47 protein-coding genes and 3 pseudogenes are annotated in these 57,671 nt (G+C 68.8%); 18 read left to right on the forward strand and 32 right to left on the reverse strand.

The features are described 5' to 3' along the window. Positions 1-715: 715 nt before the first annotated feature. Positions 716-1,276, reverse strand: coding sequence for an SMI1/KNR4 family protein (locus ACFV46_RS31055; protein ID WP_361929590.1), 561 nt, complete (start codon positions 1,274-1,276; stop codon positions 716-718). Between the two features lie 1,744 nt (positions 1,277-3,020). On the opposite strand from ACFV46_RS31055, the gene ACFV46_RS31060 reads away from it, so the two are divergent. Then, positions 3,021-3,644, forward strand: coding sequence for a DsbA family protein (locus ACFV46_RS31060; protein WP_385500675.1), 624 nt, complete (start codon positions 3,021-3,023; stop codon positions 3,642-3,644). 635 nt (positions 3,645-4,279) lie between these two features. On the opposite strand, the gene ACFV46_RS31065 is transcribed toward ACFV46_RS31060, so the two are convergent. Both ACFV46_RS31065 and ACFV46_RS31070 read right to left on the reverse strand, forming a co-directional pair. Continuing rightward, a complete protein-coding gene (locus tag ACFV46_RS31065) occupies positions 4,280-4,879 on the reverse strand; it encodes a DUF6058 family natural product biosynthesis protein (protein WP_385500676.1) in 600 nt (199 codons plus the stop codon). Between the two features lie 650 nt (positions 4,880-5,529). Next, the gene (locus ACFV46_RS31070; RefSeq protein ID WP_385500678.1) at positions 5,530-6,342 is read right to left on the reverse strand and encodes a helix-turn-helix domain-containing protein; all 813 of its coding nucleotides are present in this window, start codon (positions 6,340-6,342) and stop codon (positions 5,530-5,532) included. A 259-nt stretch (positions 6,343-6,601) separates the two neighbouring features. On the opposite strand from ACFV46_RS31070, the gene ACFV46_RS31075 reads away from it, so the two are divergent. Both ACFV46_RS31075 and ACFV46_RS31080 read left to right on the forward strand, forming a co-directional pair. Then, the gene (locus ACFV46_RS31075) at positions 6,602-7,576 is read left to right on the forward strand and encodes an alpha/beta hydrolase family protein (RefSeq protein WP_385500738.1); all 975 of its coding nucleotides are present in this window, start codon (positions 6,602-6,604) and stop codon (positions 7,574-7,576) included. 103 nt (positions 7,577-7,679) lie between these two features. Next, positions 7,680-8,201 carry a hypothetical protein gene (locus tag ACFV46_RS31080; protein ID WP_385500680.1) on the forward strand — a complete coding sequence of 174 codons (522 nt, stop codon included), beginning with the start codon at positions 7,680-7,682 and terminating at the stop codon, positions 8,199-8,201. 48 nt (positions 8,202-8,249) lie between these two features. Here the strand turns inward: ACFV46_RS31080 and ACFV46_RS31085 are convergent, their stop codons facing one another. The 4 genes from ACFV46_RS31085 to ACFV46_RS31100 all read right to left on the reverse strand — a co-directional run bounded on the left by ACFV46_RS31085 (position 8,250) and on the right by ACFV46_RS31100 (position 11,923). Continuing rightward, entirely contained in the window at positions 8,250-8,663 is a 414-nt protein-coding gene (locus ACFV46_RS31085) for a hypothetical protein (RefSeq protein ID WP_385500681.1), read from the reverse strand. Between the two features lie 75 nt (positions 8,664-8,738). Continuing rightward, positions 8,739-10,193 (reverse strand): dihydrolipoyl dehydrogenase family protein, encoded by a 1,455-nt coding sequence (locus tag ACFV46_RS31090; protein ID WP_385500682.1) that lies wholly within the window; start codon positions 10,191-10,193, stop codon positions 8,739-8,741. A gap of 228 nt (positions 10,194-10,421) precedes the next feature. Beyond that, positions 10,422-10,895: a VOC family protein gene (locus ACFV46_RS31095; RefSeq protein ID WP_361929609.1), complete on the reverse strand. Its 474-nt coding sequence runs from the start codon at positions 10,893-10,895 to the stop codon at positions 10,422-10,424. 122 nt (positions 10,896-11,017) lie between these two features. Beyond that, positions 11,018-11,923 carry an NmrA family NAD(P)-binding protein gene (locus ACFV46_RS31100; RefSeq protein WP_385500683.1) on the reverse strand — a complete coding sequence of 302 codons (906 nt, stop codon included), beginning with the start codon at positions 11,921-11,923 and terminating at the stop codon, positions 11,018-11,020. Positions 11,924-12,469: 546 nt separating this feature from the next. On the opposite strand from ACFV46_RS31100, the gene ACFV46_RS31105 reads away from it, so the two are divergent. Continuing rightward, complete coding sequence (locus tag ACFV46_RS31105) at positions 12,470-12,922, forward strand: MarR family winged helix-turn-helix transcriptional regulator (protein ID WP_361929615.1); 453 nt, start codon at positions 12,470-12,472, stop codon at positions 12,920-12,922. A 268-nt stretch (positions 12,923-13,190) separates the two neighbouring features. Here ACFV46_RS31105 and ACFV46_RS31110 read toward each other — a convergent pair whose 3' ends face one another. Both ACFV46_RS31110 and ACFV46_RS31115 read right to left on the reverse strand, forming a co-directional pair. Further along, positions 13,191-13,370 (reverse strand): hypothetical protein, encoded by a 180-nt coding sequence (locus ACFV46_RS31110; protein WP_385500685.1) that lies wholly within the window; start codon positions 13,368-13,370, stop codon positions 13,191-13,193. Positions 13,371-13,715: 345 nt separating this feature from the next. Next, positions 13,716-14,756, reverse strand: a complete 1,041-nt coding sequence (locus tag ACFV46_RS31115) for a hypothetical protein (RefSeq protein WP_385500687.1) — start codon at positions 14,754-14,756, stop codon at positions 13,716-13,718. A 170-nt stretch (positions 14,757-14,926) separates the two neighbouring features. On the opposite strand from ACFV46_RS31115, the gene ACFV46_RS31120 reads away from it, so the two are divergent. Further along, a complete protein-coding gene (locus tag ACFV46_RS31120; protein ID WP_385500688.1) occupies positions 14,927-15,709 on the forward strand; it encodes an SDR family oxidoreductase in 783 nt (260 codons plus the stop codon). 234 nt (positions 15,710-15,943) lie between these two features. On the opposite strand, the gene ACFV46_RS31125 is transcribed toward ACFV46_RS31120, so the two are convergent. The 3 genes from ACFV46_RS31125 to ACFV46_RS31135 are packed head-to-tail and all read right to left on the reverse strand — an operon-like array spanning position 15,944 to position 17,327. Next, positions 15,944-16,585 (reverse strand): hypothetical protein, encoded by a 642-nt coding sequence (locus ACFV46_RS31125; protein WP_385500690.1) that lies wholly within the window; start codon positions 16,583-16,585, stop codon positions 15,944-15,946. An 8-nt stretch (positions 16,586-16,593) separates the two neighbouring features. Continuing rightward, entirely contained in the window at positions 16,594-16,716 is a 123-nt protein-coding gene (locus tag ACFV46_RS31130; protein WP_385500692.1) for a hypothetical protein, read from the reverse strand. A gap of 26 nt (positions 16,717-16,742) precedes the next feature. Further along, a complete protein-coding gene (locus ACFV46_RS31135) occupies positions 16,743-17,327 on the reverse strand; it encodes a TetR/AcrR family transcriptional regulator (RefSeq protein ID WP_385500694.1) in 585 nt (194 codons plus the stop codon). Between the two features lie 260 nt (positions 17,328-17,587). Between ACFV46_RS31135 and ACFV46_RS31140 the strand changes: the two are divergent. After that, positions 17,588-17,680: pseudogene (locus tag ACFV46_RS31140) on the forward strand (IS5/IS1182 family transposase); the annotation flags it as partial. Between the two features lie 73 nt (positions 17,681-17,753). Here the strand turns inward: ACFV46_RS31140 and ACFV46_RS31145 are convergent. Further along, positions 17,754-18,110 (reverse strand): hypothetical protein, encoded by a 357-nt coding sequence (locus ACFV46_RS31145; protein WP_385500695.1) that lies wholly within the window; start codon positions 18,108-18,110, stop codon positions 17,754-17,756. A gap of 148 nt (positions 18,111-18,258) precedes the next feature. Here ACFV46_RS31145 and ACFV46_RS31150 point away from each other — a divergent pair, with 148 nt between their 5' ends. Continuing rightward, positions 18,259-18,579, forward strand: a complete 321-nt coding sequence (locus ACFV46_RS31150) for an ATP-binding protein (protein WP_385500739.1) — start codon at positions 18,259-18,261, stop codon at positions 18,577-18,579. 189 nt (positions 18,580-18,768) lie between these two features. Here the strand turns inward: ACFV46_RS31150 and ACFV46_RS31155 are convergent, their stop codons facing one another. From ACFV46_RS31155 to ACFV46_RS31165, 3 genes are all read right to left on the reverse strand, one after another. Next, a complete protein-coding gene (locus ACFV46_RS31155) occupies positions 18,769-19,689 on the reverse strand; it encodes an NAD-dependent epimerase/dehydratase family protein (RefSeq protein ID WP_385500696.1) in 921 nt (306 codons plus the stop codon). Then, entirely contained in the window at positions 19,641-20,174 is a 534-nt protein-coding gene (locus ACFV46_RS31160) for a hypothetical protein (protein WP_385500699.1), read from the reverse strand. The genes ACFV46_RS31155 and ACFV46_RS31160 overlap by 49 nt, the downstream gene beginning before the upstream one ends. A gap of 319 nt (positions 20,175-20,493) precedes the next feature. After that, positions 20,494-21,702, reverse strand: coding sequence for a saccharopine dehydrogenase family protein (locus ACFV46_RS31165; protein WP_385500700.1), 1,209 nt, complete (start codon positions 21,700-21,702; stop codon positions 20,494-20,496). Between the two features lie 70 nt (positions 21,703-21,772). On the opposite strand from ACFV46_RS31165, the gene ACFV46_RS31170 reads away from it, so the two are divergent. From ACFV46_RS31170 to ACFV46_RS31185, 4 genes are all read left to right on the forward strand, one after another. Continuing rightward, positions 21,773-22,348, forward strand: a complete 576-nt coding sequence (locus ACFV46_RS31170) for a TetR/AcrR family transcriptional regulator (RefSeq protein ID WP_361934638.1) — start codon at positions 21,773-21,775, stop codon at positions 22,346-22,348. Positions 22,349-22,455: 107 nt separating this feature from the next. After that, the gene (locus ACFV46_RS31175; protein ID WP_385500702.1) at positions 22,456-23,382 is read left to right on the forward strand and encodes an acetoacetate decarboxylase family protein; all 927 of its coding nucleotides are present in this window, start codon (positions 22,456-22,458) and stop codon (positions 23,380-23,382) included. 8 nt (positions 23,383-23,390) lie between these two features. After that, positions 23,391-24,977, forward strand: a complete 1,587-nt coding sequence (locus ACFV46_RS31180; RefSeq protein ID WP_385500704.1) for a succinic semialdehyde dehydrogenase — start codon at positions 23,391-23,393, stop codon at positions 24,975-24,977. 69 nt (positions 24,978-25,046) lie between these two features. After that, the gene (locus ACFV46_RS31185; protein WP_385500707.1) at positions 25,047-25,757 is read left to right on the forward strand and encodes a type 1 glutamine amidotransferase domain-containing protein; all 711 of its coding nucleotides are present in this window, start codon (positions 25,047-25,049) and stop codon (positions 25,755-25,757) included. Between the two features lie 288 nt (positions 25,758-26,045). On the opposite strand, the gene ACFV46_RS31190 is transcribed toward ACFV46_RS31185, so the two are convergent. The 4 genes from ACFV46_RS31190 to ACFV46_RS31205 form a co-directional block, all read right to left on the reverse strand. Further along, complete coding sequence (locus ACFV46_RS31190) at positions 26,046-28,124, reverse strand: hypothetical protein (RefSeq protein WP_385500708.1); 2,079 nt, start codon at positions 28,122-28,124, stop codon at positions 26,046-26,048. A gap of 663 nt (positions 28,125-28,787) precedes the next feature. Continuing rightward, positions 28,788-30,269 (reverse strand): SulP family inorganic anion transporter, encoded by a 1,482-nt coding sequence (locus tag ACFV46_RS31195; protein WP_385500709.1) that lies wholly within the window; start codon positions 30,267-30,269, stop codon positions 28,788-28,790. 5 nt (positions 30,270-30,274) lie between these two features. Continuing rightward, positions 30,275-30,853 carry a carbonic anhydrase gene (locus tag ACFV46_RS31200; RefSeq protein WP_361934621.1) on the reverse strand — a complete coding sequence of 193 codons (579 nt, stop codon included), beginning with the start codon at positions 30,851-30,853 and terminating at the stop codon, positions 30,275-30,277. Between the two features lie 1,287 nt (positions 30,854-32,140). Continuing rightward, positions 32,141-32,800 carry a TetR/AcrR family transcriptional regulator gene (locus ACFV46_RS31205; protein ID WP_385500711.1) on the reverse strand — a complete coding sequence of 220 codons (660 nt, stop codon included), beginning with the start codon at positions 32,798-32,800 and terminating at the stop codon, positions 32,141-32,143. 492 nt (positions 32,801-33,292) lie between these two features. Between ACFV46_RS31205 and ACFV46_RS31210 the strand changes: the two genes are divergently transcribed. After that, positions 33,293-35,182 (forward strand): RICIN domain-containing protein, encoded by a 1,890-nt coding sequence (locus tag ACFV46_RS31210; RefSeq protein ID WP_385500712.1) that lies wholly within the window; start codon positions 33,293-33,295, stop codon positions 35,180-35,182. A gap of 194 nt (positions 35,183-35,376) precedes the next feature. Here the strand turns inward: ACFV46_RS31210 and ACFV46_RS31215 are convergent, their stop codons facing one another. From ACFV46_RS31215 to ACFV46_RS31235, 5 genes are all read right to left on the reverse strand, one after another. Next, on the reverse strand, positions 35,377-37,638 hold the full coding sequence (locus ACFV46_RS31215; RefSeq protein WP_385500714.1) for a xanthine dehydrogenase family protein molybdopterin-binding subunit: 2,262 nt from the start codon (positions 37,636-37,638) through the stop codon (positions 35,377-35,379). Positions 37,639-37,648: 10 nt separating this feature from the next. Beyond that, entirely contained in the window at positions 37,649-38,794 is a 1,146-nt protein-coding gene (locus tag ACFV46_RS31220; RefSeq protein WP_385500717.1) for an XdhC family protein, read from the reverse strand. Between the two features lie 66 nt (positions 38,795-38,860). Further along, on the reverse strand, positions 38,861-39,838 hold the full coding sequence (locus tag ACFV46_RS31225; protein WP_385500718.1) for an FAD binding domain-containing protein: 978 nt from the start codon (positions 39,836-39,838) through the stop codon (positions 38,861-38,863). Beyond that, a complete protein-coding gene (locus tag ACFV46_RS31230) occupies positions 39,838-40,311 on the reverse strand; it encodes a (2Fe-2S)-binding protein (RefSeq protein WP_376728370.1) in 474 nt (157 codons plus the stop codon). Before ACFV46_RS31230 ends, ACFV46_RS31225 begins: the two co-directional genes overlap by 1 nt. A gap of 616 nt (positions 40,312-40,927) precedes the next feature. Next, on the reverse strand, positions 40,928-41,767 hold the full coding sequence (locus tag ACFV46_RS31235; RefSeq protein ID WP_361934605.1) for a helix-turn-helix transcriptional regulator: 840 nt from the start codon (positions 41,765-41,767) through the stop codon (positions 40,928-40,930). Positions 41,768-42,593: 826 nt separating this feature from the next. Here ACFV46_RS31235 and ACFV46_RS31240 point away from each other — a divergent pair. Together ACFV46_RS31240 and ACFV46_RS31245 are read left to right on the forward strand one after the other, a co-directional pair. Then, complete coding sequence (locus ACFV46_RS31240) at positions 42,594-43,517, forward strand: SDR family oxidoreductase (protein WP_385500720.1); 924 nt, start codon at positions 42,594-42,596, stop codon at positions 43,515-43,517. A gap of 132 nt (positions 43,518-43,649) precedes the next feature. Then, positions 43,650-43,859 carry a hypothetical protein gene (locus ACFV46_RS31245; RefSeq protein WP_385500722.1) on the forward strand — a complete coding sequence of 70 codons (210 nt, stop codon included), beginning with the start codon at positions 43,650-43,652 and terminating at the stop codon, positions 43,857-43,859. 249 nt (positions 43,860-44,108) lie between these two features. Here the strand turns inward: ACFV46_RS31245 and ACFV46_RS31250 are convergent. After that, positions 44,109-44,315 (reverse strand): annotated as a pseudogene (locus ACFV46_RS31250) (cytochrome ubiquinol oxidase subunit I); the annotation flags it as partial. A gap of 615 nt (positions 44,316-44,930) precedes the next feature. On the opposite strand from ACFV46_RS31250, the gene ACFV46_RS31255 reads away from it, so the two are divergent. After that, positions 44,931-45,563 carry a GNAT family N-acetyltransferase gene (locus tag ACFV46_RS31255; protein ID WP_385500723.1) on the forward strand — a complete coding sequence of 211 codons (633 nt, stop codon included), beginning with the start codon at positions 44,931-44,933 and terminating at the stop codon, positions 45,561-45,563. Positions 45,564-46,212: 649 nt separating this feature from the next. Here ACFV46_RS31255 and ACFV46_RS31260 read toward each other — a convergent pair. The 3 genes and pseudogenes from ACFV46_RS31260 to ACFV46_RS31270 form a co-directional block, all read right to left on the reverse strand. Continuing rightward, positions 46,213-49,323 (reverse strand): discoidin domain-containing protein, encoded by a 3,111-nt coding sequence (locus ACFV46_RS31260; protein WP_385500740.1) that lies wholly within the window; start codon positions 49,321-49,323, stop codon positions 46,213-46,215. Positions 49,324-49,699: 376 nt separating this feature from the next. Continuing rightward, positions 49,700-51,028, reverse strand: a complete 1,329-nt coding sequence (locus tag ACFV46_RS31265) for an amidohydrolase family protein (RefSeq protein WP_385500725.1) — start codon at positions 51,026-51,028, stop codon at positions 49,700-49,702. 367 nt (positions 51,029-51,395) lie between these two features. Then, positions 51,396-52,121, reverse strand: a pseudogene (locus ACFV46_RS31270) (HAD family hydrolase); the annotation flags it as partial. 366 nt (positions 52,122-52,487) lie between these two features. Here ACFV46_RS31270 and ACFV46_RS31275 point away from each other — a divergent pair. Next, positions 52,488-53,099 (forward strand): DUF6518 family protein, encoded by a 612-nt coding sequence (locus ACFV46_RS31275; protein WP_385500726.1) that lies wholly within the window; start codon positions 52,488-52,490, stop codon positions 53,097-53,099. Positions 53,100-53,474: 375 nt separating this feature from the next. On the opposite strand, the gene ACFV46_RS31280 is transcribed toward ACFV46_RS31275, so the two are convergent. Next, positions 53,475-54,008 (reverse strand): hypothetical protein, encoded by a 534-nt coding sequence (locus ACFV46_RS31280; protein ID WP_385500728.1) that lies wholly within the window; start codon positions 54,006-54,008, stop codon positions 53,475-53,477. A 94-nt stretch (positions 54,009-54,102) separates the two neighbouring features. On the opposite strand from ACFV46_RS31280, the gene ACFV46_RS31285 reads away from it, so the two are divergent. After that, positions 54,103-54,920, forward strand: a protein-coding gene (locus tag ACFV46_RS31285; RefSeq protein ID WP_385500729.1) for an IS5 family transposase whose coding sequence is annotated in 2 segments (ribosomal slippage) — positions 54,103-54,450 and positions 54,453-54,920 — 816 coding nt in all. Because the reading frame shifts where the segments join, the coding sequence is not laid out codon by codon here. A gap of 9 nt (positions 54,921-54,929) precedes the next feature. Here the strand turns inward: ACFV46_RS31285 and ACFV46_RS31290 are convergent. Both ACFV46_RS31290 and ACFV46_RS31295 read right to left on the reverse strand, forming a co-directional pair. Next, positions 54,930-55,823, reverse strand: a complete 894-nt coding sequence (locus ACFV46_RS31290) for an amidohydrolase family protein (RefSeq protein ID WP_385500730.1) — start codon at positions 55,821-55,823, stop codon at positions 54,930-54,932. An 86-nt stretch (positions 55,824-55,909) separates the two neighbouring features. Further along, the gene (locus ACFV46_RS31295) at positions 55,910-56,701 is read right to left on the reverse strand and encodes an SDR family NAD(P)-dependent oxidoreductase (RefSeq protein WP_385500731.1); all 792 of its coding nucleotides are present in this window, start codon (positions 56,699-56,701) and stop codon (positions 55,910-55,912) included. Between the two features lie 399 nt (positions 56,702-57,100). Between ACFV46_RS31295 and ACFV46_RS31300 the strand changes: the two genes are divergently transcribed. Further along, positions 57,101-57,460: a DUF488 domain-containing protein gene (locus ACFV46_RS31300; protein WP_385500732.1), complete on the forward strand. Its 360-nt coding sequence runs from the start codon at positions 57,101-57,103 to the stop codon at positions 57,458-57,460. The last annotated feature ends 211 nt before the right edge of the window (positions 57,461-57,671 follow it).

Consider the following 57,671-nt stretch of genomic DNA (forward strand, 5'->3'; position numbering starts at 1 on the left):
CAGCCGCTACGCGGCGGCCAACTCCCCTGCTCCGCAGTGGAGTTGATGACCCGTCACTCCGTTCCGGGTCCTGGAATTGCTCCGCAATTCCAGACAGAAATTCGCTCCGCGAATTCCTGAGAAGCGCAGCTACACGAGCGGGGTCGGCTCGGTTGGAAATATCCAATAGCGGTATTGGCACCTCTTGGGAGGGTAAAAATTATAAAGGTCAAACTTTCTCGAAAAAATGACTTCCCCTCAGTTGCGCCAGAAGGGACGTCAGAAGACCGACCACGTGCCCTAAGGGCGTTGGCCTTGAGGGCGCAGAAGCTGGCTGTCCGGCCGTACACCCTCAGCGCAGCACCTGACGAGCAATCAGGTGCAATTCGGTATGCGGCAGGAGTGGAACAGACCTTCCCGTCACGGGTTGGACACGTTGCTATTTGGAGTCCTTAAGGGTGCGTTCTCCGGGGGATGCGGAAAGTCCGAGGGTGCGGCGTGGAGTTTCAGATCTCTAATGGAATTGCCCGCCGAGTGCGCGGCGGTAGCGCCGCTCTATCCTTCATGCGTCACGACGGTCGAGGTGGCGGGCCAGGAGTTCGCCAGCTCTTCCGATTCCCGCGGTCAGCCACTACGCGGGGAGGGACATCATGCAGACCGCACACAAGACGTGGCAAGGCGCGCACTGCCGGCGCCCTCGAGGTTTCATGCTGCCGTGCACGAGTTCGTGAACAGGTTATGCAGCGTCATACCAAGGTTTGTTGTCGGCCCAGTGCCGGATCCATCCCGCGAAGCCGGGTTCTCCGGTGGTGTAACCGAACTGAGCCCCGAAGGGGACGGCACCGACGTCACTGATGAGCCAGATGTGCCCTCGATGGGGTCCGGTGACGATGAGGTGCCAGTTCATCGCACATCCGTCGGTGCCGAGCACGATGGAGCCCTGGCTGTAGACCTTTTCAAGGAGATCGTCGGTATCGTCGTTCGATGCCTCGTCCTCTTCCCACTTCCACGCCCGGGTCAGTGGAAACGGCTCCCGCAGGTCACGGTCCTGCTCGTCATCGCCCCAGTCGTCCGGAAGCTTCGCCACGGGCAGGAGCCCGTACGTCGGCGGCCCGGAGGACGAACCGTCCGCTATCTCAGCGATGAAGGTCCGATAGGGCTCGGGTAGCACGATTCCGTGTTCTGCCTCAAAGACACGGACCGCCTCCCATTCAAGAGCCGGCTCAGCTCCGTCATCGGCATCGAACGCCGCATGGAGCGCAGCCAACTCAACAGGGTCCGCATGATCAATGTTCATGGGGCATGAATACCATCCTGTACGGGCCTGTCGATCATCCTCAGGCTTCGTGATGTGTGTGCCTGCCCTCCTCCGCGGGACCTGTTCACAGGGATGCGGGTCTCACGGGGTCGGTCTTGTGATCCGATTGCCGCCGGGCACCGTTGGTCTCGGGTGTCACGCGCGCGCGGGGTGCGGTTGGTGGAGCGGGTGGCTGCTGCCTAGCAGTTGGGCTGTCTGGTACTGCGCCTGTTCGGCGGCTGCCAGGGCGTCTCCCCGCTCGCGCACCAGGTCCTCGTAGATGGGTGGGGGGTTTCCTTCGTTCGGGCTGCCTGTCATGGTGCTGGCCTTTCCATCTTGGGCACTGTCCGAAGTGGTCGTTTCGGCGCGGCGTTGGGCTTTGTGAGGCTCTGCAGAAGTGGCGCGTTCGCGTTGGATCAGGCTCGGTTTATTTTTGTGGCAATGCCGTCGTCGATCAGTAGACAAATGACGGCCGGAAGCCCCTAATTGGCACGTAGGCTCTCTGTGTCCATGGTGGAAATGTCTTGTGCCCATCCGGCCAGCCAGTCTGCCGTTCTGTGCACCGAATTCGACGAAGGGGTTCGCCTGGTTGGCGTCGAGCAGGTGGAGCACGGTCCGCAATCCCAGCAGGCCGGCCGTGATGTCGGCGATCGTGCAGATGGTGAGGGCCGTTCTGTGTGCGGCGTTCTGGTTGCGGACGGAATGGGTCGGGCGTCGCCGGATGGCCGTGGGTCTGGTATCCGGACGCCGGGTCGGTGTGGTTCATGGGGGGATCTGTTTTCCTCCCTCTACAGCGTCCGGTATTCGTCGTAGCGTTACAGTCTGCGGTTGGAACACCATAATGTCGGGGCCTATTCGGTCACGTACCGAAAAGAGCACACTGCGCCGTACATTCCGGGCAACGGGAATGTGATGTTTTGAGGTGGCCCGGCGGGCCTACCTCGACCTCCTTTTGGCGCCGATCAACAGGCGGGGCGCGGCCGTTCTGCTGCTGTTGTCCTATGTGTCCTGGCGAGAGGGGGCGGGGCCTGATGGAGGGCGTGGTCGCCGCCGCGGATGGGGCACCGAGTAGCGGGTGTCCGTGCGTCGTCCGAAGATGCGGGCGTGTGCGGTGGTCATGGGGCTGACCGCGTCACATCGATGGCTGCCGGTGTCGGCGGGCCGGACAGCGCTGGGTCCTGCCGGCGAGTCGTTCGGGCACACCCGAAGTGTTGCGCCAGTAGCCGTTCGAAGACTGAAAGGGATTCGCACAGGTGGTCTTTGAGGAGTCGTACTGGTTGACCTCGCCCGTCTGGGGTACTGCCCTGGTCAGCGAGGTCCTGGTGCGTTGGCCCGCGTACACGGTGTGCCGTGCTTCTTGCCGGTTCGCGTGATGCCGAGGAGCTCGGCCCGGTCGCGGGCCGATGGGCGATGGGGCATTCGCCCGCAGTTTGGTCCTGGGGCTTGTGGGAGTGAGCAGTGGCGGAAGGGTCGTGGTTGCTCGCCGAAGCTTTGGGTGCGGAGTTCTGCGGCGGTCGGTGATGGGGCTGCGGTGGCGGCCCGGATGATCGAAGCCGGCTCTGTCGATGGCTATTGCTGGTGCGTTCTTCCTGCTGATGATCTAGGGTCGCGCTGTTCTCTGGGGAGGGGAAGGTTCATGAGGCGTGGGGGCCGGTGGGCTGTGCTGTGCGCGGCTGCGGTGCTTGTTGTGTCGGGGTGCGGGCAGCGAGCGGCGGAGCACGAGCCTGATTTTGCGAGCGCCGCGATGCTGCCGGAGCGGCTCGGTGCGGATGGCACCACCATCGCTGTCGGTGATCCTGGCGCGCCGGTGAAGGTGCATCTGTATGAGGATCCTCGTTGTCCGTACTGCAAGGAGTTCGAGACGACGGGCGGTGGTCCGCGGCTTGGTGAGGCGTTGCTCGACCGGTCGGCCGTTGCCGAGTACACGCTCGCTTCCTTCCTGGATGACCGGCTCGGTGGCACCGGTTCTAAGAAGGCGGTCAACGCGCTGCGTGCCGCGCTGGAGGAAGGCAAGTTCGTGGAGTATCACGCGCTGCTCTATGCCAACCAGCCCGAGGAGAGTGTCGACGGTTACACCGACGCCTACCTGCTGGAACTTGCCGGTGATGTCGAGGGGTTGCGGAGTCCGAGGTTTGATGAGGCGGTCCGGTCCATGAAGTACCGCGCTTTCGTCGCCGCTTCCGAGGAGGCTTACGAGAGGGCCGGTGGGGTCAAGGAACCTGAAGGTCCCGGCACGCCCACCGCGGTGATCAATGGCAAGCGGATTCCGCTCGAGTATGGCGCCCTTCTCATGGAACGGGAGACCTTCGCCCGGCTTCTCCAGGAGATCCACGACAAGCCCGGAGAGTGGGACGCGACCACGCTTTGATCACCTCGCGCCATCGGGGACTGCTCGTGGCCGTCGGCGGCCTCACGCTCGCGCACTGTCGGTGCGGCAGTGAGCCTGAGGCAGTCGGTTGTCCAGCGGTCTGGGGGGAAGCCAGTAGGGTGCGCCGGGTGGTGAGTGAACCCGGCCGGGCCGATGCCCTCCGCCTCATCGTCACAGGGGGAGGGACCGGTGGCCGTGCTTACCCGGCGCTCGCTGCGATTCGTGTCCTGCGGGGTCGGCTGGCGGTCGGGGGCAGGCTTCTGGCAGGAGTTTCGCCGCCTGCCCGACCGGTGAGGCGAGGCCGACCGCGGCTTCGCGCCCACGGTGCGCACACCGGCCCTCCCCCCTCCCCCGGGCGAGAGCCCGGTACGAGCAGCCCGGCGGCCTCGGCGGCCTTCAGTAGCGCCGGTTCAGGCGGGCCGGGGGGCTTGTCGGGGCCGGTCCGCAGCCCGCGACCGGCTGTTGGCACGAGACCGGGCCCGCCTCAGCAGCGGTGGCGGGTTGTGAACGCTCCCTGCCTTGTGGCCCTCGTCCGCGTCGGGGCCCACTTCGACGGCCCACCTCGTGGAAGGTCGTGAAGTCCGCGCGGCAGGAATGGCCCGACCGATCTGCGGAACGCCACCCACGGCTTCGGGTCACGGGCGCGGGAAGCGGGCGCGCATGGCGTTGATGCAGGTGTCTCGGGAGGTGGGTCCGCCGAATCGAAGGCGGTCGTAGCCCGTGAATGCCGGCTCCAGGGTGTCGAGTTCGTCGACAAGAGCGTGCAGTCGCTCAGACCATTGCACTGAACCGGTATCCGGCTCGTTCACTGCGGCACCGATCGCGGTCGTCAGGTAGTCCTTACGCTGAATGGTGGTGGGGGTCACGGAGTGCAGGCACACGTACTGTCCGCTGAGATACGCATTCCACTCCGCCTTCCCTGTCATCGGGTCGGCCCAGTGAGCGGTGAACCATGCTTCGAGCAGGTCTACGCCGCCGGCCTCGTCGGCGAGAGTGAACAGGTCGGCCGGTACCATCTCAGCACCGTCGGAGCGCAGATATCCCGGAAGCGGCAGACGCTGCTCGAGCATCAGCCGGCGGACCGTATCGGCTTCGCGGCCATGGACTGCGCACAGTTCCTCCAGGGCAACGAACTGTGCGCTGACGTACGCGTCATCCGGGTCGGTCATCGGATGGCCGCCGTTGACCTCGCGGAACCGCTCTGCGAGTTGCTGCTTCAGGTCCGTCTCCGGCACAGGGGGCCTCCGGCGTCATCGGCGCGGGCGTTTCCCCCGCAGGGGTTCTGCACGCTACAAGCCGGACGGTTCGGCACCCACCGAACAATCGATGAAACTACGAAAGAATCAGGGCACCTCACCCCATCCTCCGCCCTCCGAACCACAATGCCTGGCAGTAGCTCGACGACGCCTGTGATGGGCTGGTTGTGCTGCCCGGTCACCGCGTGGGCCGCACACGCCTGTAGGGATGCGGTTCGCGTCTCCCCGACCGGCTGGGGCTGGCGTCGGGCCCCGGTGCCAGTTCCATGCCGCGGTCGGCGACGTTGACCTCGACGCATCAGCCGCGTTCGGCGACCGTCCTTGTACACGGGCGAAGCCCGAGTAACTCCCTTGCAGCAGGAGTTTTCCTACGGGTCGCTGAAAGAGATCGCAGGGGCTGGGGCTGCTGAAGGCGGCGACAGTGTTGTTTGCGACGATGCGCGTGTGAGCTACGGCCTTGTTGTCTGGGTCGGCCCCGCCGTGCCCTGTCCTGTCGACTCACCGCACAGCCTCAGAGCGGGATCATCGCATGGCCGTCGGTCCGCGCTCCAGGGGACGTGACCGGGCGCGCCAGTCGGCATCTTCCCACGGGGGATGGCAAGGTGACGGTGGGTCAGGACATCTCGGGCCTACCTCACGGTCCTGGCATAGCCACCCGCGCTCATACCGAGCTCCCGGCGGAAGTGCCGATTGAGCTGGCTCTGATCACAGTAGCCAAGCTCGGCGGCGGTCTCTGCCACGGATCGTCCTGCCGCCAGCAGGGACTTGGCGTGTGCCAAACGCAACAAGGTCCGGTAGCGGTGCGGCGGAACTCCGTAAGCCTCCCGGAAACCCCTGATCAAGTGGCGTTTGCTGCAACCGGCGACGGCCGCGAGGTCGTCGAGCTTGATGTTGGAGTCCAGTTGGTTGTGGAGCATCTCTCGTACTTGACGAAGCGCTCGAGGGCGAAGTGTCGGACTCGCTGTGCCGGGAGCGTCCGCGTGCCTGGCGAGCAGGACGTTCAGCAGGCGGATCAGTGAGGACTCGAGGTCCAACTCGTCCTCGCCGTCGGCCAGACCTCTGTGCAGCGCGGCGATGCCGTTGAAGAGGCCGCGGTCGGAGTAGGTCACCTGGTGGAAGCGCGGGCGGCCTGTGCCGAGCGGGATGAGTTCGGCGTCGATGAACATCAGTTGCACGAGGGCCTGGCCGTCAGCGGCGGCTTTGTCCTGAGCGAGGCAGCTCACGACCTCGTGGGGTTCGATCACCGTCACCGCGCCAGGAGCAGGGGGACTCTGGGTTCGCCCGAGGTACTGAAAGGGGGGTGCGGATCCGCCGTGCGTGATCTTGACGGTGTACCCGCTGTTCACGACGGTCGGGAAGTCACCGTCGGCAACGCGCACGACCAGGCTCTCGATTCCGAACGGTGCTCTTCTGCGATGCCCGTCGCTCGCGGACTCAGCCATGTCATTTTCGCCCTAGTTCGGCTTGTTCGATCGATCTTACAGTTCCCGGCAGGACGAGGGGCGTCCGTCGGGTCGGGAGGCACGACCGTCGAAGGTCGGGTAAGTCGTCCCCTGGCCGTCGGACTGTCCCCGTTCGTACCGATCCGGGTGCCGGGCGGCGGTCCCTGACCCATTTGGGCTCGTGGCCATGACCGCCGTTCCCCTGCCTGCCGCCCTTTGCGACGGGCGCTATGTCGACACCGATCTTGAAAGGGCTCCGATGAGCAAGCCGTACAGCGACGCCGCCAACATCCCGGTCAACGCGTCGCAACCTGTCCTCACCTACCACCCGGTCACCCTCGACGTCCCCGGCCGGCCCGTGCCGCTGGAGGTCAAGGTGTCGATTCCCGCGAGCGGCACCGATCTGCCGCTCATCCTCCTGTCCCATGGGCATGGGATGGCGAACTTCCTGTCCTCCTACAACGGTTACGGGCCGCTGGCGAACTTCTTCGCCGCCCATGGGTTCGCGGTCGTCCAGCCGACCCACCTGGACTCGACGGCCCTCGGTCTGCGCGACACCGGTCTGAGGGACGCGCCCTTGTTCTGGCGTGACCGCGCCACCGACATGCACACCATCCTCGACCGCCTCGACGCCATCGAGGCCGCCGTCCCCGGTCTTGCCGAGCGGCGGATCGACAGGGATCGTGTCGGTGCCGTAGGACACTCCCTGGGCGGCAACACCGTCTCTCTCCTCCTCGGGGCCCGGATGCTGGACCCGGGGGACGACCGGCCGAAGGACCTCTCCGACTCCCGTGTCAAGGCGGGGGTGCTCATCGGGGCTCCGGGCATCGGCAACGACGAGCACTTCGCCGAGTGGGCGAAGACGAACTACCCGGTGCTGTATTACACCGATTTCGAGCAGATGACAGGCGCCGGTCTGATCATCGTGGGCGATCAGGACCTCAACCCGCACTTCTCCAGTCGGCTCAGCTACCGTGCCGACGCCTACTCGGCCAGCCCTGGCGGCAACAAGACCATGGTGACCATGTACGGCGCCGGCCACATCTTCGGTGGCATATCCGGATACGACGCGGCGGAGACGGACGACGAGAATCCCGAGCGTGTGGCGACTCTGCGGGCTCTTGTGTGGGCGTACTTGCGCAGCCGGCTCTACTCGGCCGACCCGTCCTGGAAGAACGCGGTGAACGCCCTGGAGAACGGTGAGGACCCGATGGCCATGGTCGAGACGAGGTAGTTCCGCGAGGTGGGCGGCGGCGCGGCGCGACGGCCGCCGTCCACGGCACTTCATCGCACCGAGACCTTCCGCCCCCAGCGCAGATCGCCCAGGAGCAACCGCCATGTGGACCACGTTCGCCGCGACCGTCGGTGGAAGCGCCGCCGGCCTCACCGGCCTCACCTTCATCGTCGTCGCGTTCCGCTTCGACGTCGTCGCCACCTCCCAGGAGTACCGCAACCGCGCCGCGCAGACCGTGTCCCTGTTCCTGACGACCACAGTGACCGCATCGCTGGTCACTCTGCCGCAGCCGACCTGGGCGCTCGGGGTCGAGCTGCTGGTCGCCGCAGCGGCGAGCGCAAGTCTGCTTGCGGTGCTCGACCACGCGGCCCGCCGTGGCACGTCCCGGCATGCGCGGTTCGTCCTCGTCGTCGCGCTCGTCGTGTTCGCGGCAGGTATCGCCGCCGCCGGAGTGTTCGCCGCCGTCGGCTCCACCTGGGGGTTGGGCTTCTACGCCGCGAGTTCGCTGCTCGGCCTCACGTGGGGCGTCTACGGGACGTGGGTCTTCCTCACCCAGGCGGGCACAGATCAGATCAACGCGGTAGCAGACGTGCATGACCAGCCCGGCACCGTGCCGGCCGCCTGACCGGCCTCACACAGTGAGGCGGTTCGGGCGTGCGTCCGGGATCGTTGCTCAGGACTCGTCGGTGAGGAAGTGCTCGGCGAGCGGGGTGCCTGCGAACTTCTTGTGCATCAGACGGGAGAAGAGCAGCAGTGCGTTGCACGGCCGGTGGAGGACCGCGAGGTCCTGGGCCTGTCCTGCGGTGTTGCGGGTGACTGTGACGACGACCTTCAGGGGTTCGCCTTGGATGGAGGACTCGTATATCTCCAGGAATCCGTTGTCGCCGAAGTCGCCGGCGTAGCTGAAGTCCTGGAACTCGTACAGGGTGCGTGCCGTGACCACGATGGCGCGCACCGCTTCGGGTCCTCGCGCCGTGCCGTTCATCGCCGCGCCTTCCAGGGTGACGTCATCGGCCAGGTTGTCCAGCCACCACGGGTAGTAGCTCAGTCCTTGGTGGTTTTCGCTGTCGCGTTCGGTGTCGGTCATGTGAGGTGCCTTTTCTCGCTGCTGCGACCGTGGGCCGGGTTCTGGATGGGAGGGGCTGGATGTGGCTGTCTGCGTTCAGCCGCGGTGGGTCTCGAGGAGTCGCAGCCACACTTCGCTGATCGTGGGGAAGGCCGGCACGGCATGCCACAGGCGTTCCAGCGGTACCTCGCTGACGATGGCGACGGTGGCGGAGTAGAGCAGTTCGCCGACTCCGGGGCCGACGAAAGTGGCACCGACCACCGTGCGTTGATCCGCGTCGATGAGTATGCGGGCTCTGCCTCGGTAGCCCTGGGCGTACTGGTGGGCTCCCGAGACGCGGGCCAGGTCGTAGTCGACCACGTCGACGCGCCGTCCGGACTGTTGGGTCTCGTGTGTGGTCAGGCCGACGGATGCGACCTCAGGGTCGACGAAGACGACCTGCGGGACGGCCGCGGCGTCGGCGGTGGCGGTGTGCGGACCCCACCTGTCGGTGTGGACTTGCCCGCCCTTCGCCCGCGCCACGATCGCGGCCCCGGCGATCCGAGCCTGGTACTTGCCCTGGTGTGTGAGGAGCGCGCGGCGGTTGACGTCTCCGACCGCGTAGAGCCAGCCGTCGGACACGGCCGTGACCTGGCAGGAGTCGTCGACGGTGAGCCAGTCGCCCGGCGTCAGGCCGACGCTGTGCAGTGCGACGTCGCTCGTGTTCGGGATGCGGCCGGTGGCGAAGAGGATCTCGTCGGCGACCAGGTCGCTGCCGTCGTCGAGGGTGATGGCCACCTCGCCGTCGTCCCCACCGTGGCGCTTGACCGCTGTGACGGTGACCCCCAGGCGCACGTCGGCGCCCGCCTCGCGCAGGCCCTCGGTGACGAGCTCGCCGGCGAAGGGCTCCATCCGGTGCAGCAGCCCGTCGCCGCGGACGAGCAGGGTCACTTGGGAGCCGAGTGCTTGCCAGGCCGTGGCCATCTCGGCCGCCACCACCCCGCCGCCCACCACCGCGAGCCGGCCGGGCACATGGTCCGCGCCGGTGGCCTCTCGGCTGGTCCAGTGCCTTGTGGTGTCCAGTCCTGGCAGGTCGGGCAGTGCCGTGGTGGTGCCCGTGCAGAGGGCGACGGCATGACGTGCGCTCAGCAGGACCGTATCTCCCTGCGGGGTCGTCACCGACACGCGCTTGGGGCCGTCGAGGCGCGCGTGGCCCCGCACGAGGTCGACGGAAACCGATTCGAGCCATTTGACCTGGTTCCCGTCGTCCCAGTGGAAGGTCATCTCGTCGCGGTGGGCGAGTACGGCGGCGACGTCCAGCGGCCCGGCCGCCGCCTTGGCGAGCCCCGGGACACGCCGGGCGTCGGCGCGCGCCAGGACCGGCCTGAGCAAGGCTTTGCTGGGCTCGCATGCCCAGTACGAGCATTCACCTCCGATGAGTTCGCTCTCCACGATGACGGTGCTGAGCCCGGCGGCGCGGGTCCGGTCGGCGACGTTCTCGCCGACCGGACCGGCACCGATGACGACCACGTCGTAGTCCCGGCTCGTTTCACTCGATGCGACTTGACTCATCATTGATCCTGTTCGTCTCGGGTGACGGCACGAGCCGTCGAGGCCTCGGCCGGTCGGATCGCGATGCCCCCGGACGCGTCGTGTGGCGCGTCTCGGGTGACGGCACGAGCCGTGGAGGCCTCGGCCGGTCGGATCGCGATGCCCCGGGGGCGCGTCGTGTGGCGCACCGCGGCTTTGCGGCCGGGAGGTGTGCCCGTCTCGTCGGGCTGCTCGTGCGGCGAGGCCGGGTCAGCGGCCGGGGGCTCGCTGCGTGATCTCCTGCAGCACCCAGCCGTTGCCGTCCGGGTCGCTGAAGGTGGCGTAGGAGCCGTAGCTGGCGCGCTCGGGGTGCGGGCCGGTGATCCGCTCCTGGCCCTGGCCGTCGTGGACGACATCGCCGGCGTCGTGCCCGTGGAAGAAGACGCCCTTGCCGTCGTGGAAGATGTCGCTCACCTCGATGCCGCGCCCGACGAGCTGCGCGCGGGCCTGTTCGATGTCCGGGACGACGAGGTACAGGCCCTGGACGGAGCCGGGCGGGGCCGTCGTCAGGCCCCTGCCGAAGATGATCGAGGCCTCGGACCCGGGCGGCGTGAGGTGCACGACCCGGTAGTCCTCGTTGATGTCCTTGGCGAGGTCGAGCCGGAAGCCCGCTTTCTCGTAGAAGGCCCTGGCGCGGTCGACGTCCGAGACAGGCAGGACGAGAAGTTCGAGTTTCATGTTCATTTCTGCGCTCACTTTCGTTGTCCGGGCCCCGCGCCTGTACGGGACTTCTTCGGCGCGGTCCCGTGGTGTGCAGGACGTGCGGAAGGGCGGAAAGCCCCCGTGAACGGCCGGCCGGGAAGGCGTCAGCCGAGGTAGAGGTCTTCGTGTGCCGTCACGAACTGCTCGATCGTCTGGGCCGGCTCCCCGGTGAGGTTCTCGACGTCCCTGGAGGCACGGTCGTAGCGGTTCTGCTGGTGGAGCCGGCACATGGTGACGATGTGCTGCTCGATGTGCGGTGGCAGGCCGATCTTGGAGAGCACCTGCGTGCGCCACTGTTCGAGCGGCACGTCGACGTAGGCCACCGGCCGGCCCAGTGCTTTGGAGAAGGCCTCGGCCATCTCCGTCATGTCGAGGGTGCGTGGCCCGGTCAGTTCGTAGACGTGCCCCACGTGGGGAAGCGGGTCGTGCAGCACGGCCGCGACCGACCGTGCGACGTCGTCCACGGCGATCGGCGACGTGCGTCCCGCTCCGAACGGCAGCGCGATCGTGCCGTTCTCGCGGATCGTCTGCGCGGGGAGCGTCGTGAACAGCGGGTTGTCCAGGAACGTCGTCGGCCGGATGTGCACAACCGGCAGTCCGGACCAGTTCAGGACCTGCTCCGCGAGCCAGTGCAGTCGCTGCTGGTGCGACTCGGCGGTGCTGGTGGCGGTCATCTGAGACACCGTCATCTGCGACATGTCGATCAGCGCGTCCAGCATGCCGTACTCCCGCGCGACGCTCGCCGCGACGGTCGCCGCGAGGAGGTGGTCGGGTGAGACGGGCATGGCGAAATACATGCTCTTGGCGCCTTCCAGTGCGGCCGCGACGGTTTCGGGTCGCGTGAGATCGCCGATGACGACCTCTGCGCCCAGGGCGCGCAGTTGCGCGGCACGGTCGTCGTCCCGGCGGACCATGACGCGCACGGGCACCTGCTGTGCGCGCAGCTTCTCCAGGACGGCGCGGCCCACGCCGCCGGCACCTGTGATCAGGACCAGGTCTGCGACAGCCATCAGGTGCTCACCTTCTACGGGATCGGACAAGATCGCGCCTTCGCATCCGGGGTGGAGCGCGCGGTGATCGACGGGCACATCCACAGGCACAGGCACTGCGGGAACGGCCGGTGAGCGGCATCGCAGGCCTGCTTCCACCTATACCATTAGGAGCATATGCTCCTAATGGTATAGGTGGAAGCAGGCCCCGGGCCAACGGATGCCACCACCGAGCGCCTTGCGCGGCACACACGCGCCGCCGGCGGAATAAGCGCCTCGCGAGAGCCGGTTCCCGCACCGCCCACTGCCGGACGACCGCTTCCGGCGACTTCGCCCCGCGTCAAGCCTACGTCCGGGCCGGTAGCGTCGCGACCGGCCGACGATCCCCCCCTCCCCCCCCCGCTCCCAGCGGACGGCCCCGCGCGGCACCCGTCGCGCCGCCCCGGCCGCCCCTTCGGGTCCAGGGGCGCGGCGCCTGCGTCCTCCCCCGGGCCAGGTGGGCACCGCCACCATTAGGAGCATATACTCGTACACGCTCGTCCACGGGATCGGTATCTGGAGAGGATCATGACGCGCACCGGAACAGACACCCTCGACGCCTGCAACAACCTGGCCCTGCGCAAGGCGGCCCGATACCTCGGCGCCACCTACGACAAGGCGCTCGCCCCGACGGGCCTGCGCGCGACGCAGTTCAGCATCCTGCAGAAGCTGAGCACCCAGGAGCAGACCACCATCACGAGCCTCGCCGACATGATCGCCATGGACCGCACCACCTTGGCCACCAACCTCAAGCCCCTCGCCCGGGAGGGACTGGTCACCGTCGAGCCCTCACCGACCGACCGCCGCGCCCGCATCGTCACCCTCACCCCGGACGGCCTCGCCCGGATGAAGGCCGCCCTCCCCTACTGGCGCACCGTGCAGTCCGAGTTCGAGGAGAGCTTCGGCCAGGACAAGGCAGCCCGACTGCGCGCCGCGCTCGAGGACGTCCTCGGCACCGGATTCCACCCCTGGGCGGAGTAGACGCCGGCCCTCCTGTCGGCGGGCCCCGCCTGGAACAGGTGGAGGAAGCACCCGATCCCGACTCCCGACCGCTCCGGCGGCGGCGATCGACGTCAACCGGACGCGAATCTTTCCGGTCCTTCACAAGGGTCCTCTCGGGATTCGTACGGCGCGTGAAGGGTGGCGCAGCACTGCGGAAGGATCGAGGACCCCGGCACCGGGGGCGACACCGGTCGCGCAGCGGCTGAGGCTCGCGGATCCCGCCCGTCCGGCCGGGCGGCGGCGCGGCTCACAGGCCGCCCATGCGTATGAGCCACCGGTCCGGGTCGTAGGCACCGCTTCGGGCGTCGTGCGCAACCGCCGGCCGCTCCTCCACCGTGTCCTCCAGCCGGACAGGCTCGGGCAGGCTGGAGAACCGCAGGCTGCGCTGCCTCTGCGCCGGGTCGGCGGTGGTGCGTCCGTGTTCCATCCCAGCCTCTCCTCCTCGCGGCGCTCCCGCCGCGCTCGCCGGCTCCGCCCTGCCCGGGGCAGGGTCGCAAGCGGCCTTCCTGATGGCCTCGTCCAGCCACCGGGAACCTCTGCGTGACGATCCCGACCAGTCGCGCCGTTCCCCGCAGTCCGCGGGAAGGGGCCGGTCGTCGGCCACCCCACGCAGTCCGCGCGAGGGGGGCCGGTCGTCGGCCACCCCACGCAGTCCGCGCGAGGGGGGCCGGTCGTCGGCCGCCGTTCTTGCCGGGAGTCCTGCCCGCCGGGAACGGCGGAGAGCCGCAACGGCACAACGGCAGGAACAGCAACCGGGCGCCTGTCGCCGCGCTCACGCGCCGGCTGCCCGGCGCCGCATCAGGCGGGGGCGCAGACTCAGCACGAACCCCGCGACGACGGCCCACAGGGCCAGGGTCAGGACGGGACCTGCGAGGTGCGCGCCGTCGTAGTAGCTGAGATCGGCGATGCCGCGGACAGCCGCTCCCGGCGGCAGCAGGGCGGAGACGGCCCGGGCCCAGGAGGGCAGAAGGTCGGCTCCGATGACCGCGCCGCTCGTGGCGTTGCCGACGGTCAGCAGCACCAGTGTGGTGACCGGCAGCCCGACGGGGCCCAGGAAGGCGCCCAGCAGCTTCGTCGTGAACGCCGTCGCGGCCGCGAGCAGGGCCAGGACGAAGACCAGCGGCACCAGCGGGGCCGGAGCGGCGCCCAGGACGGGCCCGACGACGATCGCCCCTACGGCGCCGATGGCGGCGGAGGCTCCGCCGAGCAGGAAGTACCGGTGCCGAAGACGCATGACACCGGCCAGCCCCAGGACGTTGGAACCCAGGACGAAACCGGCCAGGCTCACGCCGAAGGCCACGTAGAAGCCGGCCAGGCCGCGGGCGTCGTGCTCGGCCAGCGGGACCACGTCCGAGGTGGTCACGTGCGCGCCGGCGCCCTGGGCGTAGGCGTCGACGAGCCGGCTCACGGCCGATGTGGTGGACACGCCGGCGGCTCCGGCGATCTGCAGGTTCAGCCGGCCGGGGGCCGCGGTATCGAGCACCGCCACCACCTCGTGCCGCTCCAGCGCGTGACGTGCCGTCGCGGCGTCCGCAGCCGGGTGGACCTCGACGGCGTCACCCAGGGCGTGCTGTATCTCGCCCGGCAGGCTCGGCCCGGTGACGGCGACCGGCACCCGGTGGGGCTGCGGGTCACGCTGGAGACCGACGTAGCACGCGATGAAGGCGGCCACGACGATCAGCGAGATCAGCACCGGCTGCAGCCATGCCTTCACCGGCGGCCGGTCGGCCCGCCTGCTCGGCTCGGGTTTGCGCTCCGCTGTCGCGGGGCGCTGCCGCTCGCGCTCGGCAGCCGATGCAGTGGAGAGAGTCATGGCACAACCTTCTGGCGGGAAATCGCCGCAGAGACAAGGGACCCGGGAGAGCCCCCCTCGGCAATACGAGCATATGCTCCTATCTTGGAGGTGGCAAGACCGCCCCTCGCGCGAAGGCCGGCAGCAGGGGGACACTGACAGGCATCGCGCACACCAGAGGACCACTCACCATGCGCATCGCAGTCGCCGGAGCAACCGGCAACATCGGAGCCCGCACCGTCGCCGTTCTGGAGCAGGCCGCACACGACGTCGTACGGATCAGCCGCTCACACGGCATCGACCTGACCAGCGGGGACGGCCTCGACACCGCGCTGACCGGCGTCGACGCCGTCGTCGACGCCACCAGCCACGCGGCAGCCGACCGGGAGGAGGCAGTGGCCTCCTTCGGCGCCGCCACCTCCAACCTGCTCGCCGCCGAGGAGCGGGCCGGTGTCCGTCACCACGTCCTGCTCTCGATCGTCGGCATCGACCGGGTGGACGGCAACGCCCACTACGCCGGCAAACGCGAGCAGGAGCGCCTCGTGGCCGAGGGCCCGACACCGTGGACGATCGTCCCCTTCACACAGTTCCACGACTTCGCCGCAACGGTGACGAGCTGGACCGAACACGACGGCGTCGCCGCCGTCCCGCCGCTGCTCCTGCAGCCGATCGCGCCCGAGGACGTCGCCGCCGTCCTCGCCGAGACCGCCACGGGCGCACCGCAGGGGCGCCACCGCGACGTCGCCGGCCCGGAACCGCAGGACCTGGTCGACATGGCCCGGCGCACCAACGAAGCGCGCGGCCACCCGGTCAAGCTGGTGCCCACCTGGTCATCGCCGCTCGGCCCGGAGATGGCAGGCGACGCCCTCCTGCCCGGCAAGGACGCCCGCATCGCGCCGACCACCTTCGACGACTGGCTCGCCGATCCCCGAGAGCACCCGCCCTTCCTGCCGACAGCCCCCCGCCGGCCTTGAGCACTCCGCGCCGGCAGCGCTCACGAAGCCACGTGGTCGCCGGCGGTCAACCCACCAGCGACCGCTCCGGCCACGACGCTGACGAACGACCGGCGACATCGACCGCGCCGCACACGCTCTGCAGCACGCTGCGGGCGGCGGGCGTCGACCGCAGGTGCGCGGTCACGCGGTCACACATCGCAGGACACGATCCGCAGGCGAGGAGCGAGCCGCCCGAACAGGTCGGCGGTGAGGTCACCGCCAGGCAGGCGGGATGGCGCCGAGCTGCTCGAGGACGTCCCAGCCCGCCGGGCGGGCCGCGGGCTCGCTCCACGGGGCTGCGAGAGCGACCCAGTAGCCGCGGCGGGTACGGATGGCCCGCATCGTCTCCCCGTCTGCGGGGTGCCCCAGATCGTCGATGCCGGACTCGCTGCCGCAACACGGGCAGAGCATCCCGGTCGGCACGCCGTCACGCCAGAACGACGGCCCGGCCAGACCGCAGATCCGGCACACGGTCTCCATCCCCAGCGACCCGGACACGGCCCGCTCAAGGACGCGTCGTTCCCGGTCGGCCGCAGGCGGCGGCGGGGTGCGCCACGACGCGGGGATGTTCATCACCTGCTGGAGCACGTCCCAGTCCCGCGGCCTGCTGCGCGGACACCACCACCGGGCACCGTGCCCGATCCACCATCCCCGAAAATCGTGCAGACCCCGGACACCGCCCCACGAACCGGGCTCCGATCCCATGTCACCGATACCGGACTCACTGCCGCAGCACTCACAGACGGCCGAGGTCGGCCAGCCGTCCTCCCAGAAGATGTCACCGTCCCAGCCGCACATCCGGCAGAACCCCTCCGCGGGGACCCGCGCGCCCGGCATCGTCTGGCTGTCCGGCATCCTCAGCATCACTCCTCGGGAACGTTGTGCATCTGGCGCGGGAGAGCCCAGTGCCTTGCGGTGGCGGGTGCCGCCGCCGGGCGGGCGCGGCGGATCTGCTGCGCCGGCGCCTTGCCGGTCCGGCCGGGCACGGGTGCGAGCATGCCGTGCGGGGGCCTCACGCAGCGGTCGCGGTGTTGTGTGCGGTATGGGCGACGACGGCGGCCCGGGCGGACGACTTGACCGCGTCGACGACTGCACGGTCCTGCAGCAGCCGCCCGCAAACCAGAGCGCCGTCGATCAGCAACCCGAGGTGTGCGGCCAGCACGGCCGGCTCCGCCGCTCCCGCGGCACCGGCGAGGCCGGTCAGCCACTCCTGACGGCGCCGGATATGGGCGACGGTCGCCGCATGGGCCTTCCAGTCGAGCTCGGCCTCGACCGCCGCGCTGACGAAGGGACAGCCGAAGAAGCCATGACAGTCGAAGGAGGCCAACAGCGCATCGAACAGACCCACCACCTGCTCGGCCGGGCCGGGCCCGGCGGCCTCGGCAGCAGCCCGCAGCCGCCCCATCCACGACTCGTCCGTACGCCTCAGATAGGCCGCGATCAGACCGCCCCTCGAGCGAAAATGCGCACACAACGTGGACTTCGCCACCCCCGAATCCGCAAAGACCCGATCCACCCCCACTCCCCGCAGCCCATGACGATGGAAAAGACCCACAGCCGTGCCGAGAATCCTCTCCTCGGTATCCGTCCTGCGCACACGCGTCACCATACAAAACAGACCAGTCCGCCCTGCTCGCCTACCAGCTCGCGCACCGGGCCGGGCCGTGTCAGCGGCGGGGTGCGGCCATGGACGCGAGAGGACGGGTGCCGCGAAGCGCGCAGTGGTGATGGCCGCGTTCGGCAGTCCCCTCGAGGTGCGGGAGATCAACCGACCCAAGCCCGGGGACGGGCAGGTGCTGGTGCTGGTGCGGGTTTATGCCAGGGCTGGCGCCGGAGGCACAACCTGAGGACGGCGAGGTCATCCCGCGTCGCTGGGTCGTCGAGCGGTCATTCGGCTGGCTCATGAATCACCGCGGGCTCGCCCGACGAAACCCATCCGCGCTGCGAGGCGGTGACCCGTCTCGCGATGATCGACCTGCTGAGCCGCAGGCTCACCCGAGGATCGACGGCGAACTGGAAGGGCTCATAGCCGGCGGGCCACACTGACCCGCGCGTCCTCGCCCCGCATCGCCTGTGGCCAGCGGTCATCGATGACAACCGCCGCTTCCCGGCAGACGCCGCAGGCGTTCTCCCGTTCCGGCAGCCACCAGTGGTCGGACGGTGACATGCCGATGTCCTGGATCCCGCACAGCGTCTTGTCGAAGATGCCGAAGGCGTGGGAGACGCCAGCGGCGAGACCATCCGCGACGGCCGTCTCCCAGCGCATCTCCACGGGCAGATACGGCGGTCGCAAGATCTCGAACCACTCACCGCCCACATGCGTGGCGGCATGACACCACAAGCAGGACCAGATCTCCTCTTCCCAGGCCGTCTGCGCCACCGGCCACCGCCACATCGTCTGGCCGCACACATCGCACTCCACCGACGGATCCTCACACGTCAGCACGGTCCGCCCCAAGCAATGGCTTGCGCCAGTCATCTAAGGAACCCCACGAAGGACGAACCGCTCTTTTGGCACTGGCCGTTCCCTGTCGGGTCTCTCTGAGCACGTCTGGCGACGAGGTGGTGCTACGTCGCTCACCCACGTCTTCGACCGGTTCTATCGCGCCGACAAGGGCCGCAGCCGTGCCGACGGAGGCAGCGGGCTGGGACTGGCCATCGTGGCGGCGATCACGGACCTGCACCACGGCAGGATCCGTCTGGACAGCGTTCCCGGCTGTGGCACGCGGGTGGACGTCCGTCTGCCCACGTCCCGCACCGGGCCCGTACCGGTCGATCGGGACACGCTGCCGCGATCGTCGGCAGATATAGCTGAATACGGCGGCCGGTCCCGGGGAGCCCGCTCATGACGAGCGGGCAGACCCGTCCGTCAGACACGGCCGTCCAAGGCCGCGAACTTCTCCTCCAGGTCAGCAAGGAAGCTGTCGCCACCGGGCAGCATCCCGGCGATGGCCCAGAGCGGAGTGCCTGTGGGAGCCCCTGAGCCGCTCTCGATGATTTGGCGTGCGAGTCGACCGGCAAGAGGGCTCGTCGACGGATCAGCCCGCGAGAATCCGCTCCTCTCCCTCCCGATAGCTCGTGATCTGGAATTCGGGGAAGCGGGCCGCGAACTTCGAGCTGTCGAAGATGTTGTCGTCCTGGTAGCGGGCGAGCAGTTCGTACATCTCGTCGAGCGGCTTGACGAAGCGGCGCCCGAGGCGGAAGGCCAGCATCGGCAGCACCGTGTAGCCGATCTTGCGGCCGGTGACTTCGCCTGCGATCTCGATGAGCTGGGCGTAGGACTTCCGGTCCGGGTCGACCGGAAGGTGCCACGTCTGGCCGTAGGCATCCGGCGTGTTTCCGAGCAGGGCGAGAGCGCGGCTTGCGTCGGGGGTCCAGATCAGGGAACGCTGGGCATGGGCGTCGATCGGGACGAACGGCCTCTTGCCTGCCTTGATCCGGTCGAACACCAGCGAGTTCGTGTAGCTCGTCGTCTTGCCGGGACCGTAGAACTCGGGCGCCCGGCCGATCAGCGCTTCGACCTGTCCGGCCCGCACGGCTTCGAGCAGCATGGTGGCGATCTGTCCGCGGACCCGTCCCTTGCGTCCGCCCGGTGCGAATGCCGTCGACTCGGTCTGGGGCGTCGGCGTTCCGGGATACATGTAGGTGTTGTCGAAGAAGACGAGCTTTGTGCCGTGTTCGGCGCAGGCGTCGATGACGTTGCGCATCATGACGGGGAACTGTCGCTCCCACAGCTCCGAGTCCAGGGGCAGGCCGACGGTGAGATAGGCGATGTCGCTGCCAGCGACGGCACGGCTGGTCGCGTCGGCGTCGGTGAGGTCTGCGGCCACGAGCTCATCGGTGTCGTTCACCCTCACCGGCTTGCGGCTGACGAGGCGGATGTCCTTGGTGTGGCTGCGGTGGAGCTCGTTCACGAGCTCGTCGGCGATCGGTCCGCCGGCGCCGAGAACGGTCTGCATGGGGTCTCCTTGAGATGGATGGTGTGGGTGAGGGCGGCAGCTCGACTGCGAGGAGTGCCGTGCCACCACGTGACGATGTGGTCGACCACCGTGGCCGGGGTGCGGACCCAGCCGATGTGGTCGTTGGTCGAGCCTTCGGGAACCTGGTCACTGGTGTGGTGCCAGCGTGTCACCGAGGCGGGCGAGAAGAGGCGAGCGACGTCGTCGACGGCCTTGAGCGGCGACAGTGCGTCGTTGCCCAGGCTGATGACGAGGGTCGGTGTGTTGATCGGCTGGTCGACCGCGTACGGCGGTCGGCCGGTGAGCACCATGCGGGCCCATTCCCGCATCAGGGTGCGGGCCCCGGGGCCACCGAACGTCGACTTGGGGAGGTAGTCGAACACCCCTGTCATCGCCGGGACCACCATCGCCGCCATGGCCGCGACGTGGAGGCCTCCATAGGCGTAGTGCCGGTAGCGCGGGATGGCACCGGCGACCGTGATCACGCCGTCGGTCGGCGGACGGGTGAGCTCGTGTCCGGCTACGAGCTGTCCCCCGAGGCTGTGACCGAGAAGGAGCACTGGCCGCGCGGGTCACGCTGCCCGCGCCGCGGCGACGGATTGTGCGATGTCGTCGATCTCGTCGTGGTAGGCCCAGTCCTCGCGTCGGCTCGCACGTGGTTCGCCGCGCTCTCACCCTCGTCGGCGCAGCGCTCGGGCTTGCCACCCGTGTCGCTCGAATTCGGCGACCAGTGGCCGGCAGTAGCCGGAGCCGATGGCCATCGCCGGCGAGATGAGAACGATCGGCGTGCTGGTGCCGCCCCTTTCAACGTGCGGCATGGGGCGCCCTCCGCGAGGTGATCACGGTGAAGGAGATGTCGGCGTCGCCGAGGCGGCGCAGCAGGTTCTCTCCCATCGCGGTGGCGGTGGTGACCTGGCCGGCGGTGGGTGGGTTGTCGTCGAAGGCGAGGGACAACGCCGACTCGGCCAGCATCTTGGCTGTCTCGGTATAGCCGGGGTCTGCACCTCTGACCTGGGTGTGTACGGTCTGGCCGCCGCCCTCGCCGATGATGTCGACGGTGAACCAGGTGCGATCGCGCCGCTCCGCCGAGGGACCCTCGCCTTGGGGGATGTGTCGGCCGATGGCGCGGCGCAGGAGCGGGACCTGCACGGCTGCCAGGGCTACGGCGGAGCCGGCCAGTGCGCCGGCGACGGTCGCGACGCGGCGGACCCCGGCGTAGTGGGAGTAGGTGAAGTCGGGCCCGTAGTCCGGGCGAGCGAGCGCGGAGCGTCGTACGACATCGGTGTCGATCGTGGGCAGCGGGATCAGCCAGGTCCCGAGCGTTCGGTCGCGGCGGGGGCGGCCGACGCGGGTGCGGACCTGGCGTCCGCGCGGTCGCGGCTCGAGACGGCGGCGTGCGGCCCCGGCCTGCAGCATTGCGCGCGGTCGCGACAGCTGGCCGAGACCGGAGTGCAGCGTGCCACCGGAGATGGTGGCGTTGGTGCGGACCACTCCCCGAAGGGTCACCGGTACCCCGGGTGGGAGCTGCTGGACGGTGAAGAGCACACCGAGGTCGTGCGGGATCGAGTCGAAGCCGCAGGCGTGGACGATGCGAGCACCGGTCCGCTCGGCGGTCGCGTGGTGCTCGACGTACATCCGGTCGACGAACTCGGGCTCGCCGGTGAGGTCGACGTAGTCCGTGCCGGCCGCAGAGCAGGCCGCGACCAGTGGTTCGCCGTGCTCCAGGTAGGGGCCGACCGTGGTGATCACGACCCGCGTGGACTCGGCGACGCGGGCCATGGACTGCTCATCCGAGGAGTCGGCGTGGAGCAGCGCGATGTCGTCCAGCTGCTGGTTGATCCGGAGGAGACGGTCACGGACGGACTCCAGCTTGGCGTGGTTGCGTCCGGCCAGGGCGAGCCTGGCGCCGGGGGGAAGATGGGCAGTGAGGTACTGGGCGGTCAGAGCGCCAGTGAAACCGGTGGCGCCGAGGAGCACGACGTCGAAGGGGCGCGCCTGCGTGTAGGGGGACATCGGGCAGTGGTTCCTCCGGACGTGCGCTATGTTTACAGTGCTCACGCAGCATAGGAAGGCGAAGTAAGCAGTGTCAACTTCAGAGAAGAGTGGCTACCATCACGGCGATCTGCGGGCGGCGCTGCTGTCGGCCGCGATGGAGATGCTGGAGGGTGGCGAGCCCTTCTCCTTGCGTGCCGTCGCACGCCGGGCCGGCGTGTCGCCGACCGCGCCGTACCGCCACTTCAAGGACCGCGACGCCCTGGAGTCCGCCCTGGCCGTCGAGGGATTCCGGGACTTGCTGGCCGACCTGGACGGCGGGCGCGGCCTGCCCGCCTCACTCCCGGACCTGGCCGAGTTCGCCGTCGCCTATGTCGCCTTCGCCCTGCGGCGCCCGGCCCTGTTCCGCGTGATGTTCGGCAAGCCGTGCGACGACGCCGACGACGAGCGGGTCAAGGCCGCCGACGCCCTGCACGAGCTGCTGGCCGACGCACTCCATCACGTCTCCCCCGAGGCGGACGCCTCGGCCCTGGCCTCGGCCGGCTGGGGGCTGGCCCACGGACTGGCCTGCCTGTACCTCGACGGCAAGCTGCAGGCCGCCTCGGGCGAGGAAGTCGCCGACCGGGTGCGCAGCGCCTTTCTCGCCATCACATCGGTCGGCTCCTGACGCGCACCGCCCGTCCGTCGCGCGCCTCACACCCTCCATTGTTGACGGTGCTCACATCCCGGTGTCATGCTCGGTGTTAACACCGCTTACATCGGAGGAGAGCGCCCATGGCATCGACCACCAGGCCGACCGACCGGACCGTACAGGTCGACCTCGGGGGGCGTCCCGTCACCGTCCCGGAAGGCGGCCTCTACGACCGGTTCCGCATGGAAACCGACCTCGACGAGGTCGAGCGGGACCCGCGGGTCGGCAACGTCGACTTCTTCCGCCGGATGCCGAAGAGCCGCGTGGACTCCCGCATCGGACCCACGCTGACGCCGAACTTCTACTACCGCATCTCTTCCACCCGGCTCACGATGCTCGCCCCGACCAAGGCGATCCGGACCCGACTGCCCCGTGAGCTGGACCCGCTCGAGATCGCCCCGGGGCTGGGCATCGTCTCCGTGATGGCCTTCCGGTACGACGTGTGCGACATCGACTTCTACACCGAGGCCGCGGTCGGCGTCGCCGTGAAGCCGGCGCGGCACGGTGGGCTGGGACTGTTCGACCTGGTCACCGGACTCAAGAACGACTCCCTGCACTCCTACGTTCTCTCGCTCCCGGTCAGCACCGAGATCGCCCAGGTCCGCGGCCACGACGGCTACGGGTTCCCCAAGTGGGTCACCGACCTCGACGTCGACATCGACACCGAACGCACCTCCACCAGGGTCGCCAACGACCAGGGCGGCCTCGACCTCGCGCTGTCGGCGCCCACACCGAAGCAGACCGCCCGGCCCACCGGCGCACACGTCTCGACCCTGACCTCGTACACCACGATCGAGGGCGCCTGGCACTCCACGACCAGCCAGATCAACATGCTCTCCTCGGGCACGACGCGGTTCCCCCGCGGCTTGGACCTGCAGCTCGGCCAGGGCCGAATGAGCGACGACCTGCGCTCTTTGAAGCCGATCCGCACGATCCAGCTCGACGTCACCACCGAGGGTCAGCTGGCTCTGCACATGCCCGTGCCCACCTCCATCCAGGACCGGAGTTGAGACCCACGATGACCACCACGCACACCGGCCACGTCGACGCCGCCCTCCCGACATCGCTGACGCCGGCCCGGCTCGCCCGCCTGGCCGGCCTGGTGGCCGCCGGTCCCCGCGCCCAGCGGGTCACCACGACCGCGCCCTACACCGGCGCACCGCTCGCGGACCTGCCGGTCTCCACCCCTGGCGACGTCGAGGAGGCCTTCGCCCGGGCACGCGCCGCCCAGGCCGGCTGGGCGGCCACCCCGGTGGCCGACCGCACGCGCATCATGCTGCGCTTCCACGACCTCGTCCTCCAGCGGCAGGAGGAAGCTCTCGACCTGATGCAGGCCGAGAGCGGCAAGTCCCGTCGCGACGCGTTCCTCGAAGTGAGCGACATCGCGATCACCGCCCGCTACTACGCGCGCAGCGCACGGCGGCTGCTCTCACCCAAGCGCCGCAAGGGTGCGATCCCGGTGCTGACCCACACCACCGAACTGCACCACCCCAAGGGCGTCGTCACCGTCATCTCGCCCTGGAACTACCCGCTCAGCATGGCCGCCGGCGACGCCATCCCCGCCCTGATGGCCGGAAACGCCGTCGTGCAGAAGCCCGACACCCAGACCGCTCTGACTGCGTTGTGGGCCCTGTCCCTGATGCGCGAGGCGGGCCTGCCTGCCGATGTCTGGCAGATGGTGATCGGCCGTGGCAGCTCCATCGGAGACGCGCTCATGGCCGGCGGGGACTACATGATGTTCACCGGTTCCACCGCCAGCGGGCGCCGGATCGCGCGCGACGCGGGCGAGAGGCTGATCGGCGCGTCCCTTGAGCTTGGCGGCAAGAACGCCATGGTCGTCCTCGCCGACGCCGACATCCACAAGGCCGCCGCCGGCGCCGTCGCCGCTTGCTTCCCCTCGGCCGGGCAGCTGTGCGTGTCCATCGAGCGGCTGTACGTCGCCGACGAGATCCACGACGCGTTCGTCACAGCGTTCACCGAACGAACGCGGGCCATGCGCCTGGGCGCGGCCTACGACTTCTCGATGGACATGGGCTCGCTCACCACCCCCTCGCAGCTCGAGACCGTCAGCTCGCACGTCGACGACGCGGTGGCGAAAGGCGCGACCGTGCTGGCCGGAGGCAGGGCCCGGCCCGACCTCGGCCCGCTGTTCTACGAGCCGACGATCCTGGCCGATGTGACTCCGGAGATGACGCTGTTCGACCACGAGACATTCGGCCCCGTGGTGTCGATCTACCGCTACCGGTGCGTCGACGAGGCGGTAGCGATGGCCAACACCACCCCGTACGGCCTCAACGGCAGCGTATGGGGCCGCAACGGCGCCGAGGCCCGCGAAATCGCGGGACGGCTGCACGCCGGTACCGTCAACGTCAACGAGGCGTTCGCCGCCGCCTGGGGCAGCGTCGACGCCCCCATGGGCGGCATGGGCGACTCAGGCCTTGGCCGCCGTCACGGCGCCGAAGGGTTGCTCAAGTACACCGAAGCCCAGACCGTCGCCCACCAGCGCCTCCAGGGCTTCACCCCGCCCCACTGGATCGAGCACGAGCAGTGGGCGCGGATCCTGACCCGAGCATTCAAGACGCTGCGTGCCCTCGGCATCCGCTGACCGTCCACTGGCTCCGGCTACGACGGCCTGTCACCTCGCCACCCCGGTCCGCATGAAGGAAGATCAGCCATGACCAAGCGCGTCCTCAACGTCGTCACCAACGTCGGCCACTACGACGACCCCTCCCAAACCACCGGCCTGTGGCTCTCCGAGCTCACCCACGCCTGGCACATCTTCGAGGAACGCGGCTACGAGCAGACGCTCGTCAGCCCGGCCGGCGGCGCGGTGCCGCTGGAGCCGCGCGCGCTGAAGTTCCCGAACTACGACAAGACCGCCAAGACCTGGCGCACCGACCCCAGGAAGATGGCGCTGCTTGAGAACACGGCGAGCCCTGACCAGATCGACCCATCAGAGTACGACGCGATCTACTTCACCGGCGGCCACGCGGTGATGTACGACTTCCCCGACAGCGAGGGCCTGCAGCGCATCACCCGCGAGATCTACGAGCGCGGCGGCATCGTCTCATCGGTCTGCCACGGCTACTGCGGCCTGCTCAACACCCGGCTCTCCGACGGCTCGTACCTCATCGCGGACCGCAAGATGACGGGGTTCGCCTGGACCGAGGAGGTCCTCGCCCGCGTCGACAAGCTGGTCCCCTACAACGCCGAGGAGAAAGCCAAGGAGCGCGGCGCGCTCTACGAGAAGGCGACACTGCCGTTCGTCTCCTACGTCGTGACCGACGGCAACCTCGTCACCGGCCAGAACCCGGGCTCGGCCAAGGCCACAGCGAAGAAGGTCGTCGAATCCATCGAGGGCGACGCGGCCAAAGAGCGAGGCTGAGTCGAAACGCAGTCCTTCCGTGACGCAAGGTCCCCAGGTGGATGTCTCCGGCTTCAGCAAGCGGCCGAGGGCCCTGGTGTGGGCCAGGCTCCACCGCGCGCCCGACAGGCTCGGTGCCCGCAGCGAGCTGGCTAATCCCGAGCGGACCGCCCTGCCCAGGGGATCGGGTCCCGGTGACTGAGTAGCCCCGCTGACCGATCACTCAAGTCGCCTTTCTCACCAGCTCACCTCGCTCAAGCAGCGGCGGCACCACAGGTGTCCACCACCGCACCAGACATCCGCACACCGTCAGCCGACCCTCCCTGGGCCTCCACCCCGGGGCAGGCGTGCGGCCTCCTCCAGCGTCTCCCGTTCTGCCGTTCCGTTCTCCGGCTCGTCCGCGCCGTCCGTGCCGGCACGTTGGAAGGGGATCACGACGTCGTGGCGTCGGTCCGGGTCAGGTTCGGCCCGTTCTGCCGTCGACTTGTCGGCCAGGGCGTTGACGGCAGCATTGAACCGCTCCACGGACGTGGGACGGTCCGGGCCGAGGACGTACTCCTTGAGGCTACGGCGGTGCGGTTCCATCGGGTCGTGTCCTGGTGCGCGGACCGACCTGAGGATCTCCGGAAGCCGGCTGCAGGCGCGGTCGAGCAGGTAGGCGCCGCCCGCGGTGGTGTACGCGGCCCGGAAGTCCTCGTCGGGCAGATCCTGGGCGTTGGTCAGGGCATACGGCTTCAGGCTGGCCACAAAGTCGGCGACGACGGAGGAGACGTCGCTGATGAGCATGTCCGCCTGGTTGAAGCACTCGTAGAGCGTGGGCAGTTGCCCGGTGATCACCTGGTGGCGGACCACCCCCTGGCTCTCCCAGTGGAGCTCGTGCCAGGCGGCATGCAGTGCGTTCCATTCACCGGCGCCGTCGTCGTTCGGCAGGTGTGCGTCGCGGGTCTGCTGGGCGTGGTCGCCACTGTGACGGCCTGTCAGCTCACCCAGGCGGGCCCGTAGCTCCTTCAAGCGTGGGGCGGCGGCTTCGGCCTGGGATGCCTCGTGGCGTTCGTTGTCGGCGTCCAGCAGCTCTCGGATGGTCCGGTCGGCGGCGGCCGCCTCGGGCGAGCGCTTGCCGGTGAGAGGGTGCGGTTTGTAGAGAACCCGCACGTTCTCCGCGAGGAGCCGCTCGACCAGGCGTACGCCCATCGGGATCAGGGAGGTGTGACAGTCGTCGTCGCTCCACCCCTCCCAGGTGGGGGCGTACAGGACGGTCGGCAGCGGACTCACCGGGGTGTGTTCGGAGGCCGGGCGGATCGGCGCCAGCTGAGGACGGCCCACCTCGACGATGGCCTGGTTGCTGATGGCGTGCCGTACTCGCTGGTATCGGTCGCGGCCCGCGCGGCCGGCCACCCAGATCTCGTCGTAGACCTTGCTGACCCGGTTGCTGCTGGCGAGCTTGTCGCTGTCGCCGTGCCCGATGAAGACGTGCTTGGCCTCGGCGACCCGCAGCATGTGCACGTTCTTGCCGGCGTTGCCGGGATAGAGGACGACCCGGACGTCGGGCAGTTCCAGCTTGGCCAGGTCGTCGGCCTTGGGGACACAGATCACGGGGAGCCGGGTGCGGCTCAGGTATCGGAACGAGGCGTGCTCACGCAGGATGATCAGCGCGCGCCGGTCGAGCTGTTCCAGGGTCTCGATCCACATGTTGACCTGGTACATGAAGTCCCGCGACACCGAGGCGAAGCTGAAGTACAGCGCCACCTCGGACCGGTATCCGGCCAGTTGCCGGTTGACCTCGGAGATCACCTCGTCCGGCGTCGGCATCCGGCGTGCCCGGCGCAGTTGCGCCAGCATGGCCAGCACTGCGGCCAGGGACAGCACCGACGTCAGCGCGAAGCCGGTCTCGGCCGGGTAGCTGGTCCCTGCCGCAAGCGCGGCCAGCAGTCCTATGTGGGCCGGTACATCGAGGTGCAGCAGCTTGCGCAGGAACCGGCGATACAGCAGAGCGGGCGGGCTCTGCGGGATACCAGCCGCGCTCATGTCGAGATTGCGGACGGCCATGGGCAGCTCGCGCCGGCGACGCACAGCGTGGTGCACGGCGGTGTACAGCATGACGAGTGCGAAGTGCAGGCTGAAGGCGGCCAACCCGGCAACCAGGAGGGTGGTCGGCACGTCCATGCGCTGGGCCAGGACGAGCAGCAGGGCCGTCCGCACGGCGAAGCGCAGGGTGCGGTCGAGCTGCAGCGCCGCCAACCGGCGCACGAAGGCGGGCGCCCGCACGTGCAGCGCCTCGTCGGCCGCGTAGGTCACGGCCGAGGCCACGGCGAAGCCCCACAGGGACGGCATCAGGGCGAACACCGGCAGGGCCGCGAAAGCGGTGCCGAACAGAAGGACGAGGACCAAGTCGGCCGTCCCTCGCACACGCAGCACGGCACAGAGCCAACGGATCAACATGGCAAGGGTTCCCTCTTCGGAAGGCTGAGCGAGGCGGCGGCGCCGCAATACACCCGTTCGACATGAGGAAGATGTGGAAGGTTGTACACCTGAACGCAAGTAGAGGTTGGCCTTCCGTTCGCGGTGAATTCCTGTGCGCCGCAGGACCGAGACCTCCGGGACCGAGTCGGCCGTCACCGCTTCGCCGGCGCTCGCGGCGCGGGCCCTCACGGGGTGGGTCCCTCGGGCCGGTCAGATCCAGCACCGTGAATCCCAGCACAGCCCGGACGGTTCAGGGGTCCATGTAAGCCCGGTCAATCCGGCTGGGCCATCTGGGAGACGGCGAACCTGTAGTCCTCCACCTTGACCAGGCCGGCGCGATCGCCGCGAACCCGGGCTCCGGAACCTCGCCCGCGAGGCGACCGAGGCAAGAGACGCCCTGCTCGTACTGCTTGACGACCCGCGCTCGCCGCGAGGTGGACGACCCCGGCGGAAGTGGCCGTCACGGCCACCGTCACCAGTGCTTGGAGCTTTCCGGCCTCCTCACCCAGAGGTCCGCATGTCTCCTCCTGTGAGGATGTGCCCGGTTCCCGGTCCGGGGCCGCAGACGGCCCTGGACCGGGAGGCGCCGGGCTACGGGGCGGGAACCTTCACCAGCTCCGGTCCCGTGACCCGGACGGGTTCCGTGCCGACCGCGCTGTGCCGCTCGGCCCAGTTCTCCAGGGCCGTACGGCAGGCGTGGTCCAGGTGATGCAGACCGGAGAGGTCCAGCTCCACGGGACGGTCCTGGGGCAGCGACTCCAGGCTGTCGAGGATCTTCGGCAGCCTGAGGAAGGTCGCGTTGCCCGACAGGTGGGCCTGGATCGGGCCCGCACCCTTGTCGACGATCTCCAGCCTGAGGTGTGAGGCCTCCCAGGCGGTCTTGACGACGGCCAGGGCCAGACCGATCAAAACGCCCTCGAACATGTTCACCGCGACGATCGAGACGGCGGTGGCCACCAGGATCAGCGCCTCGCCGCGGTGGTGGCGCCACAGCGACACGATCTCCCGGAAGGGAATCAGCTTGAAGCCCGCGTGGACCAGGATGCCGGCGAGCGCGGGCAGCGGGATCAGCGCCAGCGTCGAAGGCAGCAGGGCCGCGAACAGCAGCAGCCACACGCCGTGCATGACCCGGGACGCCTTGGTCCTCGCGCCCGCCTGGACATTGGCGGAACTGCGCACGATGACCGCTGTCATGGGCAGCGCGCCGAGTGCGCCGCACACGGTGTTGCCCACGCCCTGGGCCATGAGCTCCTTGTCGTACTCGGTGCGCGGACCGTCGTGCAACCGGTCCACGGCCGCGGCGCTGAACAGGCTCTCGGCGGAGGCGATCAGGGTGAAGGCGATGATCGTGCCGAAGATGGCGGGGTCGGAGAGTTCACCGAAGGCGTCCATGCCGGGCGGCTGGATCGAGGCCAGCAGGCCGTTCACCTCGACGGTGGCGACGGAGAGGCCGAAGGCCTGGGTGACCAGGGTGGCGAGCAGGACCGCGGCGAGCGCGCCGGGCACGGTCTGCGCCTTCTTCGGCAGCTTCTTCCACAGCACGAGCACCGCGATGGTGCCCGCGCCGACGGCGAGCGAGGTGAGGGCCGTGGTACTGCCGAGCGCGTCGATGACGGCGCCGGGCAGGCCCAGGATCTTGTCGAGTCCGGAGGCGGGGGCCTCCTGGCCGGCCGCCGAGTACAGCTGACCCGCGATGATCACCAGACCGATTCCGGCCAGCATGCCCTCGACGACCGAGACGGATATCGCGCGGAACCAGCGCCCCAGTTTCAGGGCTCCCATGACGAGCTGGATCAGTCCGGCGGCCAGCACGATGACGCCGAGCGCGGGCAGCCCGAACTCGTTCACCGCCTCGAAGACGAGGACGGTCAGACCGGCCGCGGGTCCGGAGACCTGGAGGCTGCTGCCCCGCATCAGACCGGTGACAACGCCGCCGACTATCCCGGTGACGAGGCCGAGTTCGGCCGGGACGCCGGAGGCGACAGCCACTCCCACGCAGAGCGGGAGCGCGACCAGGAAGACGACCAGGGAAGCGGCGAAATCCTGCCGCAGGTGGGGGTATGTGGGCAGCATGCCGATCACAGACCCTCGAACGCGTCGGTCTCGGTGCGGTGGACGCGCACGGCGCCCGTGTGCACCTCGTAGTACCAGGCGTGCAGGGTCAGTTGGTCGTCGGCCAGCCTCTTGTCGATGAACGGGTAGGACCGCAGGCGCAGCACCTGGGCCAGGACATGGTTCTGCACGCCCTCGGCCACTTCCGGGTCCTCGGTCCTGCCGGACGGACGCGGGGTGGCGTGGTTGAGCCAGTCTCGCACGGCAGGGACGGCGTCCAGGTCGTCGCCGCGGACCAGGGCGCCGACGGCACCGCAGTGCGAGTGCCCGCAGACCACGATGTCGCGGACGCCCAGCACCTCCACGGCGTATTCGATGGTGGCCGCCTCGCTGGTGGGGCGCTCCGAGGCGTAGGGGGGAACGATGTTGCCCGCGGTGCGCAGCTCGAAGAGCTCGCCCGGGCGGGCGCCCGTGATCAGGGCCGGGACGACCCTGGAATCCGAACAGGTGATGAACAGAACTTGGGGGGACTGGCCTTCGGCCAGCTTGGCGAACTCCTCAGGGCGTTGTCCGAACGTACGGGCGTTGTCGATGAGGGGCTGCATCTGGTGACTCCTCCTGGCGCGCTGTGGGGGCGCGTCGGGCTTACCTGGCGCGCCGATGGGCGCGTCGGTTGGCATGACAGGTGGGGGAACAGCGGTGGGAACCGCCCTGCCGTCAGCAGCGGAACACTTGAAGTGCCGCCGCGGAGTGGGCTGTCGAGGGTCTCGACAGGGGGAACTCGCCTGCTGCCACCCGCTCGGGCGCGGCCGCCGGCTCCCCGGCAGACAGAGGACGCGCAAGCCCCGGAGGGGCGAAGTCGACGGCGCGGTGCCGGTCGCGGGTGCGCAGGGGGCGGGTCGGGTCCCCTGCGTGGTTGCAGTGGCGTGTGCCGGAGGCCTCGGCGCGTGAAGCCTTCCCGGAGAGCTTGGTTGCACTCTGTTCTTTGACCTCGGCCTGACGGCCAGTGTGCGCGGTTGCGAATTCCCCGGAGGATGCGAAGAAAGGGAGTGCGAGAAGGACGGAAGCGACGACCGCTACCAAGGTCCGTGCCGTTGCACCTCGGAACATGCGCCCCCCTCCCGGCGGCCCACACGTCTAGTCCGGACCAAGCATTGGTCAATGGTTGGTCAAAAGACAGATTAGCTCAGCGAAGTTGTTTGCTGGGTTAACTTATCGTTTCCAGCTGAAGAGAGGCTGAAGCCCGAGGGTCGCTGACGCGAACTGGCCCTTGACGTGCAAGGTTCGACGTCTGCGTGGTCACCGAGTCGAAAGCGCAGCGAGACCGGTCCAGGTCGCCGCGGGAACCGAGTTCATCGACACCGGGCGGTGCAACTCGGCAGCCTCCAAAGCTCGGCCCGTAGGGGGCGGGCACCTCCTCGTGCAGGAACTCCTGGCCGAGGGATGGGTGCTGGTCGCCTCACCACCTGCCAGCTCCCGGGAGCTCGGCAGGAATCTCCGACCCCTCCCCCGGGCCCTTGGGGTGCAGGCGCGGCTTCTCCTCCGGGCATCCGATATGCCCCAGGCCGCACGATCGGCGGCCGAGAAGAACGAACGTGCCGTTCCGGCCGTGGAGACCGGGGCTGCGGCCTTCTTCCATAGCGACCGCCCCCCAATCCTCAGCAATCGCCTGACCGAGGCATGGGTCGCCCTCCGTCGAGCCGTACTGGCCTCGGGAACGGCACCGGCACCCGGCCTGCCGGGACCTGGACCGGCCGACTGCCCCGTACGCCGACTTGGACCGGATGCTGACCGTCCCCCACCAGCAGCAGATCGTCGTGGCCGACCTGCACCACTTCACCGAGCGCATCCGTCTGGGGTGGACGCCGTTCCGGGAGCATTCGGTAGCGGGCTCAAGCGGTCGCGGAGAAGCGCTCAGGAGCAAGGTGTGCGAGCAACGACGTGATGACCAGATCCGTGGAGGCCACCATGTCCACGTGCTCCGAGGCAAGCAGCCATTGCACCTGGAGACCGTCCATGACGGCGATGATGGCGTTCGCCGCGTTCTGCGCGGCCGGCGTCTTCTCCTCGTCGAGTCCGCAGGCTTCGATCACGGCGTCAGCGACGAAGGCGCGCAGGCCGGCATAACGGTCCCGAAAGTAGGCCTGGGCCGGGTGGGCGTCGGTGACAGACTCGGCGGAGAGCACTGTGTAGAGCCTGACGATGCCCTCGCGCTCAGCGTTCCGGCGGGCGGTGGCGACGAGATGACGAAGAAACTCAAGGCCTTTCGGGCGCTCGGTGCCGAGTTGCTCGATGTCTGCTTCGTCGCGGAGTTCCAGGACACTGGTGAGCAGCAACGCCTTCGATCGGAAGTAGTGCAGCACGCCGGCCTGGGTCAATCCCACGCGGTCGGCGATCTCCGCCAGGGATGCGTTGTTGTAGCCGCGGGCGGCGAAGGTATCCGTGGCGATATGCAGGATGTCCTGCTGCCGCCTCCGAGCTTCGACGCTGCGCGGGGCGCGCGGTGTAGCCCTGGCACTGCGGGCAGGTTTGCCTACCGACTGGTCACTCACCCGCGACAGCCTACGCCGCGCCACGACGGTCAGTGATGATCTTTGCGCCTCCCGGACGGATTGGTGCAGACCACTTACTGAGTACTTGGTAAGTGTGCTTTCATGTCGCCCACCCGCCGTTGCGCCCATGAGGAGCCTCATGCCGTCTCCCTTGGCAACAGGGCCTCGCGGCCCCAGATCCGGTCCGACTGCTCCGCAGCGCGGCCGGAGTGTTCCTCACCGGAGTCGAGCAGGTCCCGCTGGTCTCCTTGCATCGCTGCGCCGGCCCTGGTTCGGCGTCGGGCGTCGGATGTCGCAGCGTTGCGTACGAATCGGGAGGGACGGGCGGGAGACGGAAGTGCTGCGGCCCCTCCCCCGCGGTCGGCCCTCCAAGCCGGCCCGCACGACCCCGAGTGCACCACCCTTCGAGCCCCGGTCGGCTCGCCGTTCTCCCCAATCCGGCAAGTCGATTGGCACACCCCCACGCGTCACCGACCGAAGGAGACCCGCACCGTGTCGAACCGCTTCAGGACTCGCCCGCCGAGAGCTCGGGCGGCTGCCCTCGTCCTGGCCCTGGCCGTCGCCGGCCTCGGCCTCACGGGTGGTGGAACCGCGCAGGCCGCCGCTGATCCCGTCGCCCAGGTGTGGATCACCACCCCGGACGGCACCCGCAAGCTCAGCCCAGATGGCAGCGCACCTTTCACCGGCTCCCGACAGTCCGTGGACATCCGCGTCGACGCGAACACCCGGGGGCAGCGGTTCACGGGGGCCGGCGCCTCGGTCACCGGTGCGTCGGCCCACCTCATACAGCAACTGCCGCAGGACAGGCGCAACGACCTCCTGCGGTCGCTGTTCTCGACCTCGGGTGACGGGATCGGCCTTTCCTACCTGCGTCAGCCGCTGGGCAGCAGCGACTTCGACGCCACGAACAACCCGCACTCGTACGAGGACACGCCCGGTCAGTTCTCCATCGAGCGGGACCGGGCAGAGATCATTCCGGTCCTCAAGCAGGCGCTCGGTGTCAACCCGTCCATCCGCTTCATGGGAACCCCTTGGTCACCTCCGGCGTGGATGAAGACCAGCAACTCGCTCAACGGCGGCAGCCTCAAGCCCGAGCACTACGGCTCCTACGCCGACTACCTGGTCAAGGCGATCCAGGCCTACCGGCAGGAGGGCATCACCCTCACCGATCTCAGCGTCCAGAACGAACCCGAGTTCGCCACCAGCTATCCCTCCATGTCCATGTCGTCGACGCAGCAGGCGGATTTCCTCAGGGTTCTCGATCCCAGACTCAGCGCGGCCTCGCTGCCGACGAACATCCTCGCCTTCGACCACAACTGGGACCACCCCAACTACCCCCTCGAGGTGTTCTCCCGGACGTCCGGGATCAACCGCATCATCGGCGCAGCCTTCCACTGTTATGGGGGGCAGCCCTCCGCTCAGCAGCAGGTCGTCAACGCCGGCAAGCGTGTCTTCTTCACCGAGTGTTCCGGGACCGACAGCTCCGATCCTGCCGCCACGTTCGGAGACAGCCTGCGCTGGCAGGCGGAGAACCTCGTCGTGCAGAACATGCGCAACGGCGGCGAGACCGTGGTGACCTGGAACCTCGCCCTCGACCAGAACGGCGGCCCGCACCAGGGACACTGCGCCAATCGCTGCAACGGCGTGGTCGAGATCGCGAACGGTAACGTCAGCAAGGGTGCGGAGTACTACTCGCTCGGCCACATCAGCAAGTTCGTCAAGGTCGGCGCCACCCGCATCGGCTCCACCAGCCAGGGCGGCGGAGGGATCCAGAACGTCGCCTTCCAGAACCCGGACGGCACACGCGTCGTCTACGTCGTCAACACCGGCGGAACACAGCGCTTCTCCATCACCGACAACGGCCGCTCCCTCACCCACACCCTGCCCGCCGGCGCGGTCGCCACCTTCGTGTGGAACCCGTCCGGCGGCGGTGACCCGACCGGGCCGATCGACACCGGCGCCTGGCACCGGGTGGCCAACACCAACAGCGGTGCCTGCCTGGACGCCACCGACTGGGGTACCGCGAATGGCACCCTGCTCCAACAGTGGTCGTGCGGCGACGGGGCCAACGAGAAGTGGCAGTTCCGCTCCACCGGTGACGGCTACTACCAGGTGGTGAACCAGCACAACAACAAGTCCTGGGATGTGGACGGCGGGGCAGGCGCAACCGCGGACGGAACCAAGGTGCACCTGTGGGACTACGTCGGCGGCACCAACCAACAGTGGCGTGCCGAGTCCCTCGCCTCTGGGCAGTACCGCTTCGTGGCACGGCACAGCGACAAGTGCCTGGCAGTGGACGGATCTTCCACCGCCAACGGCGCGAAGCTGTCCCAGCAGAGCTGCTCCGGCTCGACAGCCCAGTCCTTCCGCCTGACCAGCTGACCTGACGGTTCGACCTCGAAGATGGTGGGGCACAGCCGACCGGCGGCCCCACCACCAGCTGGAACCAGCCGCCACAAGGGTGCGCCCACACGCCGACCAAGTGGTGGGGTCCCGGCCCCTCTCAGACGGCTCCGACAGTCGTCGTCAGCTGCTCGGAGACTTCCCAGACGCGTGCGGCAGGCCCCGTTCACCGATCACAGGTGCTCGATCAGCTTGTCGAGGGTGATCGGCACGTCACGTACCCGGATCCCGGTGGCGTTGTAGACGGCGTTCCCGATCGCGGCCGCCGAGCCCACCGTGCCGATCTCCCCAAGACCGCGGGCGCCGAGGCTCCTGGTCCCGACCTCCTCACTGCCGTCGCCCAGCGGCCCGGTGAGAACGGGGTCGGGCCGGCCGAGCAGGTGCACGTCGATGTCGGGGACGTCGGCGTTCACGGGCAGGAGATAGTCGGCGAGCGTGCTGGACGCCAGGCGCCCGGTGTCGAGCTCCAGCGGGTTCTCCTCCAGCAGGGCATGCCCGATACCGAAGATGACGCCGCCGACGAGCTGGCTGCGGGCGGCCCGGGAGTTGATGACGCGGCCGACGTCCGCGACCGTGGTGAATCGGGTGACGCGGGTCTCGCCGGTGAACCGGTTGACCCGCACCTCGCAGAAGTGGGCGCCAAAGCTGTGGTGCACATACCGCGGGTCGGCGTCGCCGGGTGACTCGGCGAGGGCGGTGATGCCTGGTGAGCCGACGGCGGCGAGCAGGCGTCCGAAGGTCATCGACCGCCCTCGGCCGTCCAGGACGCCGTGCTCGTAGCGCAGATCGTCGGGGCTCGCTCCGTGCCACGGCGACCTGTCGTCGGTCACGGCGAGGCGCTTGAGCTCGTTGATCGCGTCGCGGGCGGCGTTCACGATCAACGGCACGGTGGCGTGCGTGGCGCTGGAACCGGCGGCGGGCGCGCCCTGCGGCAGAAAGCTGTCGCCGATCTCGGGGGTCACTCGCGTCAGCGGGATCCCGAGGGCGTCGGCGCCGGAGATACCCACCATGGTCGCCCCGCCGGTGCCGAAGTCCGAGATCCCGGTCGAGACGACGGCGGTGTCGTCGTCGAGCAACCGGATCCGCACGCTCGCGGCCCGGCGGTGCGCCGGGTAGATGGCGGTGGCCATGCCGGTGCCGTACAGCCACTGCCCGTCGACGCGTGAGCGAGGCGTGGCGCTGCGGGCCGACCAGCCGAATCGCCGCGCGCCGACGCGGTAGCACTCCTCGAGGTGCTTGCTCGACCACGGCAAGCCCGTGGAAGGGCTTCTGGTGGCGTAGTTGCGCAGCCGCAGCTCCACCGGGTCGACGCCGGTGGCGACGGCCAGCTCGTCCATCGCCGTCTCCAGGGCGAAGGACCCTGGTGCCTCGTTGGGGCCGCGCATCGCCCGGCTCCCGGGGATGTCGAGGGCGGCCAGCTGTGCATCGACGTGCAGGTTCGGCGTGCGGTAGAGGGCGTCCGTGGTGGCGTGCGCAGGAGTCATGGGGAAGGTGACGGTGGTCGGGCGCTCGGAGACACTCTGGTGGCTGACGGCGTTGAGGACGCCGTCGCGGGAGGCACCCAGCCGGACGGTCTGCGTGAGCTGGGGCCGGTGACCGGTGAGGGTGAACATCTGCTCGCGGGTGAGGACGAGCCGAACCGGACGGCCGATCTCCCGGGCCGCGGCGGCGGCGAGCGGCGTGTCGCTCCACAGGATGACGCGGGCGCCGAAGGCACCGCCCACGTACTTCGTGATCAGGCGGACGTTCGGGGGCAGGACGCCGAGCCGCTGGGCCGTCCCGAGGGCGTACGCCGAGGGAACCTGCGCGCCGGCATGGATGGTGAGCTGGTCACCCTTCCAGACGGCGAGGACGGCGTGGGGCTCCATCGCCGCGTGGTGTTGCATCTGTTGATGGAACTCGGCCTCCACGACGACGTCGCTGGCGGCGAGCGCGGCGTCGATCGAGGGAACGCCGGACGCCAGGATGGTGAGGCTGCTCGGTGACCCGCTGATGGTGGGGCCGGCCGGAACGTGGGGCTCGTCCGCGATCGAGGTGCGCGGTGGCCGAGTGTCGTAGGTCGCGGTGACCCTGGCGGCGGCATCGCGTGCCTGCTCGGGGGTCTCGGCGACGACCATCGCGATGGCCTGGCCGTGGAAGTGGACCTCCGCGTCACGCAGCGGGACGTAGTTCTCGACGAAGCCGGCGAGCGGGCCGGTGAGGGGATACAGCTCCAAGCGGGGGTCTGGCGCGGCATAGACACGCAGGACACCGGGCGAGTCCAGCGCGGCCGCCGTGTCGATGCCGGTGAGGGTGCCTCGCGCAACGGTGCTGGTGACGAGATGGGCGTGCGCGAGGTCGGCGGCGCGGTAGTCACCGGAGTACTCGGCCGCGCCGGTGACCTTCAGCCTGCCGTCGACGCGCTCGGTCTCGCGTCCGACTGGGGAACGGGACATCGTGAATCCTTCAGCTGCTGAATGCGAGTGCGCCGGTCGTCGGGGCACTGTGGTGGATGGGGACTCCGGTGCTCAGGGGCGCCCCCGAGCCTCCGTGCCGGTGGGCCACGACCTCCGCCGCGATCGACAGCGCGGTCTCCTGCGGGGTGCGTGCCCCGAGGTCGAGGCCGATGGGCGAGTGCAGGCGATCGATCTCACCGCCGGTGAGACCGGCGTCACGGAGCCGGGCCAGGCGTTCCTCGTGGGTGCGGCGGGAGCCCATGGCCCCCACGTACGCAACCGGCATGCGCAGCGCGGCGGTCAGGAGCGGAAGGTCGAACTTGGGGTCGTGGGTGAGCACGCACACGACGGTGCGCCGGTCCAGCAGCCCGGCCTCGGCCTGGGACCCGAGATAGCGATGCGGCCACTCGACGACGACCTCCGCGTCCGGGAATCGTTCCGGGGTGGCGAACGTGGCCCTGGCGTCGCAGACGGTCACCTGGTAGCCGAGGAAGGAGCCGAGCCGGGCCAGCGCGGCGGCGTGGTCGATGGCGCCGAAGACCAGCATCCGAGGCGGTGGGGAGCTGCTCTCCACCAGCAGGGTCATCGGCTCCCGGCAGCAGCTGTCGGCCACCCCGAGTTCGAGCGTGCCGGTCCGCCCGGCGTGCAGGGCACCGCTGGTCCGTGCCTCGGCGACCTGGTCGAGCAGTTCGTCCCCGAGGGTCCCTGCGACCGATGTCCCGGGCCGCACGGCGATCGCCCGGCCGAGGTGGGTCTCCGGGCCGCGCACGATCGTGGCCACGGCCACCGCCCGGCCGCCCGCGGCATCGGCCAGAGCCGATTCGAGCCATGGCTCGGTGGCCGGGTCGTGGTGGCGCAGGAAAAGCTCGATGGTGCCGCCACAGGTCAGACCCACGTCGAACGCGTCGGCGTCGCTGTACCCGAACCGCAGGGCGCGGGCTCGGTGGTCCCCGGCCAGCATGTCCCGACACGCCTCGTGGACCGCGGCGTCGACGCACCCGCCCGACACGTTGCCCAGCACAGTGCCGTCCGCGTTCACGACCAGGGACGAGCCGGGCTGCCGCGGAGCGCTGCCGGCAACGTGCGTGACGGTGGCGGCCACGAACGGGATCCCGCGACGGACACGTTCGACCAGGTCAGTGGCGATCTCAAGCATGTGCGCCGCCAGATCCGGGACCGCCTGCCGCGACCGAGTCATGCCGGGCGGGGCCACGCCGGCCACTCACCGGTTCCCCTGCAGTTCGGTCAGCGCCCGTACCAGGGTGCGACGCAGCAGCGCGGGCTTGAACCGGTTGTGTTCCCGTGGTCGGGCGCCGTCCGCGGCGCCGGCAACGGCGGCCTCGAACGTCGCGGAGGTGGCGGGCCGGCCCGTCAGGGCGCGTTCGACGGCCGTCAGCCTCCACGGCCTGGTCGCCACTCCGCCCACGGCGATACGGGCGTTCACTATGGTGCGCCCGCGCTGGTGGAGCGCGACGGCGGCCGAGGTGAGCGCGAACTCGTACGACTGCCGGTCGCGGATCTTCAGGTACAGCGAGTGCGCCGCCCAGGGCGAGCGGGGCACGGTGATCCCGGTGATGAGCTCGTTCGGCCGCAGCACGTTCTCGACCTCGGGGGTGGCACCGGGCAGGGTGTAGAACGTCTCCAGCGGTACGGTGCGCGTACCGCGTGCCGAGGCCAGGTGGACGGTCGTGCTCAACGCCACCAGCGGGACGGCGAGGTCGCTGGGATGGGTGGCGATGCACGCGTCGCTGGTGCCCAGCACGGCGTGGCCGCGGTTGATCCCTTCCAGGGCTGAGCAGCCACTGCCGGGCTCACGCTTGTTGCACGGGGTCGTGACGTCGCGGAAGTAGCTGCACCGCGTGCGTTGCAGCAGGTTGCCGCCGATGCTCGCCATGTTGCGCAGCTGGGCCGAGGCACTCAGCTCCAGCGCCTGCGCGATCATCGGGTAGTGCCGGCGCACGGCGCGTGCGGCGGCCACGTCACTCATTCGTTCGAGCGCACCGACGTGCAGACCCTCGTGGTCCAGGGTGATGCCGTCCAGGGGCAGCCGGTTGATGTCCACGACACGGTCGGGGGACATCACCTCGAGCTTCATGAGGTCCACCAGGGTGGTGCCACCGGCCAGGAACGCGGTGCCCGGTTCGGCGCCCCGCACGGCCTCATGGACCGTCCGCACCTGGGCGTAGGTGTAGGGCCGCATCAGCGCATCACCCGCTGCGCGTCCCGGATGGCGTCGACGATGCGGGGGTAGGCGCTGCACCGGCAGATGTTGCCCGACATGCGCTCACGTATCTCGTCGTCGGAGCGGGCGGGGCCTTCGTCGTCGACCATGGCGACCGCGGACATGATCTGGCCCGGGGTGCAGAAGCCGCATTGCAGACCGTCGTGGTCGAGGAATGCCTGCTGCATGGGGTGCAGCCGGTCGCCGTCGGCCAGTCCCTCGATCGTGGTGACCTGGTGGCCGCTCGCCGTGGCGGCCAACGTGAGGCACGACAGCACGCGTCGGCCGTCGAGGTGCACGGTGCAGGCGCCGCACTGTCCCCGGTCGCAGCCCTTCTTGGTGCCCTTGAGGTCGAGCCGCTCGCGAAGTGTGTCCAGCAGGGTGGCCCGCGGGTCCACCCGCAGGGTGACCGGATCGCCGTTGACGACGGCCCGTACCGTCACCGGTGGCACGCCGTCGACGGTGGCTGCCGAGGCAGCTTCTGCCGTCGCGGTCTGTCCGGTCAGCAGCGGCGCCACGGTGACGGCGGCCAGGCTTCCCCCTACGAAGCTGCGCCGGGACACACCGGAACCGGCGCCGCCCACATCGTTCCGTTCATTCATCAATGCCTCCTGGCTGGTCGCACGTTCGGGCAGGGGAAGGCCGGCGCCGCGACCGTCCGTGTGGTCTCCGGGTGAAGCGGTGCTCCAAGGCTGGCCACCGGGAGCGGGATCATCCAGGCTCTGCCGATCCCAGGCTGAGGTCGCGCTGAAAGGGCTGGAACGAGCATCGGTCCGGGTCCGCGGGGCGATGCGGGATCGGATCGGCCGTATATGACACACCGCGCGTCGCGAGGGAAGGAACGGTCAGCGCAGGCCGGTAGCCACAGAGGACAGCGCATGACGAACGAACGACCAGAGTGTGCCGTGATGGGCTGGGCCGGCCGGCCTCCTCCGACGCGGATGAGCGCCACCATCTATCCCGGCCGGCAGGGCTGAGCCCGCGCGTGGGCCGTCCGGCCCGCATGTCGGTCCCGGCCCGGTACGCATCCTGCCGGCACACGGCCGAGGGCTTCGTCGGGCCGTCGGTTCAGTGCAGCGTCTGCGTGCCGATCACGGACAGGACCTGCAGCTTCTCGTAGCTCTCCGTGCCGGGGACGGCTGTGTAGACCATCAGGGAGTGGGCCTGGTCCGGATCGATCAGCCGCTGGCAGGTCAGCTCCAGGGCACCGACCTCGGGGTGAACGAAGTGCTTGACCTCGCGCGGACGGATCCCGATCTCGTGGTCGTCCCACACCCGCCGGAACTCTTCGCTGGAGTCCAAGAGCAGATCCGCGAGATAGGCGGCTCGGGAGTCAGGACCCCGGAGGGTGACGATCGCGCGCAGGCCTGCGGCGTACATCCGGGTCATGAACGCGTGCTGCTCCGGAGCGTACAGGTCCCGGGCGCTCGGGTCGGTGAACCACCGGTAGCCGCTGCTGCGAGCTGGACCCGTGTACTGCGTCGTATCTCCGGTGAGGGCGACGCCCATCGCTGTCTGCCGCAAGGTCTCCCCGAGCTCGGTGACGATCTCCGCGGGCGTGTCCTGCAGCCGGTCGAGAACACGCAGCAGCCCCGGGCTGATGTGCTCACTGGAGCTGTCACGCGGCGGCGGGTTGTGCCCGGCCAGCCGGAACAGATGGTCACGCTCGTCCACGGACAGGTGGAGTCCCTGGGCGATCGAGGCGAGCATCTGCGGTGACGGCTGCGGACCACGCTCGCGCTCCAGACGGGAGTAGTAGTCGGCCGACATGTTGCACAGCGTCGCGACCTCCTCCCGCCGTAGCCCGCTGGTTCTGCGGCGCCGTCCCCGAGGCATGCCGACGTCCTCCGGCTGCAGCGCCTCGCGACGGTTGCGGAGGAAGCCTGCCAGTCCTGCGCGATCGATCACGACGCTCTCCCTTCTGAGAGTTCTGCCGCGTCTCCAACCTGTACTGCTTCACTTCTATCGCCCGTGCATTCGCGTATCCACGGCTTGTCGATCCCCCTCACGACGCGTGTTGCCGCGTCAGGGAGTCGACGGGCCTCCCCACGCGGGGCGGAGTCGGCGTTGCCCGCGCGCCTTGCGGGCCGCCAAGTCCACCTCTTGGGAGACCTGCCGCGTCTGTTCGGCATGGTCGGTACCGCACGGCGGACGGAACAACGCAGCAATCAGGGGCGTGAGGCTCCTGCCCCGCGGCGGGGGTCGTCAGTGCACGGAAACGATCGGTCTTCGACGCTGTCCCGGCATCGGGCGCCGGGACGCGACCGGGCCAGCAGGAGAGCCCGACTCGGCATCCGGCATGACCGCCACCTCCCCCGGTCACGAGGCGCCGTGGCCGTGACCCGCCCCGCCACGAGCCGGTCGTCCGCCGCAGCCGGGACCGGCGCTGCGCCCGTCACGGTCGACACCAGCGGTGCCGCGGCAACTGGGCGACCGCACCGGAGCCCCGCAACCCTCCTCATTGCCGGCTTCATCCGCGTCTCCTGGGTGTGCGCCGGAAGGCATCTCGACAGTCGCTGAACCTCAGCACGACCGAGCGCTTGAGGTGCTGCTCCCACACCTTGAGGCGAACATGCGCCTGAGAAGAGGGTGTTTCCCGGGCGCCCTCGACCGTGCGGAGGGACGGATCGATGAGCCGTGGACCGGTGAGTCCTGGATCCGTGGCCGACGACGGCCAAACATGGACGCACACCCCGACCGCGGCTGACGCCTCACCGAACGAAAGAGACCACTGATGGCTCGGAACATCGACATCACCATCCCCGACCTGTCCGGGAATCTCGTCCTCGTCACCGGGGCGAGTGACGGGATCGGGTTCGTCATGGCCTCCCGCCTCGCCCAAGCGGGCGCGGAGGTGATCATGCCGGTCCGCAATCCCACCAAGGGCGAGCAGGCCGCCGACCGCATCCGTGACCTCGTCCCGGGCGCGAGAGTCACCACCCGGGCCCTCGACCTGGCCTCGCTCGACTCCGTGAACGCCCTCACCAAGCAGCTCATGGGCGAGGGCCGCCCGATCAACCTGCTCATCAACAACGCCGGTGTGATGCAACCCCCGAGCCGCCTGACCACCCAGGACGGGTTCGAGCTGCAGTTCGGCACCAACCACCTCGGCCACTTCGCCCTTACCCAGGGCCTGTTGCCCCTGCTCATCGAGGGCAAGGCCCGAGTCACCCACCAGACCAGCATCGCTGCCCGCAGCGGCGCGATCAACTGGGGCGACCTCAACTGGGAGCGCGACTACGACGTCACGAAGGCCTACCGCCAATCCAAGATCGCCGTCGGCCTGTTCTCCCGCGAACTCGACGTCCGCAGCGCCGCGGCCGGCTGGGGCATCACCAGCAACCTCTCCCACCCGGGCGTCTCCCCCACCAACCTCCTCTCCGCTCAGCCCGGCATGGGACGGCAGAAGGACACCGGCGCCGTCCGGATGATCCGCGTGCTCTCCCGCGTCCGCATCCTCGGCACCCCCGCCCTCCCCGCACTACTGGCCGCGACCAGCCCCGACGCGCGGGGCGGCCAGTTCTACGGCCCGAACCGAGCCGACGTCGGCGGCGCCCCCTCCGAGCAGACGCTGTGGCCCCCGCTGCGCGACATGGACGAGGCTCGCAGGATCTGGGAGGCGTCCGAGCGGCTGACCGGTGCGCGATTCCCCGCCTGACGTCCCGGCACCACCGCCGTGGACGGCGCCAACACCCGCGCTTGGCTCCTCCCGCACCCGTGCGCGGGTGGAGGACGACCACGTCGCCGGCCCCGAGCAGGTGTGGACGGCGACGGGCCGGCACGAAGCCCCGTGGGAGGCACCCGCCGCGTCGACACGGATGAAGCCGGTGAGCGCCTGACGGCCGCCGACAAGGACAGTAAGCGACTCCTGATCGAGGAACGGCTGGCCAAGCAGAACGGCCTCAAGGTCGGCGACAAGATCACCCCTGGCTGGCAACGACGAGAAGACCACGGCCCCGAGGACCGTGGACGAACGGCCAGAGCCCCGGAGCGGGCCTGAGCGTGCCATGTAACCCTGCCTGCCACGACAGTCTCCGACGCCCACGGCGTCACCTGGAAAGCCAAATTGGACGACCACTGAGCACTGTGGTTGGAGCCGGCTCGATGACGCCGCCCCAGACCAGATCGCCCTACGGGTTGCGTCGCCCCCCGTCGGCCTGCAGCCCTGGGCAAAACCACGACGACGCGACAACCGCCATCGCCAGATACGTCCTGGTCAACGATCTGAGCGAACGGGCCTTCCAGAAAGAACGAACTGCATTCCCGGGCGCGCGAGTTCGGCGCGCATGACGAGGGCGAAAACGCCGCCGACGAGGAAGAACACGAAGGACGTCGTCAGATAGAGCGTCCCGATCCTCTTGTGGTCGGTGGTCGTCAGCCAGTCCACGACCGCCCGGCCCGTGCCGGCGTCCTGCCGCCGCCGTATGGCCGCGTCGGCCACCTGTACTCCCGCCACCGTCGCCTCCGGGTGTCCGAGTGCGGGGCAGCGATCACGTCCCCGCCGGGCTGTGAGCGCAAATCAAGCACCGCGGTATACATGTGCCGTCTACGGCGGGTGAAGAGCCCGGCGGGGGCGGACCGGCCCACGCGTCGGGATGCGCGTCGGACAGACATGCGATAGATGGGCGCGAGGCGTTCCGGCGGGTGCCCGTCCGGTAGTCAGGAGTCGACCGCGTGCGCGGGCCGCGAGTGACGGACGCCATCGTCGTCGAGTGCGGCGCCTACGAGTGCCGGAACGGCGACCTGACCGAACCCGTGATCCGGCACCTCGTGGGGATGGATGTCGGCCGGGGGAGGTGCTCCCGTACGTGGTGCACGTCGTCGCGGTCGCTGAGCAGGGTTGGCCAGGCGTAAGGCACGGCGGCCTCGCCTGCCCCGGGCACCGGTGTGCCAGAGATCTACGCGCCATCTACGGAGCGCCCGCGGGACGCCGCGGGTCCGAATCGCCGGGGTTGAATGGCATAAGACGCGGCCCCCGGTCGTTTCTCCTACAGGACACGGACGGCGCCCTCGTGCCAGCTGGCACAGCGGCGTCCGCGGAAGACGAACCGAATCGCCGGAGATCACCCCGATGACCAAGCCCGAGCAGCACCGCGTGAGCGTCGCTGGAGGCCGCATCCACACCTATCGGCTCGTCCTGCGGCCCTGGTCGGTGGACGACGCGGCGGAAGCCGTGGCCGTCTACGGCCGCAGCGAAGTGGCACGATGGCTGGCGCCGGCCATGTCAGCCGTGGACGACGAGGCCGCCATGACGGCAGTGCTCAGACGCTGGATCGACGAGTCCTTCGCCCTGGAGCCGCCCGCGGGCCGGTGGGCTGTCACGCTGGCGGACACCGGCGAGCTGATCGGCGGGGCGGCCGTGCTTCCCCTGCCACCGGACGGCGTCGACCTGGAGATCGGCTGGCAGCTGGCGCCCGCGCACTGGGGCCACGGGCTGGCCACCGAGGCCGGCCATGCGGTGGCCCACTACACGTTCACTCAGGGCGTCGACGAGGTGTTCGCGGTCGTGCGCCCGCGCAACAGCCGGGGTGCCGCGACGGCCCGTCGCGTGGGCATGGAGTGGGTCGGGGAGACCCAGAAGTACTACGGCCTCACCCTGCAGGTGTACCGCCTGCGCAGGGGTGATCTCGACCTGCCGACGATCCAGGCGTCCCCGTTCCCCCCGCACGGCGGGCGGAATGGCGGGCGGCATCAGGAGAGGTAGTACTGGCCGACGGTGTGCTCGGGGGTTGTCGCGCAGGTCCCTCCGCCAGCTGGTCATGTCCTTGGCGTAACAGGGCGGCGTGCCATCACCCTGGCGTGCACCGCCAAGTTCCCCCATGGCACTGCCGCCGGGCCCGAGCGGGCGAGGAACGCCGTTGAGCACGTCAGAGGCGTCCGAGGGCTTCATAACGAGCCATCCATAGGGTCCGACCAGACCTGGAGTGTGCGCGTGACCGAGCGGCACCCCGAAGTCATCGCAGGCCGGTACGAACTGGTCGAACGCATCGGCCAGGGCGGCATGGGCCGCGCATGGCGTGCCCAGGACCGGCACTTCGGACGCGAGGTCGCCGTCAAGGAGATCCTCTTCCCCTCGGGGATGGACGACGGGGAAGCGGCCGACTCCCGCCAACGACCTGTGGGCGCTGGGGGCCACGCTGTACCACGCCGTCGAGGGGCAGCCCCCGTTCGACGCGGACGGGTTGCACGCCCTGGCGGTGGCCGTGTTCACCCGCCCACACCGACCACCGGTGCACGCCGGACCGCTCGCGCCGATGGTGGACGCGCTGCTCGTCAAGCCTCCCGAGCAGCGAGTGGGTGCCACCGAGGCCGGCCGGATGCCGGCGTCGGTGCTCCGCTCCCTGCCGGCCGCTTCACTGCAGGGACAGATGGATCAGGTTGGCGCCGCCCTCGTGTCCCGCGTCGGTCGCCAGGGCCACGTAGCGGGCAGTGATGTCGGTGCTGAGGTGCCGGTCGCGGCCACGGCCCGTGAGCTGACCGGCCGGGGTGTAGGTGAGGCCGTCACCGCTGAACTCGACGCGCAGGCCCGGCACACGGCCGCTGGTCCATTGCGTGCGGATCTCGCGGACACGGAGCGGGGCGCCGAGGTCCACGACCAGGCGGCCGTTCGGGCCGGGCGTCCACGCCGTCGCCGGATCGCCGTCGACAGCGGCGGAAGGGGCCGACATGCCCGGCGGTAGTGGGCTGGTCGGGAACACCGTGCGACCCAGTGCCAGATCGCTCAGCGGGTAGGCGGTGGCCCTCTTCACGGTGACCGTCGTGGTGCGGCCCGCACGGACCACCGCCACCTCACTGCGCCCTTGGGCGGTCACCTGCACGCGGCAGGCGGGACCCGTGAGTTCGACCGTCGCGCCGTCGACCACACGCGCCCGCAGCCCCGCGGGCAGCCGGCGGCCGTTGAGCGGGCGCACGGTCAGCCGTGGCGGCAGCAGCCGGGCTTCGGCCGCGTCGAGTTCAGCCTCGTAGGCGGTGCCGCCGTCGGTGAGGGTCTGGCGTCCCTCGAACAGCAGCCTCGCGGTCCCGGTCTGCGGTACCTCGACGCGCGTGGTGACGGGCTCGTCCGACAGGTTGAACAGACTGAGGTGATCGTCGGTGAGGGCGGCGCGGACGGCTTCCGAGTCCGTGTGTGGCGTGGGTGCCGCGCTCCGCTCGCGCAGGGTCCGGGGCGAGGCGCCCGGGAGTCCCTCGACGAGGAGGGGTGCGGCCGGCCCGTCGGCCAGGATGATCTCGTCCTGGTGGACCGTCAGGCCGGAGGCGGCGCCTCGCACCACCAGTCCCGCGCGTCCGTCGACGTCCAGCCATCCGCCCCGGCTGGTGACGTCGGGCACGGGCCAGGAGGCGAGGTCCTCCCACTGGAGTCCGTCCGCCGAGCCCTGCACCTTATAGGTGCGCCCTGCGGCGGCCTCCCAGCGCAGGGTGACCCGGTCCACCCCGTGCGCGGCCCCGAGATCGACAGCCAGCCAGCTGTCCGCGCGGGGGCGGTCACCCCGTGACACCGCCCACCGGGTCGTCGGGCTGCCGTCCACCGCCAGCGCCGGCTCCTTGCCGGTGTCGTAGGAGGAGGCGGTGGCCGTACCGGTCCGGGCCAGATCGGCGCCGTCCGCGCCGTCGCGCGCTTCGAACGCGAAGAGCGAGTATCCGTAGGTGGGGTCGGGCCGCACACCGAGCATGCGCAGATGCCGCACCTCGGTGCGCGCGAACGTCACCTCGTCGACGCGCGCGGCCGACGTGGGCGGCCGGGAGTCGCCCGAGGCCACGGTGGCGCTTCCCTCGGCGAAGTGGTAGGTCCGCGCCCCGGTCAGGCCGGGCACACCCGGCATGGTCAGATTGTGGATCTCCAGGTGTCCCTCCCCCGCCGCGACGCCCGACGTCGCGTACACGACGGCGCCGGTGGGAAGCGTGGTGAATCCGGCGTACCCGGACCCGACCTGGAGCATCGTGACGCTGCCGTCGAATCCGTCCCGGATCCTGCGGTACGTCCGGACCTGGCGCCGCGTCGCCTTGAGGGAAGTCGTCGGCAGGAACATCGGCGTGGACCCGCTGAGCTTGAAGAGCCAGTCGTCGTGGCCGGGTTGCCAGGCAAACTTCACGAATCCGGGCTTGGTCACGGCACCCGCCCATGCCGCCGGCGTCTGGTGCGACACCAGGCCGGGTCCGGGACCGAAGTCCGTGACCCCCGCGGCGTGTTCGAACAGCTCGTCCGCGGAGAGGGGGCGGACCGTACGGCCCTGTTCGTTCGCCCACAGGTGCAGGAGGTAGCTGATGGCGACTTCGGCGCGAGCCTCCGGCTCGTACTTCGGTTCGCCCGAGAACTTCGCGATCCGGAACTCCGGCGGGTAGCTCTGGTACGCCTCCAGTCGCTCCGCCAAGGCGACTTCAGCCCGGGCGGCGGCCCTGTCCCCCATCACCTGGGCGAGGAACGCGAGTGGGATGACATCACGGCCGTAGAGGTGCTCTCGGTCGTTGACCATCGGCATCAGCGGCTCACCCGCGTCGCTCATGACTCCGAGGAGGGTGCTCCACAGCTGATCGGCGTTCGGCTGGTTGGTGAGCACCTGGGGCAGCGGCCGGCCCGCGGCGATGAAGTGGGCGGCATTACGGCCCGATGTGCGCCACAGTTCCTCCTGGTAGTGAGGGCCGAACGAGCCGTGGTTCTCGACGATGAAGGTGTCGTACAGGTTGCGGGCGGTGTTGTCCGAGACGGGAGCCCCGTCCACGCGCGCCGGGTTCGCCAGGTCGGCCTGGGGCAGTCCGGCCTCGTTGCGCGACCACGCACCGAAGGCAGTGTCCCAGTCGCCGTGCCGTGGGTCGTCCACGGCCCAGGCCAGCCCCGGTGCCAGGGACTGCGCGTAGACACCCATCTCCTCGAGCTTGGTGTCTCCTTCGTGGCCGCCGAGCAGGCCCCGAGGGGTCCAGCTGCCCGAGGCCGGGTCGTTTCCCGTGCCCAACGCGGCGGTGTAAGCGGCCTGTTCACGGGCGATGGTGTCGACACGGGAGCGCGTGGCCTCGTCGAGTTCGTCCCACAGCAGCCGCGCGGCGAGAACGAAGTACAGCTGGAACGTGGTGTCGAAGAACAGTCTCCGGCCCCATTGGGTGCCGCCCGTCAGCCTGTTGGAGGCGGCGAAGTGCTTGATGGTCGCTATCGTGCGAGCCTTGAGGACCTGCTTCTCCGTCCCCGCTCGGACCTCGTCGTAGCTGCCGCGGGTGAGCAGGACCGCATGGCCGAGCACGACGGCGAAGCTGAAGTCCTTGTCCGTGTAGTAGCCGCGGGTCGCGTCCCACTGGGTTTCCGTCCAGCGGGTGTGGTTCAGCAGGACGCGGTGATAGATGTCCGCCACCGGGTCGGATGCCGTGTGGCTCCGCTGTTGTCCGTGGGCCTGAGCCGTGCCGCTGCCGAGGGCGAGTGGCAGGGAGGCCAGCGCGCTCGTGGCACCGAGGAGTTGGATGAAGCGGCGGCGGTCCATCGGGGATCTCGGCAGCACGTGCGGCACCTCTCGGTCAGACAACGTTGTCAGGCGATGGCGTGAATTCTTCGGTCCGCCGGTCGATACGTCAATAGGTCAGGGAGCGGAAGCGAGAGTCCACCGAGTGCGCCTTCGCTCGAGGGGAGTCGATCTGTCGACAGCAACCCGACTCCCCTCCCCCGGGCTCGCGCTCCGCCCGCGTGGGCAGCTCCATGGGATACGCGACCCCGCGAGGTCCGGCGAGTGACTCACCGCTTCCCGGGCGAGCTCCCCCGTCGGTCACAAGGCCCGCAGGACGACCTTCTGCTGGCCTGCTCACGCCAGAACACCGGCCGGATCAAAGGGCCCCTCCCCCACATCCCTTCTGGTGCGCTCTTTACGCTGTCGCCAGCAGGTGCGAGGCCGACACCGCCACGGCTCGTTGTGCGTCCATCCGATCGGCCTGTGTCGACTCGCCGTGGGCAATGACTTGCTCACCGGCAACCCACACGTCACGGACGGCACGGGAGCCTGCCGCCCAGACCAAATTCGCGATCAGTTGCTCGTCGGAAATGTCGATCCCCGAAGCGAAGTGCGGGCCGTCTACGGCGACGTGGACCATGTCGGCCCACATTCCGCAGCTCAGCCCGCCGACGTCCGTTCGGCCGAGGGCCGCCGCCCCTCCCCGAGTCGCCAGCATCAACGCGTCAGCGGCGGTCAGAGCCAGCGGATCCTGAGTGCTGACTCGCGCCAGCATCATGGCCAGCCTCATCTCTTCCCAGAGGTCGAGGTCATCGTTGCTCGCGGGGCCGTCCGTGCCGAGTCCGACTGCGACTGGCGCCTTCCGCAGCGCGGTCAGTTGTGCGATTCCCGAGGCCAGCTTGGCATTGGATCCGGGGCAGTGCGCAACTCCCGCACCGTGCTCGGCCAGGAGCCGGATGTCTTGGGCAGAGAGGTGCACGGCATGTGCCGCGAGCAGCCTCCCGTCCATGAGCCCCGTCTCTTGAAGCAGCCGCGGCACCGATCCGTATCGCGCACGCTGCTCCCGGTCCTCCTCCACGGACTCGGCGACGTGTATATGGACGAGCGCTCCCCGTGCGGCGGCCGATTCGGCCGTCGCGAGCAAGGCCTTCGCCGGGAGGGTGTAGGCGGAGTGCGGGCCGTAGCCCAGCTCGATACGGTCACCAGGACCGAACCTCAAGCCGTCTGTGTCGATCCAGTCGTCGATCTCGCGCATAGCGCTCCGCCAGGGCGCTCCTGGCCCGTCGAAGTAGGCGGGAGCCAGCAGTATTCGGCTGCCCGCTGCGAGGGCCGCTCGGGCGACTGAATCGGCATGCATGTACATCTCGGCGCTGGTGGTGATCCCGTGCTGCAGCATCTCTATGCAGCCCAGCAGCATGCCCGCATAGGCGTCGGCGGGACGCATGCGCGCCTCGGCCGGCCAGATGACATCGTTGAGCCAGGACATCAGCGGCAAGTCTCCCCCGGCGCCGCGGAGGGGCGTCATGGCGCTGTGCGCGTGGGCATTGACCAACCCGGGCATCAGGATTCCGGTCAGCCGTACAGGGGTTGAACCGCTGTTGGGCGGGGCGTCGGCCCGAGGACCGCAATAGGAGATGCGGCCGCCGGCGGTGATGTCTACGACTCCGTCTCGGATCACTGAACAGGTCGGGTCCATGGGGAGGACCACAGGGGCATAGAACCGGCGGGCAAGTGGCAAGGTCACTCCAGGATGGTTTCCACCGGCCACGCTCGTTGGGGCTCGGTCGAGTATGCGGATGTGCAGAGCCTGACGTTGGCTGGTCGTTCGTGGCCGATGGTTGCTGAGCGATGGTCTTCGGGACTGCGGGGATCAGGCATCGCGGGCTGCCATACACACTCACTGCAACGAAGCCAGCGGCGAGACTTTCGCTGGGAATGATGGCCGGCACCGTGTCAGGAGAGCAGGTTGATTCCGAGCAGGTTCTGGATGGCGGTGATCGTCGCCCGTGGCTCCTGGGCTTGAACCGTGGCCATGCCCATTGCGGCAGCCGGGGGAGGTTGTGCGGGGAGTCATCCACGAAGACACAGGCACTGGCGGGAAGTTCGAGCATCTTGAGCATCTGCTCATATATCGCCGCCTCGGGCTTTCTCAGCCCGTGATCCTCCGAGATCAGCACCGCGTCAAATGTGGTGTCGAGATCGCAGTCGGCGTAGAGGTCCCAGGGATCCCTGCCTACGCTGTTCGACAGCAAACCGACCCGGATTCCTTGCCGGCGGGCGGCCATCGCCGCTTCGTACATCAACGGCTCTGGTCGCAGTCCGGAAAATATCCGCCCCAACAGGTTGCCGGGACTGACCCCGATCCGCAGGGCTGCGACCTTGTTCCACTCTGCCTGTGTGACGGAGCCGCGTTCCAAGTCCTCGGTGAGGCGAAGGATTTCATGGTCGGTGGAAAGCTGGCGCACGATGCTGCCCTGGGGAAGTCCCTCGTCACGCTCGAACTCGGTGACTGAGGTCAGCAGCGGCGTGGTGAGGACACCACCGAAGTCAAGGATGAGGCCCTTACGTTCGTTCATGTGCAAGCTCCTGGGGGTTCCTGATAGGCCGTCGCGTGCTCGTCTTGTAGGGCCACCTGCCGCGCACGCGCCATCCGTCTCCGATTCGCTCCGCCACGGCGGCCGCAGGTCCATACATGGGGCTTCGGTGACTCGGCGCCGGCGGTCGCTTGCACAGCGGCCGCCGGAGGCGGGCCAGGAGCACAGTTGCGGTACCTGGTCACTACTGTGATCGCCTTCTTGTGGCGGCTCACACGGCTGGGAGCCTGCACAGTCGAACATCAGCAGTTCCGCCGTTGATGAGGTGGCCGTGGGTGGACCAAGCTTCTGGATGTCCGCGAGGGTTGCCGGGTCCGATGACCCACATGTCCTTGGCTTGGCAAACCAGGCATCGGGTCGCTGAGTAGACTAGCATGTTCTTGAACGAACGGTCGGACAATAATAGTGGACTGGTCAGCCACCCCAGGCGGGAGCCACCGCGGACCCCCTGCGGTCTCGCTGCGCCCGACTGCCCGACATCTCTCGCAGGCGAGCGAAGCACCTTCATCTCCCCCTGTATGCACTGCGTGTATACAAAGAGCGTATAGTCGCGTCTCGCTCGACTACGACCCCGGAGGCGACATGCTCCTGACTACTGACCGTCCAACCATGGCCTCCAGGAGAACGCGTGGCAGCCTAGTGATCCTTTCGGCGCTCGGCGGCCTCCTCCTCGGAGTGCTCACCAACCTCGCCCAGGGATGGCTGCCCGGTGCGTGGAACCAGATCGCGAACTCTGGTGCCGTGTGGTGCGTCGTCGCGTTCGTGACTGGGGCCCTCGTCGCGCGACGCGGTTCCATCTGGCTGGCGGTCTTTTGTGGCATCGGAGCCGAAGTCGGCCTGGTCGTGGGCTACTACGGGTATGCGGAGCTGGGACGAGACGGCATGGGCCGCCTGTTCTTCCCCCTCGTGTGGTTGTTCATGGCCTGCATCGCCGGGCCGTTCTTCGGCGCGGCGGGCCACTGGTGGCTGCGTGGTCGGACGACGCGACTTCGGGTCGTCGGGCTTGCCAGTGTCGCGGGAGTCTTCGGAATGGAGGCGTTGCTCTTCGGCTGGTACCTGCACTACACAACGCAGGCGTGGGCTTGCTTCGGCATCTCGGTTCTCGCACCACTGCTGGCTCGCAGCAATAGGGAACGCGCACTCGTGTTGGCCGTAGCGGCAGCTTTCTCGTTCCTTGCGTACGGGGTAGTGGTGCTGCCGCTTCAGGCGCTGTCCGGATGATCACGACCACCTCGCATGCACGGGGTGTCATTGCTGCTCTGGTCTCTGAGGGTTGGGCGACATTTCACCGGGCTAGCGTGCGGCGCCAGGTGTGGACTTCCAGGTGGTGATCCAGCTCGTCGGCTTCTTGGTGGCGTTCGACCAGCCGCGAGGACGGACATCACCTGACTGACGCGAGGGAGTGGCCCGCGGCCGCACATCCTGCCTGAACCGCGGGCCGCTGCTCCGGCCGAGCGCTTCCCCGCTTTCCCGCAAGCTCAACTTGACCGGTTGGTGCGGCTGCTGGAAACACTTGCTTCAGCCGGTCAAGGGGTCGTACTTAGAGGTGGTCTCACGTGGTGATGCTCCGCTTCGATGGATGTCGAGATGAGGGAGTCACTCGTCGTCGACATGGCGGAGTACCGCGTCGTCGGGGATCCAGGGGAATCTGATCCCTGGAAAGCGTGCGGCCCAGGGGCCGTACGGGTCGAAGGCGAGGACGGCGTCGATGAATGGCTGAGGCGGCAAGTAGCCGTGGTCGGCGACGTAGTGGCCGATGAGATGCGGGGCTGCGAAGGCGGTGCCGAGGGTGCCCGGAACGCGGATCTCACCGGTTCCGGCGCTCGCGCGCAGGTGTCCCGACCGGGGTGTGTACCAGGGATGTGAGTCTGGCAGTGATGCAGGGCAGAGGTCGCACTCGTGCAGGCCCAGCATGGCGTTGACCTGCTGGGCGTCGAGGATGGCCAGGAGCTTGTCGGTGAAATCCTCGGAAGCCGGACCGTTCATCCAGCGGTGGCCAGCTGCCAACCAGCCGATATTGCGGCGTACATAGGTCGGCGGGAATCTGACAAAACGCATACCGTCGGTGAGGTCGCTGAACTCATCGCCGTCTTCCCAATAGGTGTAGGGGCTGAGGTCCTCATAGAACATGCGGCCATCATCGCGCTGTCATGACGAGGCCGTGGTGCGGGCGCGACTGCAGCCGCTGGCCGGCTCAGGAACCTTTCGGGCATGATCGTCTGCTATGGCTGTGGAGCTTGAGCGGGACCTAGTCCCGGATGGGCTGTGGGAGATAGCGGAGCCGCTCATACCGCCGTTCCGGCTCCGAAGGCAGGGTGGTGGGACGGCGCCGCTGGCGGATCGGAAGGTGTTCACCGCGATTGTGTACGCACTGACCACCTCGTGCGCCTGGCGGCGGCTGCCACCCTGCTTCGGCGTGAGTCCGGCCACCGCTCACCGCCGGTTCACCGCCTGGACGAGGGCGGGCCTGTGGCCGCGCCTGCACGCCGCGGTCCTCAACCGGCTGGGCGCCGCCGGGGCCGTCGGCTGGTCCGCTGCGCTGGTCGACTCCGCCTCGGTGCGGGCGAAAAGGGGGGTGAGCTCGTGGGACCGAATCCGGTCGACCGGGGCAAACCCGGCTCCAAATTCCACGTCCTGACCGACGCCGAAGGGCTGCCGCTGGTCACTGCGGTCTCCGCCGCCAACACCCACGACAGTCTCGCTCTCAAGCCGCCGGTCAAGGCCATCCCCGCTGTCCGCTCCCGTCGCGGCCCCCGACGCCGCAGACCCGCGAAGCTCCGTGCGGACAAGGGCTATGACTACCCCGAGCTCCGCCGCTGGCTACGGGACCGGAACATCACACCCAAGATCGCGCGACGCGGCATCGAGTCCGGCGAACGCCTGGGCCGCTACCGGTGGAAGGTTGAACGCAGCATCTCCTGGCTGTTCAACTACCGGCGCCTGACCGTGCGCTACGAATGCAAGAGCCGACACTTCGCGGCCTTCCTCAGCCTCGCAGCCACCCTGATCTGCTACAGGAAGCTCGTCAGACTCGCCACATGAGATGACGTCTTAGGGCTTCCACTGCAAGACGTTTCGAATAGTGCGACCCAGCATCCATTCCTTCTCGGCCGTAGAGAAGGCGTCCGAGTCGAGCAGATAGTGCAAACTGTGAGAGTAGGGAGCCGGGTGAGGCGACAGGCCAGGCTTTATGGCCTGTGTATGGTCGCTCGCCCACAGAATCCGCTCAGCGCCATAAGCATCGACTACTTTGCGGAAGTGTGGAATTAGGTCAGGATACGGATACGGTTCGCCGGCCAAGCGCTCGATGTGCGACCACTTCAAGTGCAAGTTGGCGTACTTGGACATGGATCGAATCTTGTCCAGGCGACTGTAACGCTCCGTCGGTGCTGCGTCCTCGGCCGGCCAGGCGATGCCGATATGGTCGATGACGAACTTCAAGTCCGGGAACTTATGCAAGTACGGCTCAAGGGTCTCCACGCGGGGGGTGACCATGATGAAAACCGGCACCTGCTCGGACTCACACGCTGCGAACAACCTGCTGTATCCGCCCCGCTCGAATTCCGGGTCACGCCAAGTATTGCCGTCATGACCGGCGTGGACACGGATGCCCACACATCCGGGCTGCCGGCGTAGCGCAGCGACAACCTGCTCGAGATCGGGGTCCTTGTAGTCCACGCGGCTCAGCCAGACGAACCGATCTGGATACCTGCTGGCTGCCAATTGTGAGAAAGGACGTTCAGGTCGCCACGCGCCGTTGGGATGGTGACGTCCAGGAAGCATATGGAACTGGGCATCCAGGCCAGTGAATTCGTCGATCACGGCACCGCGCACGCCCACTGCATCCATGGCGACGATCGCCGCGTTCAGGGTGGTTTCAAGGTCCACTTCCTGCCAGTTGGGGCCGATCTGGTTGGCATGAAGCTGGCCGTCGATGATTTCCATGCTGGGTCCTTCAGTATGTCAGGCAAGGAGTAGTACGTCCGGTCGTCGCGGGCGTCGCGGAATGTTGTGGATCTTCCTCAGTGTGGTCAGGCACTCGAGCCATGGGACAGGCCGGGCATGTGGGCCGTGAGGCCTCCGTCGACCACCAGGACCTGCCCGTTGATGTAGGAGCCAGCGTCACTGGACAGGAAGGCGACCGTCTCTGCGATGTCCTCCGGCTGTCCGGGGCGCTGCACTAGTCCCCCACTGGACTTGCGGAAGGCCTCTTGGCTTTCGGTGTCGTCGCCAACCATGATCACTCCGGGGGCGACCGCGTTGCAGCGCACTCCTTGGGTGCCGTACGTTGCCGCGATGGTGCGCATCAGTCCGATCATGCCGGCCTTTGCCGACGAATAGGCCGTTGCAAAGCCTGCGACGCTGTGCAGGGCTGCCGTGGAGCTCATCATCACGATGGAGCCGTTTCCCGCGGCGACCATGTCAGGAAGTACGTGGCGTGCGCCGAGCATGGGGCCTCGAAGGTTGGCAGCGATCACCCTGTCCCAGACGTCGACGGGAGTATCGAGCAGTGCCCCGTCCCCGGCTACTGATGCCTTGAGTGCCGCATTGTTGACCAATACGGTCACACCCCCATGGAGGCTCCGCACGGACGCAAGGACCGACTCCCATGCGGCGTTGTCCGCTACATCCAGGGCGAAGGCATCTGCGGTTCCCCCCGACGCGCGAATCTGGTCGCAGGTCTCCTGCGCTGTCTCGAGATTGATGTCGGTGGATACCACGGTCGCACCTTGTGCCGCGAGTGCCTTCGCGCAGGCTCGGCCGATGCCGGCACCTGCGCCGGTGACCAGTGCGCAACGTCCCTCGAGGGAACTGTCTTTCATGATCTTCTCCTGATGTGGCCCGTGTGCCGGACCGGGCGGTGTTGGTATGCGCGAGAAGGCTTACGGTTCTTCTTGGTGACGGTGTGGACCCCCGTAGGCGCAAGTGCCGTCCGGAAGTCGACCGGCGAGTATGCGGGCTCGAAACCTGTTCGACAAATGGTGGTTACTGCGCCCTGCGTGTGATCTCTGCCCTCGTAAGCGGGTCAGTAGGAGAACCTCCGAATGGCCGACTTCTTCAGATGCTACGGAGGCTGAGGACGACGGGCCATGTTTCACCGTCCTCAGCTCATGCGTGACCGTCCAGGCAATCCCAGGTAGCGTTGTATGTCGGACACCTCGCCTCCGAGTTTTCCGGGCGCACGGCGCGGCGCAAGAACCGAGAGATGCATGGGGGTCGGCATGGGCATGCTTCACGCAGTGCAGGTACGACGAGCCTACGAAGAATCCGAGGAATCGGATGGGGTGCGGGTGCTCGTCGACCGTCTATGGCCTCGTGGGTTGACCAAGGAGAAGGCCGCGTTGAACGAATGGTGCAAGCAGATCGCACCCTCCAGTGACCTCCGCAAGTGGTACCACCATGATCCGGACCGGTTTCAGGAGTTCGAACGCCGCTACCGCGAAGAACTTGCTGATCCGGAAAGGACAGAAGCCTTGGAGCACCTGCGCGGAATCGCGAGAACTCGCACCCTGACGCTCATCACCGCCACCAAGCATCCGGAGATCAGCGAGGCCGAGGTACTGGCACGGGTTCTGAGCTGACTGACCCTTCGCTTGGTCGGCACCGGGCTAAGGGCGGTCCCGTCAACGATGATGACCAGGCGTTACGGGGTAGTTCGCGGGCTCGTATGCAAGTAGAAGGTCACCTGCCGCCCGACTTGATCCATGGCCATTTTACGATGCAGACCACGACAGGGGCGACGAGCATGGTCAGCAGCCACAGGCCCACGCTCGCTGGAGAGTAAATGTAGTA

It is taken from the genome of Streptomyces sp. NPDC059852 (assembly GCF_042731455.1).
Classification (GTDB): domain Bacteria; phylum Actinomycetota; class Actinomycetes; order Streptomycetales; family Streptomycetaceae; genus Streptomyces.

Bases quoted from the DNA above. Each gene is read 5' to 3' on its own strand.
- ACFV46_RS31055 (WP_361929590.1), bottom strand. From the start codon at position 1,276: ATGAACATTGATCATGCGGACCCTGTTGAGTTGGCTGCGCTCCATGCG.
- ACFV46_RS31060 (WP_385500675.1), top strand. From the start codon at position 3,021: ATGCTGCCGGAGCGGCTCGGTGCGGATGGCACCACCATCGCTGTCGGT.
- ACFV46_RS31070 (WP_385500678.1), bottom strand. From the start codon at position 6,342: ATGGCTGAGTCCGCGAGCGACGGGCATCGCAGAAGAGCACCGTTCGGA.
- ACFV46_RS31075 (WP_385500738.1), top strand. From the start codon at position 6,602: ATGAGCAAGCCGTACAGCGACGCCGCCAACATCCCGGTCAACGCGTCG.
- ACFV46_RS31080 (WP_385500680.1), top strand. From the start codon at position 7,680: ATGTGGACCACGTTCGCCGCGACCGTCGGTGGAAGCGCCGCCGGCCTC.
- ACFV46_RS31085 (WP_385500681.1), bottom strand. From the start codon at position 8,663: ATGACCGACACCGAACGCGACAGCGAAAACCACCAAGGACTGAGCTAC.
- ACFV46_RS31090 (WP_385500682.1), bottom strand. From the start codon at position 10,193: ATGAGTCAAGTCGCATCGAGTGAAACGAGCCGGGACTACGACGTGGTC.
- ACFV46_RS31095 (WP_361929609.1), bottom strand. From the start codon at position 10,895: ATGAACATGAAACTCGAACTTCTCGTCCTGCCTGTCTCGGACGTCGAC.
- ACFV46_RS31100 (WP_385500683.1), bottom strand. From the start codon at position 11,923: ATGGCTGTCGCAGACCTGGTCCTGATCACAGGTGCCGGCGGCGTGGGC.
- ACFV46_RS31105 (WP_361929615.1), top strand. From the start codon at position 12,470: ATGACGCGCACCGGAACAGACACCCTCGACGCCTGCAACAACCTGGCC.
- ACFV46_RS31110 (WP_385500685.1), bottom strand. From the start codon at position 13,370: ATGGAACACGGACGCACCACCGCCGACCCGGCGCAGAGGCAGCGCAGC.
- ACFV46_RS31115 (WP_385500687.1), bottom strand. From the start codon at position 14,756: ATGACTCTCTCCACTGCATCGGCTGCCGAGCGCGAGCGGCAGCGCCCC.
- ACFV46_RS31120 (WP_385500688.1), top strand. From the start codon at position 14,927: ATGCGCATCGCAGTCGCCGGAGCAACCGGCAACATCGGAGCCCGCACC.
- ACFV46_RS31125 (WP_385500690.1), bottom strand. From the start codon at position 16,585: ATGCCGGACAGCCAGACGATGCCGGGCGCGCGGGTCCCCGCGGAGGGG.
- ACFV46_RS31155 (WP_385500696.1), bottom strand. From the start codon at position 19,689: ATGCAGACCGTTCTCGGCGCCGGCGGACCGATCGCCGACGAGCTCGTG.
- ACFV46_RS31165 (WP_385500700.1), bottom strand. From the start codon at position 21,702: ATGTCCCCCTACACGCAGGCGCGCCCCTTCGACGTCGTGCTCCTCGGC.
- ACFV46_RS31175 (WP_385500702.1), top strand. From the start codon at position 22,456: ATGGCATCGACCACCAGGCCGACCGACCGGACCGTACAGGTCGACCTC.
- ACFV46_RS31180 (WP_385500704.1), top strand. From the start codon at position 23,391: ATGACCACCACGCACACCGGCCACGTCGACGCCGCCCTCCCGACATCG.
- ACFV46_RS31185 (WP_385500707.1), top strand. From the start codon at position 25,047: ATGACCAAGCGCGTCCTCAACGTCGTCACCAACGTCGGCCACTACGAC.
- ACFV46_RS31195 (WP_385500709.1), bottom strand. From the start codon at position 30,269: ATGCTGCCCACATACCCCCACCTGCGGCAGGATTTCGCCGCTTCCCTG.
- ACFV46_RS31200 (WP_361934621.1), bottom strand. From the start codon at position 30,853: ATGCAGCCCCTCATCGACAACGCCCGTACGTTCGGACAACGCCCTGAG.
- ACFV46_RS31215 (WP_385500714.1), bottom strand. From the start codon at position 37,638: ATGTCCCGTTCCCCAGTCGGACGCGAGACCGAGCGCGTCGACGGCAGG.
- ACFV46_RS31220 (WP_385500717.1), bottom strand. From the start codon at position 38,794: ATGCTTGAGATCGCCACTGACCTGGTCGAACGTGTCCGTCGCGGGATC.
- ACFV46_RS31225 (WP_385500718.1), bottom strand. From the start codon at position 39,838: ATGCGGCCCTACACCTACGCCCAGGTGCGGACGGTCCATGAGGCCGTG.
- ACFV46_RS31240 (WP_385500720.1), top strand. From the start codon at position 42,594: ATGGCTCGGAACATCGACATCACCATCCCCGACCTGTCCGGGAATCTC.
- ACFV46_RS31255 (WP_385500723.1), top strand. From the start codon at position 44,931: ATGACCAAGCCCGAGCAGCACCGCGTGAGCGTCGCTGGAGGCCGCATC.
- ACFV46_RS31260 (WP_385500740.1), bottom strand. From the start codon at position 49,323: ATGGACCGCCGCCGCTTCATCCAACTCCTCGGTGCCACGAGCGCGCTG.
- ACFV46_RS31275 (WP_385500726.1), top strand. From the start codon at position 52,488: ATGGCCTCCAGGAGAACGCGTGGCAGCCTAGTGATCCTTTCGGCGCTC.
- ACFV46_RS31280 (WP_385500728.1), bottom strand. From the start codon at position 54,008: ATGTTCTATGAGGACCTCAGCCCCTACACCTATTGGGAAGACGGCGAT.
- ACFV46_RS31290 (WP_385500730.1), bottom strand. From the start codon at position 55,823: ATGGAAATCATCGACGGCCAGCTTCATGCCAACCAGATCGGCCCCAAC.
- ACFV46_RS31295 (WP_385500731.1), bottom strand. From the start codon at position 56,701: ATGAAAGACAGTTCCCTCGAGGGACGTTGCGCACTGGTCACCGGCGCA.
- ACFV46_RS31300 (WP_385500732.1), top strand. From the start codon at position 57,101: ATGGGCATGCTTCACGCAGTGCAGGTACGACGAGCCTACGAAGAATCC.